This window comes from Paracoccus sp. J55 (genome assembly GCF_000513975.1).
Lineage (GTDB): Bacteria > Pseudomonadota > Alphaproteobacteria > Rhodobacterales > Rhodobacteraceae > Paracoccus.
Genome location: NZ_AZVA01000034.1, coordinates 1 through 45,663 on the forward strand (window position 1 = coordinate 1; position 45,663 = coordinate 45,663).

General features: G+C 68.0%; 48 protein-coding genes, 1 pseudogene and 1 riboswitch. Of the genes and pseudogenes, 22 read left to right on the forward strand and 27 right to left on the reverse strand.

Annotated features, from left to right (window positions below; genetic code table 11):
* Positions 1-140: 140 nt before the first annotated feature.
* From PARJ55_RS0117595 to PARJ55_RS0117615, 5 genes are read right to left on the reverse strand one after another with little or no spacing between them, the layout of a single operon-like run.
* Complete coding sequence (locus tag PARJ55_RS0117595; protein ID WP_028714220.1) at positions 141-917, reverse strand: ABC transporter ATP-binding protein; 777 nt, start codon at positions 915-917, stop codon at positions 141-143.
* A complete protein-coding gene (locus tag PARJ55_RS0117600) occupies positions 914-1,915 on the reverse strand; it encodes an iron ABC transporter permease (RefSeq protein WP_028717342.1) in 1,002 nt (333 codons plus the stop codon). Before PARJ55_RS0117600 ends, PARJ55_RS0117595 begins: the two co-directional genes overlap by 4 nt.
* Entirely contained in the window at positions 1,912-2,796 is an 885-nt protein-coding gene (locus PARJ55_RS0117605) for an ABC transporter substrate-binding protein (RefSeq protein ID WP_028717341.1), read from the reverse strand. The genes PARJ55_RS0117600 and PARJ55_RS0117605 overlap by 4 nt, the downstream gene beginning before the upstream one ends.
* The gene (locus PARJ55_RS0117610) at positions 2,793-3,365 is read right to left on the reverse strand and encodes a hypothetical protein (RefSeq protein ID WP_028714223.1); all 573 of its coding nucleotides are present in this window, start codon (positions 3,363-3,365) and stop codon (positions 2,793-2,795) included. Before PARJ55_RS0117610 ends, PARJ55_RS0117605 begins: the two co-directional genes overlap by 4 nt.
* Before the next feature lies 1 nt (position 3,366).
* A complete protein-coding gene (locus PARJ55_RS0117615) occupies positions 3,367-5,253 on the reverse strand; it encodes a TonB-dependent siderophore receptor (RefSeq protein ID WP_028714224.1) in 1,887 nt (628 codons plus the stop codon).
* A gap of 176 nt (positions 5,254-5,429) precedes the next feature.
* Positions 5,430-5,621, reverse strand: a riboswitch (cobalamin riboswitch).
* Positions 5,622-5,877: 256 nt separating this feature from the next.
* Between PARJ55_RS0117615 and PARJ55_RS23055 the strand changes: the two genes are divergently transcribed.
* Positions 5,878-6,456, forward strand: a complete 579-nt coding sequence (locus PARJ55_RS23055) for a DedA family protein (protein ID WP_028714225.1) — start codon at positions 5,878-5,880, stop codon at positions 6,454-6,456.
* Here PARJ55_RS23055 and PARJ55_RS23060 read toward each other — a convergent pair.
* Positions 6,411-7,379, reverse strand: a complete 969-nt coding sequence (locus PARJ55_RS23060; protein ID WP_051416333.1) for an alpha/beta fold hydrolase — start codon at positions 7,377-7,379, stop codon at positions 6,411-6,413. The genes PARJ55_RS23055 and PARJ55_RS23060 overlap by 46 nt on opposite strands.
* A gap of 86 nt (positions 7,380-7,465) precedes the next feature.
* Positions 7,466-8,569, reverse strand: a complete 1,104-nt coding sequence (locus PARJ55_RS22440) for a hypothetical protein (protein WP_051416334.1) — start codon at positions 8,567-8,569, stop codon at positions 7,466-7,468.
* A gap of 110 nt (positions 8,570-8,679) precedes the next feature.
* Here PARJ55_RS22440 and PARJ55_RS24100 point away from each other — a divergent pair, with 110 nt between their 5' ends.
* The 16 genes from PARJ55_RS24100 (at position 8,680) to PARJ55_RS22460 (ending at position 22,273) form a co-directional block, all read left to right on the forward strand.
* Positions 8,680-9,168, forward strand: coding sequence for a hypothetical protein (locus PARJ55_RS24100; RefSeq protein WP_156929525.1), 489 nt, complete (start codon positions 8,680-8,682; stop codon positions 9,166-9,168).
* 46 nt (positions 9,169-9,214) lie between these two features.
* Positions 9,215-9,628 (forward strand): universal stress protein, encoded by a 414-nt coding sequence (locus tag PARJ55_RS0117635; RefSeq protein ID WP_028714226.1) that lies wholly within the window; start codon positions 9,215-9,217, stop codon positions 9,626-9,628.
* A gap of 324 nt (positions 9,629-9,952) precedes the next feature.
* Positions 9,953-10,276, forward strand: coding sequence for a hypothetical protein (locus tag PARJ55_RS22445; RefSeq protein WP_232215737.1), 324 nt, complete (start codon positions 9,953-9,955; stop codon positions 10,274-10,276).
* The gene (locus PARJ55_RS0117645; RefSeq protein WP_036698865.1) at positions 10,269-10,646 is read left to right on the forward strand and encodes a hypothetical protein; all 378 of its coding nucleotides are present in this window, start codon (positions 10,269-10,271) and stop codon (positions 10,644-10,646) included. Before PARJ55_RS22445 ends, PARJ55_RS0117645 begins: the two co-directional genes overlap by 8 nt.
* A gap of 7 nt (positions 10,647-10,653) precedes the next feature.
* Positions 10,654-10,824 (forward strand): hypothetical protein, encoded by a 171-nt coding sequence (locus PARJ55_RS24360; protein WP_028714228.1) that lies wholly within the window; start codon positions 10,654-10,656, stop codon positions 10,822-10,824.
* Position 10,825: 1 nt separating this feature from the next.
* Entirely contained in the window at positions 10,826-12,220 is a 1,395-nt protein-coding gene (locus PARJ55_RS0117655) for an APC family permease (RefSeq protein ID WP_028714229.1), read from the forward strand.
* 2 nt (positions 12,221-12,222) lie between these two features.
* Positions 12,223-12,906: a hypothetical protein gene (locus tag PARJ55_RS22450; RefSeq protein ID WP_051416335.1), complete on the forward strand. Its 684-nt coding sequence runs from the start codon at positions 12,223-12,225 to the stop codon at positions 12,904-12,906.
* The gene (locus tag PARJ55_RS22455; RefSeq protein ID WP_051416336.1) at positions 12,903-13,214 is read left to right on the forward strand and encodes a hypothetical protein; all 312 of its coding nucleotides are present in this window, start codon (positions 12,903-12,905) and stop codon (positions 13,212-13,214) included. Before PARJ55_RS22450 ends, PARJ55_RS22455 begins: the two co-directional genes overlap by 4 nt.
* Before the next feature lie 535 nt (positions 13,215-13,749).
* Positions 13,750-14,400, forward strand: a complete 651-nt coding sequence (locus tag PARJ55_RS0117670; RefSeq protein WP_028714230.1) for an ABC transporter permease — start codon at positions 13,750-13,752, stop codon at positions 14,398-14,400.
* Positions 14,401-14,425: 25 nt separating this feature from the next.
* On the forward strand, positions 14,426-15,574 hold the full coding sequence (locus PARJ55_RS0117675) for a betaine/proline/choline family ABC transporter ATP-binding protein (protein ID WP_028714231.1): 1,149 nt from the start codon (positions 14,426-14,428) through the stop codon (positions 15,572-15,574).
* Positions 15,571-16,293 (forward strand): ABC transporter permease, encoded by a 723-nt coding sequence (locus PARJ55_RS0117680; RefSeq protein WP_036698864.1) that lies wholly within the window; start codon positions 15,571-15,573, stop codon positions 16,291-16,293. Before PARJ55_RS0117675 ends, PARJ55_RS0117680 begins: the two co-directional genes overlap by 4 nt.
* Before the next feature lie 37 nt (positions 16,294-16,330).
* Positions 16,331-17,215, forward strand: coding sequence for a glycine betaine ABC transporter substrate-binding protein (locus PARJ55_RS0117685; RefSeq protein ID WP_028714233.1), 885 nt, complete (start codon positions 16,331-16,333; stop codon positions 17,213-17,215).
* A gap of 65 nt (positions 17,216-17,280) precedes the next feature.
* Positions 17,281-18,156: a nitrilase-related carbon-nitrogen hydrolase gene (locus PARJ55_RS0117690; RefSeq protein WP_036698867.1), complete on the forward strand. Its 876-nt coding sequence runs from the start codon at positions 17,281-17,283 to the stop codon at positions 18,154-18,156.
* 12 nt (positions 18,157-18,168) lie between these two features.
* Positions 18,169-19,359, forward strand: a complete 1,191-nt coding sequence (locus tag PARJ55_RS0117695; protein WP_028714235.1) for an acyl-CoA dehydrogenase family protein — start codon at positions 18,169-18,171, stop codon at positions 19,357-19,359.
* A gap of 15 nt (positions 19,360-19,374) precedes the next feature.
* Positions 19,375-20,937, forward strand: coding sequence for a class I adenylate-forming enzyme family protein (locus PARJ55_RS0117700; RefSeq protein ID WP_028714236.1), 1,563 nt, complete (start codon positions 19,375-19,377; stop codon positions 20,935-20,937).
* A gap of 10 nt (positions 20,938-20,947) precedes the next feature.
* Complete coding sequence (locus tag PARJ55_RS22460) at positions 20,948-22,273, forward strand: MmgE/PrpD family protein (RefSeq protein WP_036714433.1); 1,326 nt, start codon at positions 20,948-20,950, stop codon at positions 22,271-22,273.
* A gap of 13 nt (positions 22,274-22,286) precedes the next feature.
* On the opposite strand, the gene PARJ55_RS0117710 is transcribed toward PARJ55_RS22460, so the two are convergent.
* The 5 genes from PARJ55_RS0117710 to PARJ55_RS22465 all read right to left on the reverse strand — a co-directional run bounded on the left by PARJ55_RS0117710 (position 22,287) and on the right by PARJ55_RS22465 (position 28,503).
* Positions 22,287-23,282: a GlxA family transcriptional regulator gene (locus PARJ55_RS0117710; RefSeq protein ID WP_051416339.1), complete on the reverse strand. Its 996-nt coding sequence runs from the start codon at positions 23,280-23,282 to the stop codon at positions 22,287-22,289.
* Positions 23,283-23,361: 79 nt separating this feature from the next.
* The gene (locus tag PARJ55_RS0117715) at positions 23,362-24,555 is read right to left on the reverse strand and encodes an FAD-binding oxidoreductase (RefSeq protein WP_036698863.1); all 1,194 of its coding nucleotides are present in this window, start codon (positions 24,553-24,555) and stop codon (positions 23,362-23,364) included.
* Positions 24,542-26,125 carry an NAD(P)/FAD-dependent oxidoreductase gene (locus tag PARJ55_RS0117720; protein WP_028714239.1) on the reverse strand — a complete coding sequence of 528 codons (1,584 nt, stop codon included), beginning with the start codon at positions 26,123-26,125 and terminating at the stop codon, positions 24,542-24,544. The genes PARJ55_RS0117715 and PARJ55_RS0117720 overlap by 14 nt, the downstream gene beginning before the upstream one ends.
* A 111-nt stretch (positions 26,126-26,236) precedes the next feature.
* Positions 26,237-27,259 (reverse strand): hybrid-cluster NAD(P)-dependent oxidoreductase, encoded by a 1,023-nt coding sequence (locus tag PARJ55_RS0117725; RefSeq protein WP_232215738.1) that lies wholly within the window; start codon positions 27,257-27,259, stop codon positions 26,237-26,239.
* 11 nt (positions 27,260-27,270) lie between these two features.
* Positions 27,271-28,503: an SRPBCC family protein gene (locus PARJ55_RS22465; RefSeq protein WP_051416337.1), complete on the reverse strand. Its 1,233-nt coding sequence runs from the start codon at positions 28,501-28,503 to the stop codon at positions 27,271-27,273.
* Between the two features lie 137 nt (positions 28,504-28,640).
* Here PARJ55_RS22465 and PARJ55_RS23475 point away from each other — a divergent pair, with 137 nt between their 5' ends.
* Positions 28,641-28,952 (forward strand): transcriptional repressor, encoded by a 312-nt coding sequence (locus PARJ55_RS23475; RefSeq protein WP_232215739.1) that lies wholly within the window; start codon positions 28,641-28,643, stop codon positions 28,950-28,952.
* A gap of 66 nt (positions 28,953-29,018) precedes the next feature.
* Here PARJ55_RS23475 and PARJ55_RS0117735 read toward each other — a convergent pair whose 3' ends face one another.
* The 7 genes from PARJ55_RS0117735 to PARJ55_RS0117765 all read right to left on the reverse strand — a co-directional run bounded on the left by PARJ55_RS0117735 (position 29,019) and on the right by PARJ55_RS0117765 (position 34,099).
* Positions 29,019-29,492: an aminoacyl-tRNA deacylase gene (locus tag PARJ55_RS0117735; protein WP_028714241.1), complete on the reverse strand. Its 474-nt coding sequence runs from the start codon at positions 29,490-29,492 to the stop codon at positions 29,019-29,021.
* A complete protein-coding gene (locus PARJ55_RS0117740) occupies positions 29,489-29,872 on the reverse strand; it encodes a DUF4186 domain-containing protein (RefSeq protein WP_028714242.1) in 384 nt (127 codons plus the stop codon). The genes PARJ55_RS0117735 and PARJ55_RS0117740 overlap by 4 nt, the downstream gene beginning before the upstream one ends.
* A 39-nt stretch (positions 29,873-29,911) precedes the next feature.
* Positions 29,912-30,532, reverse strand: coding sequence for a class I SAM-dependent methyltransferase (locus PARJ55_RS0117745; RefSeq protein ID WP_028714243.1), 621 nt, complete (start codon positions 30,530-30,532; stop codon positions 29,912-29,914).
* Positions 30,533-30,541: 9 nt separating this feature from the next.
* Positions 30,542-31,285 carry a CDP-diacylglycerol--serine O-phosphatidyltransferase gene (pssA, locus tag PARJ55_RS0117750; RefSeq protein WP_028714244.1) on the reverse strand — a complete coding sequence of 248 codons (744 nt, stop codon included), beginning with the start codon at positions 31,283-31,285 and terminating at the stop codon, positions 30,542-30,544.
* Complete coding sequence (locus PARJ55_RS0117755; protein ID WP_028714245.1) at positions 31,285-31,965, reverse strand: phosphatidylserine decarboxylase; 681 nt, start codon at positions 31,963-31,965, stop codon at positions 31,285-31,287. Before PARJ55_RS0117755 ends, pssA begins: the two co-directional genes overlap by 1 nt.
* Positions 31,966-32,226: 261 nt before the next feature.
* Positions 32,227-32,751 carry an Hsp20 family protein gene (locus PARJ55_RS0117760; RefSeq protein WP_028714246.1) on the reverse strand — a complete coding sequence of 175 codons (525 nt, stop codon included), beginning with the start codon at positions 32,749-32,751 and terminating at the stop codon, positions 32,227-32,229.
* Between the two features lie 262 nt (positions 32,752-33,013).
* The gene (locus PARJ55_RS0117765) at positions 33,014-34,099 is read right to left on the reverse strand and encodes a sensor histidine kinase (protein WP_028714247.1); all 1,086 of its coding nucleotides are present in this window, start codon (positions 34,097-34,099) and stop codon (positions 33,014-33,016) included.
* Positions 34,100-34,433: 334 nt separating this feature from the next.
* Between PARJ55_RS0117765 and PARJ55_RS22470 the strand changes: the two genes are divergently transcribed.
* Positions 34,434-34,691, forward strand: coding sequence for a hypothetical protein (locus tag PARJ55_RS22470; protein WP_036698908.1), 258 nt, complete (start codon positions 34,434-34,436; stop codon positions 34,689-34,691).
* 632 nt (positions 34,692-35,323) lie between these two features.
* Here PARJ55_RS22470 and PARJ55_RS0117775 read toward each other — a convergent pair.
* Genes PARJ55_RS0117775 through PARJ55_RS0117790 form a run of 4 tightly spaced genes read right to left on the reverse strand, consistent with a single transcriptional unit; the run spans position 35,324 to position 39,289 of the window.
* Positions 35,324-36,604, reverse strand: a complete 1,281-nt coding sequence (locus PARJ55_RS0117775; protein ID WP_028714248.1) for a F390 synthetase-related protein — start codon at positions 36,602-36,604, stop codon at positions 35,324-35,326.
* Positions 36,601-37,383, reverse strand: a complete 783-nt coding sequence (locus PARJ55_RS0117780; protein ID WP_028714249.1) for an MBL fold metallo-hydrolase — start codon at positions 37,381-37,383, stop codon at positions 36,601-36,603. The genes PARJ55_RS0117775 and PARJ55_RS0117780 overlap by 4 nt, the downstream gene beginning before the upstream one ends.
* A complete protein-coding gene (locus PARJ55_RS0117785; protein WP_028714250.1) occupies positions 37,371-38,303 on the reverse strand; it encodes an NAD(P)-dependent oxidoreductase in 933 nt (310 codons plus the stop codon). The genes PARJ55_RS0117780 and PARJ55_RS0117785 overlap by 13 nt, the downstream gene beginning before the upstream one ends.
* Positions 38,303-39,289: a 3-oxoacyl-[acyl-carrier-protein] synthase III C-terminal domain-containing protein gene (locus PARJ55_RS0117790; RefSeq protein ID WP_028714251.1), complete on the reverse strand. Its 987-nt coding sequence runs from the start codon at positions 39,287-39,289 to the stop codon at positions 38,303-38,305. Before PARJ55_RS0117790 ends, PARJ55_RS0117785 begins: the two co-directional genes overlap by 1 nt.
* A gap of 91 nt (positions 39,290-39,380) precedes the next feature.
* Between PARJ55_RS0117790 and PARJ55_RS0117795 the strand changes: the two genes are divergently transcribed.
* The 3 genes from PARJ55_RS0117795 (at position 39,381) to PARJ55_RS0117805 (ending at position 42,982) form a co-directional block, all read left to right on the forward strand.
* On the forward strand, positions 39,381-39,971 hold the full coding sequence (locus PARJ55_RS0117795) for a TetR/AcrR family transcriptional regulator (protein WP_028714252.1): 591 nt from the start codon (positions 39,381-39,383) through the stop codon (positions 39,969-39,971).
* Positions 39,972-39,993: 22 nt separating this feature from the next.
* Positions 39,994-41,040 (forward strand): sulfotransferase, encoded by a 1,047-nt coding sequence (locus PARJ55_RS0117800; protein ID WP_028714253.1) that lies wholly within the window; start codon positions 39,994-39,996, stop codon positions 41,038-41,040.
* Between the two features lie 208 nt (positions 41,041-41,248).
* Positions 41,249-42,982: a BCCT family transporter gene (locus PARJ55_RS0117805; protein ID WP_084637903.1), complete on the forward strand. Its 1,734-nt coding sequence runs from the start codon at positions 41,249-41,251 to the stop codon at positions 42,980-42,982.
* A gap of 119 nt (positions 42,983-43,101) precedes the next feature.
* Here PARJ55_RS0117805 and PARJ55_RS24365 read toward each other — a convergent pair whose 3' ends face one another.
* The 4 genes and pseudogenes from PARJ55_RS24365 to PARJ55_RS0117820 form a co-directional block, all read right to left on the reverse strand.
* Positions 43,102-43,518, reverse strand: coding sequence for a hypothetical protein (locus PARJ55_RS24365; RefSeq protein ID WP_198019379.1), 417 nt, complete (start codon positions 43,516-43,518; stop codon positions 43,102-43,104).
* Positions 43,519-43,659: 141 nt separating this feature from the next.
* Positions 43,660-43,836: pseudogene (locus tag PARJ55_RS24885) on the reverse strand (LysR family transcriptional regulator); the annotation flags it as partial.
* A complete protein-coding gene (locus PARJ55_RS24835) occupies positions 43,755-44,015 on the reverse strand; it encodes a hypothetical protein (protein ID WP_198019380.1) in 261 nt (86 codons plus the stop codon). The gene PARJ55_RS24835 and the pseudogene PARJ55_RS24885, both read right to left, overlap by 82 nt.
* A gap of 9 nt (positions 44,016-44,024) precedes the next feature.
* Positions 44,025-45,071, reverse strand: coding sequence for an ornithine cyclodeaminase (locus tag PARJ55_RS0117820; protein ID WP_198019381.1), 1,047 nt, complete (start codon positions 45,069-45,071; stop codon positions 44,025-44,027).
* Between the last annotated feature and the right edge of the window lie 592 nt (positions 45,072-45,663).

Genomic DNA, 45,663 nt, shown 5'->3' on the forward strand with positions numbered 1-45,663 from the left:
CGCCGCAGAAAGGGAATAGGTGGACGACTTTTACGCCGCCCGCAGCAGCACCAAGCCACCGCTACCGTGGACGAATTTCTCACCGCCGTTCTCAGCCGCGTTGCCCCTGGACCTTCGCGGGCGGTGGTTTTCCGTGCCGCCTAGTCGGTCACCTCCCATGCGACCGGAAGCTGCTGGCCGCGGATCTGGATCTTCACCGTTTCGATCCCGTAGGTCGGGCGCAACACATCGGGGGAAAGCGCGGTTTCAGGCGGGCCGGCGACCACGATCCTGCCCTGCGCGAGGACCGCGACCCGGTCGCAGAACCTTGCCGCCATTTGCAGGTCGTGCAGCACGCAGACCACCGCGGTTCCGCCCCGTGCGATCATGCGAAGCTGGGCCATGACCTCAAGCTGGTGGCGGGGGTCCAGCGCGGCGATGGGTTCGTCCACCAGCAGCACCTCGGCACCGACGGCAAGGGCGCGGGCCAGCATGACCCGCGCCTTTTCGCCGCCCGAGAGGGTGTCGACGGTCCGGTCTGCAAGACCCATCACGCCGCATCGGGCCATGGCGGCCTCGACAAGCGCATCCTCCATGGCCGCCGCCCGTCTGGACCAGCCTCGATAGGGCAGACGGCCAAGCCCGACCAGCCGGCGGACGCGGATCGGCCAGATCGCGTGGTGGCCCTGCGCCAGATAGGCCAGCAGCCGCGCCCTTTCCCGCAGCGGCACGGCGGTCAGGTTGCGGCCCTGAAGCAGGATCTCGCCCGAACTCAGGGGAACAAGTCCAAGGCTCGCCCGCAGAAGCGTCGATTTTCCGGCACCGTTCGGCCCGACCAGCGCCGTCATGCCGCCCGGCTGAACGGCAAGGGTGATGTCGCGCAGGATTTCCCGCCCCCGCAGCGAAACGCCCACCCCTTTCAGGTGCAGCGGGATCATGCCTGCTCTCCTTGCAAACGAAAGATCAGCGCAAAGAAGAAGGGGGCACCGATCAGCGAGGTGACGACGCCAAGCTGCAATTCCGGCCCGACGGCGATCAGCCGGATCGCGATATCGGCCGTCAGCAGCAGCGCCGCCCCACCCAGCGCCGAGGGCAGCAGCAGCCTTGCCGGGGCGTGATCCGTGAAAGCGCGCAGCAGATGCGGCACGATCAGCCCGACGAAGCCCACCGCCCCCGCGACCGACACCCCGGCGCCGACGCACAGGCTGGTGCCCAGCACCACCTGCATCCTGACCCGGTTTACCGGCGTTCCCAGCGAGCGGGCGGTATCCTCGCCCAGGGTCAGCGCCTCGAGTCCCCCGCCCGAGGCAATCAGCATCGCGCAGCCGATCAGGATGAAGGGCGCGGCCAGCCCCAGGTCGGAAAGCGTCCTGTCCTTCAGCGATCCCATCAGCCAGAAGGCGATCTCGCTGATGGCCCAGGGGTTGCTGGACAGGTTCATCACCAGCGAGATCAGCGCGATCGACAGCCCGCCTATCGCCACCCCGGTCAGCAGCAAGGTCAGCTTGGCAGCGCCACGCACGGCCAGAGCCCACAGGATCGTCGTCGCCGCCAGTGCCCCGGCCATCCCGGACAGCGGCAGGGTCCATGAACTGGTCGCGGCCAGCCCGAAATAGATGACCAGAACCGCGCCGAAGGCCGCAGCCGAGCTGACGCCCACCACCCCCGGCTCGGCCAGGGGGTTTTGCAGCAACCCCTGCAACGCGGCGCCCGACAGTCCCAAGGATCCGCCGATCAGCAGCGCCAGCGCGGTGCGGGGCAGGCGCAGATCCTGCACGATGGTCACGGTCTTGGGGTCTGCAAGACCGGCAAGGCCCCGCAGCACCTCGCCCACCGGGATGGGCGTATAGCCAAGGACAAGCGAGATGACGACCAGCACGCAGCAGGTCAGAAGCAGCGCCATATTCAGCGCCAGCTGCGGAACCGGGCGGATCATCGGAACGCGTCCTCCAGCCGGACCCGCTCGCCGGCGAGAAGCGTGACGGCTTGCGAGATCACCGGATGGTCGCAGGGCCAGAGCTTGCCCGGGACCGGCAGGACCACGCCCTGTTCGGCAGCCCGCCGCAGGACGGGATTGCGCCCCAGCCCGGCGTTTCGCGCCGGCGGTTGCGTGTCGAAATAGGAAACCACGAAAGCCCCGGGCGGGGTCATCACGATCTGCTCAAGCGGGATGCCGCCCCAGCCTGCGGGACCGGTCCTGCGCTGCATGTTCCGGTATCCGGCAGCGGAAAGCGCCGCATCCACGATGGTGCCGGCACCCGCGCCGCCGCCGTCGGGGCGATAATAGGCCACCACTGGCCCGTCCCTGCCGGGGTCGGCGGCGGCCGCGAGGTCGTGCAGGAACGCCGCGCGCAGCGCCTTGCCGCGCTCGGGCTGACCCAGCCGCTTTCCGACCTGCGGGATCTTGTCCGCCAGTTCCTGCAGGTCCGAAGTCGCCCCGAGATCGAGTTCGGCGATCCCGAAGCGCCCCAGAACCCTGCGCATCTGGGTCGAGCTGCCCTGGCCCGTCACCACCAGGCCGGCATCGCCCGCGATCAGCTCCTCCAGGCTGCCGCGGTTCCGGGGCAGACCGGCCGCCTCTCCGGCATAGGGGGAGGACGGGCCCGCCGCATCCCGCGACAGGCTGAGGATCTGGTCGCGATCGGCCAGCGCCAGCACCCACATATCCCCGCATAGCGCCGTCGAGGCGACGCGCGGTTTCGCGGCAGGTGTCGCAGGGGGCAGGGATTGCCCGCCCCCCGCCCCCACATGTGCCGCGGCGATCCCGAGCGACAGCAGGGCCGCAAGGCCCGCTGCCAGGGCGGCGATGGGTTTCATCCCCTGTAGCCCTTGCTCATCCGGTCCGCTGCGCCGTCCTCGATGCCGATATAGGTGCGGCGAACGTGGTCCCATGTCGCCAGCCGCTCCCAGTCCGGCTGGTCGGCCAGCTGGTCGTCGGCGGTGATGAAAGGGTTGGGAAAGAAGAGGCTCAGCATCTGCTCGCCCTTGCCGTTATCCATGCGGAATCCCCACGAGCGGGGATGCCCGTCGGGATCGAGGCTGCGGAAGAACTCGGCCTTGCCCGGACGACGATGGGCGACCAGCGCCTCGCCGCCCTGCTTCACGGCGCCTTCGTTGCGGCCGATGCACAGATGAAAATGCCCCTGAAGCCCGTAGAACACCGTCAGATAGCCGTCATGCAGCGAAATGCGCTGCGGCTTGGACGGTGGCCGCAATTCATAGGCGGCCCCCTCGACGATGGGACCGAAAGAGAGCCCCTGCCAATGATTGTCGAAGATGTCGGTCAGGAAGTCTTGCAGCCAGTCCTGATCCAGCGGTGCGGGCCAGCGATGTTCCGTCGCGCGCCCTTCGGCATTCACGGTCGTTTCCATGGTCAGCTTCGTCATGTCAGTTCCCCTGCAGGCTCAGGCGGATGCCGGCGAACAAGCTGCGGTCGTTGGTGTTGTAACCCCAGCTGGTCTGGTATTGCTTGTCCAAGACGTTCTCGATCCGGCCATAGAGTTCGGCCCGCTCATCCAGACGATAGCTGGCCAGCAGGTCGGTCACGCCATAGCCGCCAATCTCCTGCCCATAGCCGCTGACCGCGCCCAGGCCGTTGCGGCTGGCATAGCGCAGGCGCGCGCCCACCGACCAGTCGCCGGGGCGATAGCTGACGGTCAGCGCACCGGAGTTCTTGGGCTGGCCGCGCCACTGGCCGGTTTCGTCATTATGGGACAGAACCCAGGTGTGGTTGTGCTGGATCAGCAGGTCTTGCAGGATTTCGGCCTGCCAGGACAGCTCGATGCCTTTCTCGCGCGTGCGGCCGGCCATGTAATAGCCATAGCTGCCGTCCTCGCGCAGGCCCCAGGCGATCTTGTCCTCGACCCGGTTCTGGAAATAGGTCGCGCCCAGTTCCAGCCCGGCATCCGGCCAATAGACATCCGCGCCGATGTCCCAGCCGCGGCTGCGCTGTGCCGTAAGGTCGGGATTGCCATAGGTCGGATCGTAAAGCTGATAAAGCCCCGGCGCCTTTGCACCGGTGCCATAGCTGGCCCGCAGCTTCACATCCGCCGCGCCGCTGGCGGAAAGCAGATAGGCCCCGGTCAGCCGCCATGTGTTGAAGGTGCCGAACTGATCATTGTCGTCGCGGCGCAGCGCGGCGGTCAGGGTCAGATGGTCGTCGGGACGCCAGGCCGCCTCGGTAAAGAGCGCGGTGGTGGCGTTGCTGGCGATGAAGCTGCCGGTATAATTGGTGATCTGGAGGGTTTCTTCCTTCTCGCGCGTGACGCCGCCCACAAGCGACCATGGCTCGGCCGGCTTCCAGGTCACGTCGTAGCCATAGCGGGTCAGCATGCCGTCGTAGACATCGCCCTCGGGCCGCGAAAAGCCGGTATGATAGGTTCGCCGGGCATTGTAGCGGCCCCAGCTGAGCGTCTGCCGCAGGGTCCGGTCGGCGCTTTCATGGAGGATGCGCGCGCCCAGGTTCCATTCGTCCTTTTCGACCGTATCGCTGCCGTCACTGGGCGGCGAATCGTATTCGTGCCACGTATCGCTGCGCAGGCCCGTGAGTTCGGCCCGCAACTGCGGCGCGATCTGCCAGCCCAGTGCCGTGCCGATCCCGTTGCCGCGATGGGCGTCGTCGTCCATGGGGCCGGGAACCGGGCTGGTGCGCGGATCGGCCTGCGACGGGCCGTCGTAATGCGTGGAAAAGCCGCTGACCCGGGCGTCGAGATCGCCCCTTTTCCACAGCAGGGTCGCGGTGGCCCGGCGCCAGCCGTCCGGACCAAGCTCCAATCCGCTGGACAGCCGCCAGCCGTCCTGGACCGGGCGCCTGGTGATGATGTTGACAACGCCGCCGATCGCGTCCGATCCGTAAAGCGAGGACTGGTTGCCGCGCAGCACCTCGATCCGGTCGATGCCCTCGACATCCAGATGGTCGAACTGGAACGCCGTCTCGGTCGAGGACGGATCGCCAAGCCGGACCCCGTCCATCAGGACAAGCACCTGGCCGTTATCCGATCCCCGGATGCTGATGCTGGTCCAGGCACCGGGACGGTCCTGCGAGACCTGAACCCCCGGCACGTCCCGCAGCAGGTCGGTGATGCGCTTCGCCTGTTCGCGGCGGGCGCGCTCCTCGGTCACGACGGTGACGGCGCTGCCGATGGCGCGTTCAGGCAGGTCGGCGCGCGAGGCGGTGACGACGATGGTATCCAGCGTCACCGCGTCCTCGGCGGTGGCAGGCGGGACGGCAAGGGTTGTGCCCAACAGCACGGGAATGATATGGCGGACCTTCATTTCGGCACTTATCCTCGTTCAACGGGAAGGGAAGCCGGATACGAAGGCATCGCCGCGACGGTTCTTCCGCCGCGCGCGCGAGTTCAGATTCTATCGGTCGCATCGCACATACCGCTGCCTTCGATCCACATGGGTCACCGCAGCGGAAATCCGCACCCTCGGCTTGTCCCGGCCGCGGGATGGGCGACAGCGACGGCAGGTCTCCTGGCTTCCGGTTCCTTGCGAGTTCCGCGCCTTCCCCCGCCCTGGGGCAGAGTGGCATATGCGGGTCGCTCCCGGTTACAGTTGCGGGCACAGCTGCGGCATCGGTTTCCCTCACCGCATTCCCTTTTCACCCCTTGCGGGGCACCGTCGGCGACCGGATAGCACAAGGGAGTTGTCAAATAAACAGATTAGATGGGCAGTATCTGCTTTTTCCCGCCTGATGGCAGTGCGCTTGATATCGCGGCAAGATCGATGAGGAGATCGACGTCACCCCGGGGGGCCGAGTGCCTCTGGGCATCGCGCGATCTGGATGCGTTCGGCGCCATGCGTGTCGCCGGCGCAAGCCTTGCGGCTTGCGTTTGCGGGTGGGTGTCCTTAGCTTGATCTGTCCCGCCCCTCGCCCCAAGGAGACTCCGCGCGGTGGAAGCCCTTATCGAACAATATCTGGGCAATCCGCTGATATTGGCCTTGCTGCTGTTTCTTGCGAATTTTGTCATGGAAGAAGGGGCGATCATCGCCGGCGCGGCACTGGCCGCCGCAGGAGAGATCGGCACCGGACTGGCCCTGGTGGCGCTGGTAACCGGGAATATCATCAGCGACTGGGCCCTTTACGGGATCGGCGCACTGGCCGGAAGCAACCGTCTCGTCCGGCGCTGGGTGGACGGCAAGATGCTGGAGCGGGGACGGCGGCTGCTGGATCGCGGCGTCCTGCCGGCGGCGCTGCTGGCACGGCTGTTGCCTCCGGTCTTCATGGCCAGCGGTTTCCTGCGCGTCGATTTTCGCCGTTTCGCAATCGTGAACGGCGTGGTCGCGGCAGTATATACGGCGGCGCTGTTCTTCGGGGCGTTCGGCCTCAACCTGGTCCTGTTCGATCTGCTGGGCAACTGGGCCTGGCCGGTCATGGTTGGGCTGGTGATCGGCGCGGTCTGGCTGAGCCACCGCTTCACGGTCTATTATTTCGCCTCGGACAAGGACGAGGGGGGGCGCTCGGGCGACTGAGACGACGACTTTCCGTCCCCGATGACGCAAGCCAGAGCTGCGCGCAGCAAGTCGGCATGCGTCCAGGGCAGGAAATGGTCGGCCTCTTCGATCAGGATCAGCCGCGGGCCGGGACTGCCGGGCAAATGCACCTGCAGGAAGGCCACGTTTTCAGGCGGCACTAACGTATCGGCCAGCCCCTGGACGATGGTGACGGGGGCAGTGACACGCGCCAGGTCGGGGGTCAGCTCCTCAAGCCCGGGCCGAAGATTCATCAACTCGGCATTGGCGTTGGCCAGTTCCGTGGGCAGAAGTCCGGCAAAGAAATCAAGCGCCGCCAGTTGCTGCAGGGGATGGGTTTCCTCCAGCTCCGGATCGGCGGCGCCGCCGATCAGCAAAACCCCCGCAACCCGGTCGGGATAGTCGGCGGCAAGCCGCAACGCAACCGGGCCGCCATAGGAATAGCCGACCAATACCGCGGCTCCGGTCCCGCCCGCCGTCAGGAGCGGGGCGACGGCGGCGGCCTGACCGGCCAGATCGGGCTCGGGCTTTTCCCCGCTGGCGCCGAAGCCGGGACGGTCCACGGCCATGTGATATTGCCCGACCGGAACGTCCAGCAGGAAGCGGTCCCATTCCTCGGCGGTGCCGGGGCTGCCATGCAGGAAAATCACCCGCCGCCCGCCGGGTTGGCCCGCCGCCAGATAGCCCAGTTGGGCCTGCCCGTCCCCGCGCGCCAGCCGCATTTGCCGGACCGTGCGGCCCTGTTCCCCGGGCCAGGCGTCGTCGGGTTCCAGCCCGATGCCGGTGATCGCCGAGAACTGTTCGCGCAACGGCTGGAACGGCTCAAGCACGAAACCCAGCGCCCCTTCGGCCAGCGTCTGTTCCGGCGCGGGGATCACGATGGTTTGGCCGGGGGGCGGACAGATGGGCAGATCGGGAATCATGCAAGGCTCCTTTGCGGAGGACTGAAGCCGCCGCACCGCTCGACGGCGGGATTGTCTCGCCCGGCGCGCAGCTGCGCAAGGGATGTTCACGAGCTTTGGGGATAGACGCGCCGCAGCGCCTCCTGTTGTCGCTGCAACCGGATCATGGCGCGCAGGCCGACGGGCCGCGCCCCGCGCCTTCGCATGGCATCGCCGATGGCGAAAAGCCAGCGATACTGTTTCCACAACGCACCGTATGCCTGCCGCAGCGTGCTGCCGCCGGCCCAGAAATGCAGCATCTCGGCACCGGCGCCGTTCAGCTCCAATATCCTGAAATCGCGGGCCGCACCCAGGTCCTCGACGCTGCGGAAGCGGATGTCGAAGCGCCCGAAATGAAAATCCGGTATCTCGCGCGAGATCTCGTCGATCAGCGATTCCAGCTGCGGCGTCACCAGCGATTGCGCGTCGCGATAGACCGCGCCGAGCCTTGCGCTGCGGGCATTGGTCAGGACGTGGAAGGCGCCGGGGCCGGGCACCGTCTCCCAGCTTTCGGGATGGCGGTCGCGATAGATGGCGCTGTTCGGACGCAGGACCTTGTCGGCCCGGACCAGCTGGGCCACGCTGCGGCAACCGTCACCGATCACATGGGGCGGATAGACGAAGGCCATCGAGACGATGCGTCCCCGCACCTGGTCGGGATGGCGCAGATAGAAGATCCCCGCCTCGCCGGGCAAGTCGACCAGTTCCTGCAACAGGATGACGGTGCCCGGAGGCTGCACCGACAGATAATCCGCCAGATCCCCGGCCCGCTGGATCAGCCTGACTCCCCAGCCCTGATAGCCGCGGTCGGGTTTGGCGACGACCGGGAAATCCAGCCCGGCCTCGGCCATCGCGGCCAGGGCGCAATCCACGGGGGCCTCGGTTCCGGGATCGCAACGAAGGCGGGCAAAACGGGCCAGCCGCGCCCTGCCCTGCGACCCGAACAGGTCCAGCCCCTGCGATTTGCTTTCGCCCCACAGGCCCCCCGCCTCCATCGCGGGATTGGCGGCGCTGGGAAGCGTCAGGCTGCGGTAACGGATCGCCAGCGCCAGCCACATCAGCGCGGGAACCACATAGAACAGCCGTTCGGGGATGTGGCGCTTGAAGGCGGGATAACGCTCTCCCTCCGGCGGACGGAACTGGAGAGAGGCGGCTTGAGGCGTGCAGGTCAATGGTTCGGGTCGTCCTTTTCCGGGGTCGCGGATGGTGCTCCGGGCAGGGCCGAGCCATCTTTGCCGGCGATGCGGCCCGGCTTCCGACGCGCCATCCGGAAGAAGCGACCATGGCGCAATATAGCCCGAAGGTCCAGATTTCGATGATCAGCGATCAAGCGCTACGCCGGTTGCGGGGCTTTGCGCGCTGCGGCGAAACCGGCCAGCGCGAACCGCATTTCGAGGTGCTGTCGGCCAATGCGCTGGCCTCTGGTCACAGCGGCGATGTGCCGCCGATCTTTGCCCATCTGGATATCCGGGACAGCATGCGGTTTGGAGTTCGTCCCGCCCTGCGCTCACCCGATCCGTCGTCCTCGATTCCCCTGTTTTACCCGCAGCCTGGGCGCATCCATCCTGATCGTCTTCTGCATATAACCGCAAGATCAACGGACCCTAACCCCAGGACGACCGTTCCGTTTTTGCTTGCCGTTTCGCGGGTTGGCCGATCCGGACGTGGGCCCGCGGGGCGGCGGCAATCGCCCGGCCGCTGCAAATCGACGGAACCGGCTTGCAGGAATTATGGCCCTTCCTTCAAAAACTCCTTGGCAAGTCACAGGTAAAAATGGGAGCCTCCCGCCTTGTGGATTTAAGAAGGGAGGAAATCCGATGATCCAGAAGATCCTTTGTCCAACCGACGGGACCGATCATTCCGATATTGCCGTCGCTTACGCTGCACAGCTGGCTGCGAAATGCGGCGCGTCGCTGACCATATGCGTGGTGAATATCGCCCATGGCGGTGCGCGTGGCCCGGTCATCCATCATTGGACCAATCAGGAAATGACCGACAAGCTCGAGCGCGCCCGCACCCTCGCGCTCGAGAACGGCGTCGCCGAGGTGAAGCAGGTCGACATCGTCAACCGCGAAGCCGCCGCGGGAATCGTGACCTATGCCGAGCACAACGCCTATGACCAGATCGTTGTCGGAACCGGTGACAAGCGTGGATTGTCGCGACTGATGCTGGGCTCTGTCGCGGCCGATGTCATGGCACGCGCGCATTGCACCGTCACCGTCGCCCGGTGATTCGCCGCGACTGACGATCGCCCGCATGGGAAAATCCTGTCGCGCGGACCGGGCGCCGGTTTGCGCGACCGTGAAACCAATTGCTTGATATATCAATGTAATTCATGGATCCCAAGGCGACGACCAAGCGCGCTTTGCGCTTGGCACGCACGGCCTTGACCGGCGTTCCCTCGGCCAAAAATCTCTCTCCGCTGAAGAAGAAACTTGACAGAATGTCGCAGGATGCCTTTCCTGTAGAGAAAAAAGCTTTCGAGCGCAGAAAGAATCGCGCTACGGCCCACGCGGACGACTTATCAAAAATCGGGCCTCAGGGAGGAATGCAACGTGTCGAATCTGACGAAACGGATCGAAACCATGCATCGGCGCGACATCGCCGTGGCATTGGCCTTTGTGCTGGGACTTTGGTTTGCGATCATCTTCGTGGCGATCGGGACCTGGTCGCTGGCGCCGTCGGCGGCAGCGCGGACGGTGCTGCTGATCGGCGGGGCGGTGGTGCTGCTGTTCAATTCGGCAGCCATCATGGCGATGCTGCGCCACTATCGCGAGGACCGGGACTTCATGTACGGGCTGGATATCCAGTTCCTCGACGAAGCCCGAGAGGCCAGGGAAGCCAGGCGCTATGAGGAAAGGGTCCTGCGTCATGGCTAAATACAATGCCCCCGTCCAAGGCAAGATCGGCCAGATCATCGACGTGATCGTCCTGCTGATCATGGCCATTGGCGCGTTGTATATTCCCTTGTGGCTTGGTCTCGCGGGGTCCGCGAAAAACCCGCAGACCCTCGAAAATCCGACATGGGAGGCGCTGGCCCAAAACCCGGCCATGGTTGAGCAATGGCATAAACTCGGCTATTCCGACCCGAGCCTTGCCGCCGAAATGATCACCGCGCGTTTCGACTACAGTTTCTCGATCGGCGCATTGCTGGCGATGATCGTTGTCGTCGTGGGTTATTACGCAATCCTGCTGCGGTTTTCGGAAAACGAATATCGCGACGTGATCGCCGAAAAATTCGGAGAATGAGGGCATCATGGATCTTTGGGATTATCTGGAATATGCGGCCTGGGGCGCCTCGGCGGTGTTCGGCCTGGTCATCGTCCTGGACTGGATCCGCACCGACAGCACCTATAGCGAGGAGTTCCTGACCTCCTCCCGCGAGGGGGAGCTGGAAGCCCTGACCGAAGAACAGCATCGGGGGTGACATGGAACAGGTGCATAAAACCGAACATGTCGGCCTGGCCCGCGTGCTTGGCCCCGCCCATGTCTGGGCGCTTGGCGTGGGGATCGTTCTGGTCGGCGAGTACATGGGCTGGAACTTCGCGGTCGGCAAGGGCGGCGCCTATGCCGCGCTGATGGCCTGCTGGTTCGCCGGCATCCTCTATACCTGCGTGGCGATGATCGATTCAGAAGTGACCTCGACCGTCGCCGCCGCCGGCGGGCAATATACCCAGGCCAAGCATATCGTCGGGCCGCTCATGGCCTTCAACGTCGGGCTCTATCTCGTCTTCGCCTATACCATGCTGGAGGCGGCGAACGCGATCACGGTCGGCTTCCTCGTCGATACCGTCGCCACGATGAGCGGCCATCACGGCGGGATCGACCAGCGGCCCTTCATCATCCTGGCCATCATGTTCCTGGCCTGGCTGAACTATCGCGGCGTGCTGGCGACGCTGACCTTCAACCTGGTCATCACCGCCATCGCCTTTTCGGCGATCATCGTGCTGTTCCTGTCGACCTCGGGCGCCCTGGGGACCAGCCCGCTGCGCCATGCCGACCTGATGGAGGGCGCCGCATCACTGCCCTACGGCTGGCTCGGTATCCTCGCGGCGATGCATTTCGGCCTGTGGTTCTATCTGGGGATCGAAGGCACCACCCAGGCCGCAGAAGAGGTGCGCAGCCCGGCGCGCTCGCTGCCCTTCGGCACGCTGGCCGGGGTGATGACGCTGGCCATCGCGGCAACCCTGACCTGGTATGTCTGCACGGGGCTGATGCCCTGGGAATATCTGGGTCAGGCCGGCGTGCCGCTGTTCGACGCGGCCCGGCTTAGCGGATCAAGCTTCCTGATGGTGTTTCTGGGCATCGGCACGCTGTTTGCGACGCTGGCCTCGGCCAATGGCTGCATCAACGACGCCAGCCGCGCCTGGTTCGCCATGGCGCGCGACCGCTACCTGCCGGGCTGGTTCGGCGCGGTGCATCCCAAGCACCGCACGCCCTATCGCTCGATCATCTTCCTGGTGCCGATCGCGCTGATCTTCGCGCTTGGCGCGCCGATCGACCAGGTGATCACCTTCTCGATCCTGTCGGGTCTGCTGGAATACACCTTCATGCCGCTGAACATCATCCTGTTCCGGCGCAAATGGCCGCTCGACACCATCAAGCGCGGCTACGAACATCCGTTCCACCCGCTGCCGGCCTTCGCGCTGCTGGCGCTGTGCGGGACGGCCTTCTTCGCGGTGTTCCTCGGCTACGGCACGCAACTGGTGGCGATGATCGCCTTCTACATCGTGGTCTCGCTGTGGTTCCACTTCTGGCGCTACCGCTTCGTGGACCGCGGCGCGCAGTTCACCATGCCTTGGCCGAAGCCGAGGGGCTACTGAACATGCAGGCGGGGCTTCTCGTCCTGATCCTTGGCGGGGGGCTGGTGATCCTAGCCCTCCGCCTCAGATCCGAGGCGGCGCGGCGCAGTTCTGCCCGCGCCGGCTATTTCGACCGCATCGCGCCAATGATGCGCGATCTGCGCCGCGCGGTGTCGCCGACCGGCTTTGCCCGCGTCTCGGGCCGCATCGAAGGGGTCGAGACCGATCTCCAGGCGGTGCCCGACACGCTGACCTATCGCAAGCTGCCGGCGCTGTGGCTTCTGGTGACCCAGCCCGCCGCCCTGCCGGTCTCGCAACGCGTCCACCTGATGGCGCGTCCGCGCGGGATCGAGCCTTTCTCGGCCTTCGACACCCTGCCGCACCAAACCCTGCTGCCCGAGGGATTTCCCCATGATGCCACCTTGCGCAGCGAAAGGCCGCTCTCGCCCGGCGACGCCGCCTTGCTGGCCCGCCACCGTGCGGTCTTTGCCGATGCGAGGGTGAAAGAGCTGGTGATCTCGCCCAAGGGCCTGCGGATCACCTGGCTTGCCGACGAGGCCGAGCGCGGCCGCTACCTGCTGTTCCGCGAGGCCGAGATGGGACGGACCCCGCTTGCCCCGCAGACGCTTGCACCGCTTCTTGCGGCGCTGGCGGGGTTGCGCGCGGATATCCTGGACGAGGCCGCCGCCGAAAGGAAATGCGCATGAGGCCGCCGCCCAATCCCTATCTGGTGCTGGCCTCGGCCGTCCTGCTGCCGGGTTCCGGCCAGGTCTGGAACGGAGAGCCGCAGCGCGGGCTGATCTTCCTGTTCTTCCTGCTGCTGCTGGGTGGCTTCACCCTGATGACCACCGGACCCGAGATATCCTTTGTGGGCCGTTTCGCAGGGGCCTTCTTCGTGCACGCCATGGCGATCTTCGACGCCTACAAGCGCGCGCGCATCCGGCAGGCGGTTTGGACGCATGACGCGCGTTCAAGCGCAAGGCCGAGGCATAGCGGTGGCCAGAACGCCTCTTAAAACCGATGTGCAATCAGGCGGGGTTCAGGGGCATCCTTCCATGGCGATAGCAGAGGACCGGGGTTCGGCGCGATGGTCGAACCGGCGGCACCTCCGCCCCTCACCTGCCCACCGGCACCTGCGCGACCGTCGCTTCGGTCAGCATCCCGCCGGGGATCGGCCGCGGCGTTGATCCGCCCGAACGGCGACGGCTTCCTGGTCCACGGGTTTGCGGCTCATCATCGCTGCCTGACAGGCCCGACGAACCGCAAGCCCTTCCGCCTTCAATCAAGAATTCCGTCCCATAGGCCCTGACGCCGGACAGGCGGGGTGGTCCTGCGGCCGGGATTGTTGCAAGATGGGATCATGCGACAGCTTTGCGATATGCGATCCGGTGGAGCGATGATCTCCGCCCCGGTTCACTGGCGCCTGAACCGTCCTCGCGACGGATTCGTGCAAGCTGGTGACGAATTGGCGCAACATGATGCCGTTTCAACCGGGCTATTCCGGGATATCGCTGGTCGGCCCCCCATCTCTGCCCGAGGGAAAGAGGGATATGGAAATATTTGGTTTCATTGCGAATAACTGGCCGGTCATCCTGCGGCTGGCCGGCGAGCACATCTCGATCGTCGCGGTGGCCGTGGGGCTGGCGATCCTGACCGGCGTGCCCATCGGCATCGCCATCACCCAGAACCGGCGGATCGCGGACGCGGTGCTCTATGTGGCCTCGATCATCGTCACGATCCCCTCGATCGCGCTGTTCGGGCTGATGATCCCGATCCTGTCCAAGATCGGCCAGGGGATCGGCTGGCTGCCGGCGGTGATCGCGATCCTGCTCTATTCGCAGCTGCCCATCGTGCGCAACACCTATACCGCCATCACCAATGTCGATCCGGCGCTGCGCGAGGCGGCCATCGGCATGGGCATGACGCCCTTCCAGCGGCTGACCCGGCTGGAGATCCCCATCGCGATCCCGGTCATCATGGCCGGCGTGCGGACCGCGGTGGTGATGAATATCGGCGTCGCGGCCATCGCCGCCTATATCGGCGCCGGCGGCCTGGGCGTGCTGATCGCGCGCGGCATCTCTCAGACCGATCCGCGCCAGCTTGTCACCGGCGCACTCGCCGTCTCTCTTCTCGCCATCGTGGCCGACTGGGCGCTTTTGCAATTGCAGAAGCGGCTGACCCCGGCCGGGCTGAAACGCTGACATTTCCGGGCAAGGACCTTTGCGGATGATCCGACTCGAAGACCTGACCAAGAGATTCAAGACCCCCGGCGCCGATATCGTGGCCGCCGACCGGGTGAACATGGAAGTGCCCACCGGCGAGATCTGCATCCTGCTGGGGCCCTCGGGCTGCGGCAAGACCACGGCGCTGAAGATGATCAACCGGCTGATCCCGCCCACCAGCGGCAAGATCTACATCAATGGCGAAGACACCGCGCAGCTGGACGATATCCAGCTGCGGCGCAATATCGGCTATGTGATCCAGCAGATCGGCCTGTTCCCGAACATGACGATCGAGGAAAACATCTGCGTCGTCCCCCGGCTGCTGAACTGGGACATCCGCAAGGCCCGGCAGCGTGCCGCCGACCTGCTGGACCTGGTGGGTCTCGACCCGCGCCAGTTCCTGCGGCGCTATCCCAAGGAGCTGTCGGGCGGCCAGCAGCAGCGCGTCGGCGTGATCCGGGCGCTGGCCGCCGATCCGCCGGTCATGCTGATGGACGAGCCCTTCGGCGCCATCGACCCGATCAACCGCGAGATCATCCAGGACGAGTTCCTGAAGATGCAGGCCGAGCTGAAGAAGACCATCATGTTCGTCAGCCACGACATCGACGAGGCGGTGAAGATGGGCGACAAGATCGCCATCTTCCGCGCCGGCCGGATCGAGCAATACGACACGCCCGACATGATCCTGGCCCATCCCGCCAATGCCTTCGTCGCCGATTTCGTGGGCGCGGACCGCACGCTCAAACGGCTGCGGCTGGTCACGGCCGAAGAGGTGGCCTCCACCGAGGTGCCGGTGACCGCGCGGTCGACCAAGGTGTCCGACGCGCTGCACCAGCTGACCGTCGCGAAGGCCCGCCGCGCGGTGGTCATCGACAGCGACCGCCGCCCGGTGGGCTTCGTGACCGCCGAAGAGATGGCCGGCGCCTCGGGCGCGGTCCGGGACTTCGCCCATCCGCTGCCCGCCACCGTGCCGATCCGGGCGGACCTGCGCGCCGTGGTTTCGGAAATGTTCGCGCATGACACGATGTGGCTGGCCTGCACCGACGATCACGGCCGTTTCGCGGGCGTCATCACCCAGCCGGACGTGACCGCGGCGCTGCGCGCGACCTATGGTCCCGACAAGGGCGCGGGACTGGAACAGGGGGCGTCATGACACGCTGGCTGGGTCTCGGGCGCGGGGCGACGATGCTGCTGGTCTTCCTGCTGGGCATCTGGGTAGCGACCTCGGGGTTGCTGGACCAGATGGCGATATACTGGGACGACATCACCTATCTGACGCGCCAGCACGTGTTTCTGGTCGCCAGTTCCGGCGGAGCGGCGATCCTCGTGGGCGTGCCGGTGGGCATCTGGCTGTCGCGCCCCTCGATGGAGCGTTATGCCGAAACGGTGATGCAGGTCTTCAACATCGGCACCACCATCCCGACGCTTGCGGTCATCGCGCTGTCGATGACGCTTCTGGGCATCGGCTTTCCGCCGGCCTTCTTCGGGCTGTTCGTCGCCTCGCTGCTGCCCATCGTGCGCAATACCTATGCCGGGCTGCTGGCCGTGCCTTCGCATCTGAAGGAGGCCGCGACCGGCATGGGCATGACGCAGCGGCAGATCCTGTTGCGGGTCGAGATCCCGAACGCGCTCTACGTCATCTTCTCGGGCATCCGCACGGCGCTGGCGATCAATGTGGGCACGACGCCGCTGGCCTTCCTGATCGGCGGCGGCGGACTGGGCGAGCTGATCTTTACCGGCATCGACCTGATGGACACGGGCATGTTGCTGGCGGGCGCGGTCCCCACGGCGGCGCTGGCCGTGGCCGTCGATTTCCTGATGGGACAGGCGCAGCTGCGGCTGATCCCGAAAGGCGTGAATCCGCTTCGATAAGGCGGAACCAGAACCAGCAACCAAGGGAGCCAACAGCATGAACATCACCGTCAAATCCGGCCTTGCGGCACTGGCCTTCGCGGCATTCGCGACCGGCGCGCAGGCGGCCGACATCGTGGTCGGCGGCAAGAACTTCACCGAACAGCAGATCCTGTCGGCCATCACCCAGCAGGTGCTGGAGGCCAACGGCCACCGGGTCGACAACCGCGCCGGCATGGGCTCGGCCGCGGTGCGCCAGGCGATGGAGAACGGCCAGATCCACGTCTATTGGGAATATACCGGCACCTCGCTCATCACCTACAACAATATCGAGGAAAAGCTGGACCCGCAGCAGACCTATGACACGGTCAAGGAGCTGGACGCCCAGAAGGGCATCGTCTGGCTGAACCCGTCCGAGGCCAACAACACCTATGCCCTGGCGATGCGCGCGGCGGATGCCAGCGAAAAGGGCATCGCGTCCATTTCCGACCTGGCCGGGGCGATCAATGGCGGCCAGAGCCTGACCTTCGGCTCGAACGCCGAATTCTATGCCCGCCCGGACGGGCTGAAGCCGCTGGAGGCGGCTTACGGCTTCGAGTTCGGCCGCGCCAATGTCAAGCGCATGGATACCGGGCTGGTCTATCAGGCGCTGCGGGACCGGCAGGTCGATGTCGGGCTGGTCTTTGCCACCGATGGCCGCATTCCCGCCTTCGACTTCACCGTGCTGGAGGACGACCGGGGCTATTTCCCCAGCTACGCGCTGGCGCCCGTGATCCGCGCCGAGGTGCTGGAGGCCAATCCCGATATCGGCGACCTGCTGAACGAGGTCTCGGCCAAGCTGGACGATCAGGTCATGGCCGCGCTGAATGCCAGCGTCGACGTCGACAAGGTCTCGGTCGAGAACGCGGCGGCGAAGTTCCTGCAGGACAACGGCCTCATCTGAGGCGGGACGGGCGGGGGCGGATGCGCCCCTGTCCTCGGGATGGCGATGCGGAGGGGCCGAAGGCGATGACCACCAGCAAGACGATCACCATCGGCGCCGCGCAATTCTCCAGCGAGATCGGCGATGTCGACGCCAATCTGGACCGCCACCTGCACTGGATCGCACGGGGACGCGAGGCGGGCCTGGACATGCTGGTCATGCCGGAACTGTCGCTGACCGGCCATTACGGGTCCGAGCGCCTGCTCGATGCGGCCATGTCGCGCAAGGACCCGCGGCTGAAGCGGCTGGCCGAGGCGGCGGGCCCGATGGCCGTGACGCTGGGCTTCATCGAGGAAGGGCCGGCCGCGCAATTCTACAACGCGGCGGCGATCCTGTGCGACGGGCGGATGATCCACCTGCACCGCAAGGTGAACCTGCCCACCTATGGCAAGTTGGAAGAGGGCAAGCATTACGCCCCCGGCCGCTTCGTCGAGACCTGCGAGCTGGACGGGCACTGGCGCGCGGGCCTGCTGATCTGCGCCGATGTCTGGAACCCGGCGCTGACCCATCTGGCCTTCCTGCATGGCGCCACCCTGCTGATCTGCCCGGTCAGTTCCGGCGAGGAGGCGGTGGGCGCCGATTTCGACAATCCCGGCGGCTGGGCGCTGACCTGCCGCTTCTATGCGATGATCTACGGCGCCCCGGTCGTCATGGTGAACCGCACCGGGACCGAGCGCGACCTGACCTTCTGGGGCGGTTCGCGCATCATCGATCCCTTCGGGCGCGCGCTGGCCGTGGCCGGTTCCGGCGAGGAGATGATCACCGCGGTGCTGGATTACGACGTGCTGCGCCGCGCGCGCCACCTGCTGCCCACGGTGCGCGACAGCAATCTGGCGCTGGTCCAGCGCGAGACGGCGCGGCTGATCGACACGCTGGGCGTCCCGGATTTCGTCCGCGAATGAGGCAAGGCGACGATGCGCGATTTCTTCCTGAACGACGAGGACCGGGCCTTCCGCGCCGAGATCCGCGATTTTCTGGCCCGCGAACTGGCCCCGCGCGTCGACCGGATCGAGCGCGACCAGGATTTCGCGGCCCAGCTGGAGGTCGCGCAGGCCCTGGGCGAGGCCGGCTATCTGAAGCTGATGCTCCCCGACCTTTACACGGGCAGCCTGTCGCGGCCCGGCCTGACCCATGCGGTGATCGTCTCGGAAGAGGCCGCCTATCTGAATTATGCCTTCGAGACGACCATCGCCACGGCCCTGTCCTGCGCCTATCCGATCCACCGTCATGCTCGCCCGGCGCTGCGCGAACGCTACCTGACGCCGATCCTGGAGGGCCGCGCCGTCGGCTCGATCTGCATGACCGAGCCGAATGTCGGCTCGGACAGCGCCGGCATGGAAACCGCGATCCGCTTTGACGAGGCCAGCCGCGAATGGGTGATCGACGGGTTCAAACGCTATATCTCGAACGCGTCCAAGGCCGATGTCTATATCGTCTGGGGCATCACCGATCCCGATGCCCCTCCGCAAAGGGGCATGAGCGCGGTTCTGGTGCCCGCCGATACCCCCGGACTGTCCTTTCCGCGGCTTTACGACTTCATGGGCCGGCGCGGCTCGGTCGTGGGCGAGGTCGCGCTGGACGGGGTGCGGGTGCCGGAGGAGAACCTGCTGGGAGAGGCGAATGCCGGTTTCCGCATCATGCTGGGCGCCTTCAACTTCGAGCGGGTGATCCTGGGCGGTTCGGGCCTGGGCGTGGCGCGGGCGGCCTTCGACCTGGCGCGCGACCATGCGCAAAGCCGCGTCAGCTTCGGCGAGAAGCTGGGCCAGAAACAGCTGATCTGGGACATGATCGCGCAGATGAGCTGGCGGATCGACGCGGCCGAGCTGCTGACCCAGCGGGCGGCCAGGATGTATGACGGCGGCATCGGCGGCAAGGATCTGATGCGCGAGGCCAGCCAGGCCAAGCTGGTCGCGACCGAGACCGCCGTCTTCTGCTCGGACCGCGCGGTGCAGGTCCTCGGCGGCGACGGCGTCACCCGCCAATACGGCCGGGCCGAGCAGCTTTACCGCGATGCCCGCGCGCTACCCATCGTCGGCGGCAGCTCCGAGATGTGCAAATACCTGATCGCGGCGCGCGAGATGCCGGCGATCCGTCCCAATCTGTGACAGCAAGAGAGACCGATGCATATCGCCCGCATTCTGGAGGCTTCCGCCGACCGCTACCCGGATCACCTGGCGCTGGTCTTCGAGGACCGGCGCTGGACCTATGCCGAATGGCTGGCCCGCGTGCGCCGCTTTGCGCAGGCGCTGTCGGATCTGGGGGTGCGGCCCGGGGACCGCGTGGCCTTCTATGTCTCGACCTCGGAAAACTCGGTGACGACCTATTTCGCCTGCCAGATGCTGGGCGCGGTGGCGGTGCCGATGAACTTCCGCCTTTCGGCGGGCGAGGCCGCCTATATCCTGCAGGATTCCGGCGCCCGCGTGCTGATCTATGGCCGCAGCCTGACCGAAAACGTCGAACGGATCGCGGCGCAGATGCATTCGGTCCACGATTTCATCGGCTGCGCCTATGACCGGGCGCATATCCCCGCCGGCCATCTGCATTTCGATACCCTGGCCGAACAGACCGCGGACCGGGACGAGCCGCGCATCATTCCCCCGGGGGATGCGATTTCCTCGCTGGTCTATACCTCGGGGACGACCGGGCGGCCCAAGGGGGTGATCCACACCCATGCCAACGACATCGCCATCGCGATGAACTGCGTCATGGAATATTCGCTGAACCACACCGACAAGGCGCTGCATATCGCGCCGCTCTACCATGTGGGCGGCATGCAGGCCTATTTCATTCCGCATCTGCTGGTCGGCGGCACCAATGTCGTGATCGGCCGCTACGAGGCGGAAAAGACGCTGGACACCATCGCGGCCGAGCGCATCACCACGCTGTTCGCCGTGCCCACCCAGATCCAGGAGATGCTGTTTCACCCGCGCTTCCGCGATCAGGACCTCTCCTCGCTGCGGCTGATCACCACCGGCGGCGCGGCCATTTCCGCCGCCACGATGGAGCGGGTGATGGCCGAGTTCTGCCCGGCGATCTTCAACGGCTACGGCATGACCGAGGCGTCGCTGACGCTGGTGCTGCATCCGCAGGACGCGCTGCGCAAGCTGGGGTCCTGCGGCAAGCCGACGCTGATTTCGGAATGCCGGATCGTGACCGACGACCCCGGGCGCGAGGTGCCGCCCTCGGAAACCGTGCCGCGCGGACAGGTGGGCCAGCTGATCGTGCGCGGCCCGCAGGCGATGCAGGGCTATTGGAACAACCCGTTCGAAACGCAGAAGAAGCTGAAGGCGGGCTGGATCTATACCGGCGACCTGTTCAGCCAGGACCGGGACGGGTTCTATTACTTCCACGGCCGGGCCGACGACATGATCGTCTCGGGCGGCGAGAACATCCATCCGCGCGAGGTCGAGGAGATCCTCTATCGCTGCCCCGGCGTGCAGGAGGTGGCGGTCGTCGGGCTGGCGGACGAGAAATGGGGCCAGGCGGTGACGGCCTTCGTCGTCCGCTCGGACCCGGCGCTGAGCGCGCAGGATCTGGATGCGTTCTGCAAGGCCAGCGACGATCTGGCGCCCTACAAGCGGCCCCGCCGCTACGAGTTTCTGGAAAGCCTGCCGCTGAACCCCAGCGGCAAGGTGCTGCGGCGCGAGCTGGTCGCGCGCCATGCCCCGCAGCCGGCCTGTTGAGGACAGCATCATGCCATCGAACTTTCACGATTTCCTGCACGACATGCGCGCGGAGGACATGCCGGATGCGGTGCTGGACCTTGGCCGCCGCTGGCTTCTGGACCTGCTGGGGGTCGCGGCGGGCGGCAGCCGGACGCGGCTGTCGCGCATCATCCGCGACCATGCGGCGGCGCATTTCGGCGCGGGGGGCCGCGCGGCTCCGATGCTGATGGACGGCCGCGGAGTCAGCCCCGCGGGCGCGGCGCTGGCGGGCGGCATGACCATCGACGCGCTGGACGGCCATGACGGGCACAAGCTGACCAAGGGCCATGTCGGTTGCGGCAGCCTGCCCGCGCTGCTGGCGCTGATGCAGGCCGAGGGGCGGACGGACGACCGCGCGCTTCTGGCCGGGCTGGTCGTCGGGTATGAGATCGGGACGCGCGCGGGCATCGCGCTGCACCGCACCGCCTGCGACTACCACACCTCGGGCGCCTGGGTCGCGGTGGCGGCGGCGTCGCTGGGCGCGCGGGTGCTGGGGCTGGATGCGGCGCGGACCCGCGAGGCCGTGGGCATCGCCGAATATCACGGCCCGCGCAGCCAGATGATGCGCTGCATCGACCATCCGACCATGGTCAAGGACGGCTCGGGCTGGGGCGCGATGGCCGGCGTCTCGGCCGCCTATCTGGCGGCGGCGGGCTTTACCGGCGCCCCGGCGATCACCGTCGAGGGCGCGGATGTCGCCGACCTCTGGGCCGATCTGGGCACGAACTGGCGCATCGCCGAGCAGTATTTCAAGCCCTGGCCGGTCTGCCGCTGGGCGCAGCCCTCCGTGCAGGCGGTGCTGGACCTGCGCGCGCGGCATGGGGTGACCGCCGATCAGGTCGAGCGGATCGAGATCGCCACCTTCCACCAGTCCCGCCGCCTGGCCGCCCGCGATCCGGCCAGCACCGAAGAGGCGCAGTATTCCACCGCCTACCCCGCCGCCGTGGCGCTGGTGCGGGGCCGCGTCGATCCCGCGGACGTGGCCGAGGACGGCTTGGCCGACCCGCTGATCCGCAGCCTTGCCGCCGGCATGACCGTCACCGAGCGCGAGGATTTCAATGCCGCCTTCCCGGCCCGCCGCTTTGCCGATGTGCGGCTGGTGATGAAGGACGGCCGGGTGCTGGAATCCGGCCCGACCGAGGCGGCGGGCGATCCCGAGGCCCCGGCACCGATGGATGCGGTGCGCGCCAAGTTCCGCGCCTATGCCGCGCCGGTTCTGGGCGAGGTTCGAACGACCGCTCTGGAACGCGCGGTGGACCGGCTGGGCGACGGCGGCGGCACGGCGGCGCTGTTCGGACTGCTGGGCGCTGCCTGAGCGGCGGTCGGGTTCAGGCGATGCGGCGCGACCGGGCGCGGGCGGCCCGCGCCTGTTCGCGCATCTCGCTTGGGCGTATCCCGTAGAATTCCTTGACCCATTTCGAGAAATGCGAGGTCGAGGCGAAGCCCGTGGCGACGGCGATGTCGATGATCGGCTGCTCGGTGTAAAGCAGCATCTCGCGCGCGCGCTCGACCCGCAGGGACAGGTAGCAGCGCGCCGGCGTCATGCCCAGGAAGCTGCGGAAATTGCGCTCCATCTGGCGTTCGCTGACGCCCGTCAACGCGGCCAGCCTTTCGATCTGCAACGGCGTCTCGATATTGGCCTGCATCAGGCGAATGGCCATCTGCATCGTCCCGGGCAGGGTGCCGATCTGCTCGGCCCGGCCGCCCTGCTGGTTCTCGCCCGCATCGCGCATGCGGGCGTGATGGAACTGGTTGGCGACCCCGTTGGCCAGGTCGCGCCCGTGCAGGTCGGCGATGATATGCAGCATCAGGTCCATGGATGCCGTCCCGCCCGAACAGGTCAGCCGGTTGCGGTCGATCTCGTAAAGCGTGCCGGTAATCGGCAGATGCGGGAAATCCTCTTCGAAGGCGGCGCGGTTTTCCCAGTGGATCGTGCAGCGATAGCCGTCCAGCAGCCCGGCCCTGGCCAAGAGATAGCTGGCCGTGGACAGGGCGCCGATGGCCCGGCCGCGATGCGCCGCCCGCCGCAGGGCGGCAAGATAGGGGCGTTCGTCCTGCGGATCGACCCGCGCGCCGCCGCAGATGAACAGGGCGTGGTTGCGCTCGATCGCCTGATCGACGGGGATGGCCGGAAAGGGAATGCCCGAGGACGGCATGACCGGCTGGCCGTCGATGCTGCACAGGTCCCAGCGGAAAGCCTCGCGCCCCAAGAGGCGGTTGGCGGCGCGCAGGGGCTCGGTCGCCGAAGCGAGGCTCAGCATCGAGAGCCCTTCCAGCATCAGGAAGGCGAAGCACAAAGGCTCGCCCGTGTCGTGGTAGAACATCGGCGGGTCCGGGTTGCGATGCGCCATGTTCGGCCAAGCTGCCCCGTTCTTCAAGCCGCCCCGCTTCAAGCCGGTCCCATCAGGCCGAGGCCACCGCGGCGGGCAGCCAGCCCTGAAGCGCGTCCCAATCCGGCTCCAGCCGGTCGAAGCGGGCCAGCCGCAGGCTGGAGAGATCGGCGAAATCGCAGTGCCCCTGCGTCACCAGCTGCATCAGCGCCCGGCCCGAGGCGGGCGACAGGCCGAAGCCCACGCCGGACAGGGTGGCGACGGTCAGGTTCTGCCAAGGCGCCGGGCGGTCGAGGACGGGGCGGCCGTCGGGGGTGTTCTCGATGATGCCCGACCAGCTGCGGATGACACGGGCATGGGCGGCCTTGGGCAGAAGCTGGGCCACACGCCGGGCGATGCTGCCCGCCAGCGGGGTCGAGGGGCGCGGGCCGCCCGGCTGTTCCTCGGTCTCGACCCATTCATGCGGGCCGCCGCCATAGGCCAGATTGCCGCGCAGGGTCTGGCGGCCATAAAGCCCGTTGCCGTCGATCCCCCCCAGCGGCATCAGCGGCAGGGGCTCGGTCACGATCATCTCGGCGCGGGCGGCGCGCATGGGGATGGCGACCTCCAGCATCGCGGCCAGCCGGCCGGTCTGCGGCCCCGCCGCGATGACCAGATGGTCGCAGCCAAAGACACCCCTGTCGGTCTCGACCGCCCTCACCCGGCCGCCCTGCCGGCAGAAGCCGGTGACGGTGACATGCTGGCGCACCCGCCCGCCCCGGTCGCACAGCGCCCAGGCATAGGCCTGCACGGTGCGGTGCGGGTTCGCATGGCCGCCGAAATGATAGTAATGCCCGGCATGGACATTGTCCCCGGCCAGCGGCACCAGATCGCGCACCGTCTGCGCGTCCAGGTCGTCGGCGCGGAAGCCCTGCTTGCGGGCATTGGCCGCGGCGCGGCCGTAAAGCGTGAACTGCTCGGGCGAAAGCGCGATACGGATGCGGTTCGGCCGGAACTCGGTCGGGTAACCCAGCAATTCGTCCATCATCGGCCAGAGCCGCTGTTCCTCGGCAAAAAGCGGGCTGTGGTGATGCGAGCAACCGCCGCCATTGCGCCCCGAGGCCTCCCAGCCGACGATGCCGCGTTCCAGCACCAGCACGTCCACGCCCGCCTCGGCCAGCCAGAAGGCGGTGGAGAGGCCGGTGACGCCGCCGCCGATCACGATGACCGAGGCGCCGCGATTGTCGTCGCCGGCGTCGATGCCGGGAATGGGGTTATTCGCTGACATGTTCCTTCTCCGTCGCAAGCGCGGCGACCGTGTAATGGTCCTCGACATCCCAGAAAGGGACCCATTGGCGCGGCATTCCGAACCAGGAATCCCAGGCGGCGGCGATGGCGGGATCCTCGGGCAGGGCGGCGGCGGCCAGGCTGAGCGGGCGGACCGGGCTGCGATAGCCGGCCAGCGGCACTACCCCCAGCGACAGGTCCTCCTGCAAGGCCAGCAGCGCCTGAATCTGCTCGCGGCAGCGGCGGCCCTGACAGGGGCCCATGCCGGCGCGGGTCAGCCGCTTGATCTGGTCGGGATCGGGCGGACCCTCGCCCAGGATCTCGGTCAGGCTGCGCGTCAGGTTCGGCAGATGCGGCGCGTTCAGATAGCGCGGCGGGCTGACATCCAGGATCTCGCGCGCCGTGACCTCCTCGCATTGGCAGACCGGCATGTCGGCCACGGCCTCCACCACCGAGGAGCGGACCCAGGCCTTGCGGTATGCGCCCAGATCGGCGGCGGGTGCGGGCTGCGGGGCGGCATCGACCGGAGCCTCTGCCAGCCCCAGCGCCGCCAGCGCGGCCCCGGCGGCCAGCCGCCCCTCGGCCTCGGCCAGCGCGGGATCGGCGGATTTCGCGGGCCAGATCCCCACGCAGTCGCCCGCGGCGCGGATGCCGGGCAGGCTGGTTTCGCCCCCCGCGCCCAGCAGCGGCACGAAGCCGCCGCGATCGTTGTCGAAGGCGCAGCGCGCCCCGGCTGCGTGGAGCAGGTCGATCATCGGCACCGCGCCCACGCCCAGCAGCACGGAATCGCAGGCGATGGTGCGGTTGCGCAGCACCAGCCCGGTGACGCCATCCGCGTCCGAGGTGACGCCGCGCGGCGCCTCGCCGGTGACGATCTCGACCCCGGCGGCGCGGATGCGCGCGACCAGATCCTCGGGCGCGGCGGCGGCCTCGGCCTGCTCGACCACGGCGGCGATGGTCACGCCCGCGTCGATCAGGTCCAGCGCCGCCAGCAGCGCCTCTGGGGTTGAGCCCAGCATGACCGCGCGGCGGCTGTCCAGCGCATCATAGAGCCGCGCCAGCATCAGCGCGGCGCCGGCGCCCAGCACGCCGGGCAGGTCCCAGCCGGGAAAGGCCAGCCCCATGTCGCGCCGCCCGGTGGCCACGATGGCCTGATCGAAGCCGATCAGATGGCTGCCCTGTTCCTCATCCACCAGCCCGGCGACCAGACCGGGCATCCAGCCCAGATTGGGCTGATTGGCGAACAGCCCCCAGCAGGCGGTGCCAAGGCGGATGTCGATGCCCAGATCGAACAGTTCGACCAGATCGGGGCGAGCTTCCAGCATCCGCTCGGTCATGGCGTTGCGGTTGCGGATGGTGCCGCCCATCCGGCCGCCCCAGATCTGCGGGACGCTTTCGCCCATGGTCTCGAAGGGCACGGGATGTTCGTCCACCAGCATCACCTGCGCGCCGCCCTGATGGGCGTGGCGGGCGGCGGCGATTCCGGCGGGACCGGCGCCCACGACCAGGATCTGGGTCCGTTCCGCGATCTCAAGGCGCTTGCCGGCGACGGATCGGGGGTCTGTGGTCATCTTGCGTCCTCTGGTGACTGCATCGCGGCAGGGCCATCCTTGGTGTAAAGCCCGCCGGGCCGGCAGCAGGTTTTCGACCCGAAGGGAAAGAAATCCGACCGTGATCCGGGGTCAGGCCAGCCTGATCTCGACATCCGACGCCGCGCGGGTCGAGCAGGCCAGCACATAGCCCTTGGCCGCCTCTTCCGGCGTCAGCCCGCCATTCGGCCGGCTGTCCACTTGGCCCGAGACCAGCTGCACCATGCAGGTGCCGCACATGCCCTCGCCGCAGCCGCAGGGGATGATGACGCCCTGCCGCAGGCTGGCCTGTAGCAGCGTCTCGTCGGCGCGGATGCCGATGGCGCGGCCGTTCACGGTCAGGCCGAAGCCGGGGCCTTCGGGGGCGGCTTCGGCGATGGGCGCAGCGGCGGGGGCCACGCCGCCGAAGCTTTCGGTGTGGAACTGCGCCCGCGCGCCGCCCTCGGCGGCATGGATCAGCCGGACCTCCTGCATGAAGCCCTGCGGCCCGCAACAGAAGACCTGTCGCCGGCCCAGATCCGGGATGGCACTCGCCAGCCGCCCCCGGCTGACGCGGCCGCGATAGCCGAACCAGCCCGGTGCGGCGCGGCTGACGCTGATCGCCACCGTCAGCTTGGGCATCCGGCCCTGCAATTCGGCCAGTTCGCGGGCAAAGAGCACCTCGGCCGGATCGCGGGCGGCGTGGAACCAGGCCAGATCGGCCTCGGGATCGGTCTCCGCCAGATGCCGCAGCATGGCCATCATCGGCGTGGCGCCCGAGCCGCCCGAGACGAAGGCCAGCCGGTCGTTGTCGCGCAGCCCCAGCGTGAAGGCGCCGCGCGGTGGGCGGGCCTCGATGCCGCGGCCTTCGCGCAGATTGTCATGCAGCCAGCGGGTCGCGCCGCCCGGCGCCTGCGCCTTGATGGTCAGCTCCAGATCGCCCCCGGTCCCGCCCGAGATGGTGAAGCTGCGCCAGACCGGGCCGCCCGGCAGGGGCACCTTCAGCACCAGTGCCTGACCGGGGATGAAGCCCACCGGGCCACCATCTGCCCGCAGGCGGAAGGTCTTGACGGTGGGCGTTTCGTCGCGAACGGCGATGCAGGACAGCGACAGCAGGGCCGCCGAAGGGGCTTGCATGTCCATGCGCCTTACTCCGCCGCGATCCGCGCCTGCGGGCCGCCGGTGAAATCCGCCATCTTGCCCGCATACCAGTCCGAGAAATTGCTCAGCATGAATTCCGAGGGCGCATAGGGGCCGGGCCGGTAGGCGCGCGACAGGATACCGCGATGGTTGTTCTCGGCCAGCACGCGATCCTCGTCATTGGTGGCCAGCCAGACCTCGGTCAGGCGTTGCAGGTCGTAATCCACGCCCTCGACCGCATCCTCGTGGACCAGCCATGTCGTGCGCACCTCGGTCCGGTTCGCCGACAGCGGCAGGACCCGGAAATGCAGGATGTGGTCGGAGAGGAAATGGTTCCAGTTGTTCGGCACCCGGAACATGCGGACCGAGCCCAGGTCGGGCTCGGTGAAATCGGCCAGCAGCTTGTTGCAGGCGGGCTTGCCGTCCATGGTGAAGGACAGGCAGTCCTCGTTGAAGGGCAGGCGGATGCAGCGGAACTCGTTGCCGCCCTCGGCGGGCTTGTGGGGCAGCCCCAGCGCGTCCCAGCGCGCGGTGGAACGCTCCATCAGCCCCTGGAACTGCGCCTTGACCAGCGGATCGTCGGGCAGGGCGAATTCGACCAGCGTCACCAGCAGCTCGGGATGGTTGCCCGCGCAGTGATAGCATTCGCGGTTGTTCTCGATCACCAGCTTCCAGTTCGCCTCCTCGACGATGGTCGAGGTGAAGGCAACCTTGGTGCGGTCGGGCATGTGCGGGACGATATAGGGCGTGACCCCGGCGCGGAAGCGTGCCAGCGAGGGCGGTTCGTCGGCAAGGCAGATATAGACCATGCCGCAGATCACCTCGACATGGACCGGGGCGAGGCCGTGCGCCGCCTTGTCAAAACCGTCAGGCATCTGCCGGGCATTGATCAGGCTGCCGTCCAACTCGTAGACCCATTGGTGATAGGGACAGACCAGACGGTTCGCGCGCCCCCTCTCCTTCTGGCAGATCAGCGAGCCGCGATGCCGGCAGCTGTTGTGAAAGGCGGCGATCTCTCCATCCCGGTTGCGCAGCACGACGACGGGATTGTCGCCGACCTTCAGCGTCAGGTAGTCGCCGGGGCGCGGAATCTCGACCACGTTGCAGGCGAAGATCCAGTCGGTTTCGAACACCGCCTGCATGTCGGCGCGAAAGATCTCGTCATCGACATAGAAGTCGCGGGGCAGGGAATGGCCGGGCCGGCGCTGCGCGAGCAAACCCGCTATCCGTTCTTTCAGCATTCTCGCTAACCTCTTGATAACCCTTCCCATGGGGGCGCATTTCGGCATTCTCGGGCATCCTGTCCTGCGCCCTGGTTCCGGCGCAGCAGCAATGCGACATCGGCCGTCAGCTTTCCGACGGGCCGCGAAAAGGTCTGGTGCCGTCGCCCGAAGGGAAGGGGTGGACAGCCGTCAGCGGGGGGCATCCGGCGACAGGTCGCGCCTTGCATGAACGATCCGCATGGGCCACCGGGATCTCCATCGCTACGGTCTATCGATCGGTCAGCACACTGGAAAGCTGTGGCCTGATCGAGCGCCACAGCTTCCCCGACGGACGCGCGCGCTTCGAAACCAGCGGTTCCGGACATCACGACCATTTCATCAATATCGAGTTTTTGTTGCCTGATGAAACTTCGATGGCTGCCAATTGCCCTGACAAATGGGCGAACTTGCCGTCCCTTCGCGGCTAAAGTCACGAAAACATGGATATATCCGAGACCGGACAGGCCTTGATCGCCCGTCGCTTCAACGGTTTCTCAGGCCGAAAGCGGCTCGGCCCGGGCGCCAAGCGCGGTCAGCGCCGCGCGCGGCGACAGCAGCAAGAGCAGCCCGCGCTTGCCGCCGTTCACCGCCACCTCGTCGAAGCCCATGGCCTCGGCCTCGAAGATCACCGGCACCGGGCGGCGCTGGCCGAAGGGGCTGATGCCGCCGGTGCGATAGCCGGTCAGCCGCTCGGCCTTGTCCGGCGGCATCATCGTCGCCGTCTTGCCGCCAAAGGCCGCGGCCACGCGCTTCATCGACAGGCTGCGGTCGCCGGGAATGACGGCGCAGGCGGGCCGCCCGTCCACCTCGACCATCAGCGTCTTGAGCAAGCGCCCGGCGGGCAGGCCGATGGCTTCGGCCGCCTGCAGCGCCACCCGCTCGGAACCCGGGTCGTAGCGGTATTCGACCGCGCGGAAGCCCAGCTTCGCCCGGCGCAGGAATTGCGTGGCCGGGGTGCCGGTGCTCATCCGGCGGTCCCGTCCCGCGGCGGCGCAAAGCCCATCTCGCGGTCGATCCAGCCCATCAGCAGCGCCACGATCCGCGCCTGCTCGGCATCGCCAAGCGCCCGGCCCGGCGGGATGGCGTGCCATTTCCCCAGGCAGGACCGGCAGCAGCAGGCGGTGGCGTGCTGGGCGATAAAGACCGGATGGCCGCGCATCGGCGTCTGCCGGCCGTCGTTCGCCGGCTGGGCGGGCGCCAGCCGGGCGGCGACGAAATCGCGGGCATGGGCGGCGATGGTCTCGCGCCCCTTGGCATCGGCATAGGCGCGCTCTTTCGGGCCAAGGCGAAAGCGGCGGCGAAAGGCCGAGCGGGCCAGCCGGTCGAGGATCTGGTTCTGCGCCGTCATGCCCCGGACATAGCCGCCCCGGCGCGCGGCGGAAAGCCCCTAGCCCGCGACCTTGCCCAGCACCAGGAAGGTCATCATGCCCAGCGGCGGCAGGCTCCGGCGTTCTTCCAGGACCAGCGACCGCTCTTGCAGCACCCTGTCGATGGGGAAATCGGAATGCCAGCCGATGGTGTTGGCCAGCGGCGCGAACACCCGCTCCAGCGCGGCAAGGGCACCGCGTTCGCGGGCGAAATGGTTGGTGATCACCACCTTGCCGCCCGGCCGGCAGACGCGCGCGATCTCGGCCATCACCTTTTCCGGCTCGGGCACCACCGACAGCACATGCATCGCGGTCACGGTGTCGAAACTCCCGTCCGGGAAATCCAGCTTGCGCGCATCCATCTGCCGCAGCGCGCGCACCTGCTTCAGGCCCAGCCGCTGCACCTTGGCGATGGCCTTGTCCAGCATGTCCTGGCTGAAGTCGATGCCGGTGACCTGCATCTGCGGGCCGTAATGTTCCAGCGACAGCCCGGTGCCCACCCCGACCTCGAGCACGCTGCCGCCGCGGCGGTTGATGTAGTCCACCGCCCGGCGCCGGCCCATATGGGTCACCGCCCCGAAGGTCCGGTCATAGATCGGCGCCCAGCGGGAATAGGAGGATTGGATGGCTTCGATATCCATGGCCGTTCCTTATCGGCTTGAGGGGCGGTCCCGGTCGATCCAGGCCCAGATCACCATGACGGCATAGCCCAGGCAAAGCGCGATCAGCGTGATCCAGGCAAAGCTGAGCAGCGCGGCGCCGATGAAGGCCACGCCGACAAGGAAGAACTTGACGTTCTCGCGCGAGATCTTCGTGGTCTTGAAGGACCAGGTGGGGATCCGGCTGATCAGCAGCAGGCCGACCAAGATCATGTGCAGGCAGATGACGATCTGCGGCAGCACCGGCCGGTCGGCGAAGGCGAAGGACAGATACATCGGCAGCATCACCAGAAGCGCCCCGGCGGGCGAAGGGATGCCCTCGAAATAGGCGCTGTCGCGATGCGCCTCCTCGGACTTGCTCGAAACGTTGAACCGCGCCAGCCGGATCACGCAGCAGACGGCAAAGACCAGAACGCAGATCCAGCCCAGGCTGCGGATGTCCTTCAGCGCCCAGAAATACAGGATCAGCGGCGGTGCGACGCCGAAATTCAGGAAATCCGCCAGCGAATCCAGCTCGGCCCCCATCTTGCTGGACGATCCCAGCAGCCGCGCGATGCGTCCGTCGATGCCGTCCAGGATGCCCGCGCCGATGATCAGCAGCACCGCCGGCATGTAGTCGCCCTGCACCCCGAAACGGATGGCGGTCAGCCCGGCGCAGACCGCGATGATGGTCAGCATGTTCGGAAGCAGCTGCACCAGCGAGAATTCGGTCTGCGGGCCGGTGGGCTGTTCCATCACGCCTCCGCCCGCTCGGCCGGCGGCAGTTCGGCGATGACGGTCTCGCCGGCGACCATGGTCTGGCCGATCTCGACCAGCGGCGCCACGCCCGGCGGCAGGTAGACGTCCAGCCGCGAGCCGAAGCGGATCAGGCCGAAGCGTTCGCCCGTGCGCAGCCGGTCGCCGGGCTTGACGAAGCAGACGATGCGCCGCGCGACCAGGCCGGCGATCTGCACCACGGCCAGTTCCCGGCCGTCCTGCATGCGGATGCGCAGGCCGTTGCGTTCATTGTCGACGCTGGCCTTGTCCAGCGAGGCGTTGAAGAACTTGCCGGGCCGATAGGCGACCGAGACCACCTCGCCCGCCACCGGGCTGCGGTTCACATGGCAGTTGAACACGCTCATGAACACGCTGACGCGGGTCAGGGGCGCGTCGGCCATGCCCAGCTCGGCCGGCGGCACCGCGGGCTCGATCAGCGAGACCACGCCGTCCGCCGGGCTGACCACCAGGCCGGGACGGGCGGGCGTCACCCGCTCGGGGTCGCGGAAGAAGTAATAGCACCAGATGGTCAGGCCGACGCCGATCCAGCCCAGCGGCTCCCACAGCAGGAACAGCACCAGCGTCACGGCGGCAAAGATCGCCACGAAACGGACGCCCTCGCGGTGCATCGGCTTGATGAAGGTGTCGCGCATGCGCATCTGGCTTCTCCCCGGGGCTGAGCTGCCGCGCCAGTCATAATGGGATTGGCCCGGCGCGCAATAGCGCAGCCTGCCATACATGTGGCCCTTGCGGATGCGCGATCAACCCCTGGCGAGGGCCGGCATGAAGCCGCCGGCTCTGCGGGCGCCGACCGGCGGGATCACGGTTCAACGCCCCGGACGCGCGCAGCGCCGCGCAGGCGCTGCGGGGGCACCGGCGGCCCGATCACGCGAAACCGCGATGGCCGAGCGGCGCAGGAATCAGGCCGCAGCCGTCTCCGCCGCCTTCCCGGAGGGCGTGACCGACGCCTTCTCCGCGGGCTTGTCCGAGGCGATGCGCTTCTGCTCGGCCGCCTGCACCGTCCTGGTCGAGGCGATCTCGATCCGCCGCGGTTTCATCTCCTCGGGGATTTCGCGCCGCAGGGTGATGGTCAGCAGCCCGTCATGCAGTTCCGCCGCCTCGACCCTGACGTGATCGGCCAGTTCGAAGCGCCGCTCGAAGCCGCGGACGGGAATGCCGCGATGCAGGTATTCGGCCTTGTCGTCGCCTTCCTTGCGGCCGGTGACGATCAGCATGTTGCGCTCTTGCGTCAGCGAAAGGTCGTCCTGCCGGAAACCGGCCACGGCCATGCTGATACGATAGCTGTCCTCGCCTTCCCGGGCGATGTCATAGGGCGGCCAGCTTTCCGCCGCATTGGCGCGCGAGGCGGTTTCGAGGGCGTTCAGGAGCCGGTCGAATCCGACGCTCGACCGGAAGAGCGGGGTGAAGTCAAACGTGGTTCTCATAGCCACATCCTCCTTGAGCAACATGGGTACAAGCATTTGATCTTGCCGGAAGACGCCCGGCAGGCAGGCCCCGGACCCGGCGGCCCGCAACAGGCGATTTAGGACCGGATCGGCCGGATTCAAGTCCCCTGGCCGCGCCGGCACCGGCGGCGAGGCCGCGGGCGGATGCCGGGCGCCGCTTCGGGCATCGCGACCGGCCCGCCGGGGCGCTTCGGCGCGTCTGGCCGGGCTGCCGCGGCGCCCCGCTCTCGCCGCGATCCGGTCATTCCGCGACCGGGTCCATGCCCATATGGCACATCCGCGTCCGCAATTCGTGGCGCAGCCCGCCAGGTTCCAGCCGGATCACGCTTTCCCCCATGAAATCCTGCGCCAGCGCCTGCTCGATGATCATCGAGCCGAAGCCCCGCGCCGGGCTGGGGGCGACCGGGGGGCCGCCCGTTTCCGCCCAGACCAGCCGGAACGGCTCGGCGCTGCCCGGCCGCCCGCCGCTCCAATGCAGGTCGACCATGCCGCCCGGCACCGACAGCGCACCGTATTTCAGCGCATTGGTGGCCAGCTCGTTCAGCGCCAGCGCCAGCGTCAGCGCCTGCTTCGCCGACAACCGCACCGGAGGGCCCGCGATGCGGAAACGCCGCTGTCCGCTGCGGAACGGCAGCAGCGCCTGTTCCACCACGGCGCCGATCTCGGCATCCAGCGCATGGGACTGGGTCAGCAGCGATTGCGCCTGCGCCAGCGCGCCGATGCGCTGGCGCAGCACCGCGCGCGCCTCCTGCCCCGAATGGGTCTGCAGCGTCTGGTTGACGATGGCCGACACCACCGTCAGCGTGTTCTTCATCCGGTGGCCCAGCTCGCCGTTCAGCAGCCGCATCTGGCGGCTGGCCTCGACCTTGCCGGTGGTCTCGATCACCGTGTCGATCATGCCGCGCACCACGCCGGTCTCGTCGCGGATCGGGCTGTAGCAGAAGGTGAAATGGCATTGCTCGGGATAGCCGTAGCGGTCGATGACCAGCGAGAAATCCTCGATGAAGGTGGCCTCGCCGGCATAGGCGCGCTCGGCGATGGGGCCGATCTCGGGCCAGGCCTCGCGCCAGATATCGGCGAAGGAGCGGGCGAGCACATGCCCCTTGTCGCCCAGGATCGGCCGGAAGGCGTCATTATACAACGAGACCAGCCCGGGCCCCCAGACGATGCATTTGGGGAATTTCGAGTTCAGCGCCATGCCGACCGCGATCTTCAGCGCCGAGGGCCAGCCGTCGGGCGGGCCAAGCTCGTTTCTGCTCCAGTCATGGGCGCGAATCGCCCGGGCCATCTCTCCGCCACCGTCCAGAAAATGCACCGAACCGCCCATTCCCCCACCTTTCCGTGCCACCCGCACCCGTCCCGCCGCCGGGTTCGTCCCGGCGCAACGCAACAACCCCCGCCCGGGTTGCGCAGGCAGGGGCCGGACCGCCTCCGGAGGGCGGGTGACAGGAATGTCGGACGCGGCCGGTGCGGACGTGGGGACGGTTCCGTCCGGCGGCAAAGCCTCTGGCGAACCCGGCACAACATGCGCCCTGCCGCCGCTTGGCCGGATCGGGCCGCGCCCTCCGCGCCAATCCGCAGAGGGAACAACCTGGCCCTCCGGCAGGTTCCTTTCCCGATGCAAGCCGAGGGACGTCCGATACATCACGAGGAGACCCGCAATGTCCGCACCACGCACGAATCTGGAAAAGCAGAAACGCCGCCACCTTGTCCCGATCATCGGGATCATCGCCGTCGTGCTGGTGGTGATCGCCGCCTTCCTGTGGTGGTTCGACGACGAGACCAGCAATCCCGAGATTCCCGGCCAGGTGCCGGGCCCCGTGGACGAGATCACCGAGCCCGCCCCCGCCGGAACCGGCACCGAAACCGGAACCGCGCCGCCCGAAACCGCGCCGCCGCCTGCAGAGCCGGCGGAATGAACCACCGGCGCGGCCGCCACCTGTCCTGAGGGCCGGGCGACCGGAACCATGCCCGGCGGGGAGAGCGTCGCAGGCGCCTTTCAGGCCCAACCCCGCGGCTGGCCAAGGGAGAACCGGCAGCCGGAGGGGGCGCGGGCGCCGGTCATTGGCGCCTTGCGATGCCGGTCCGGGCGGTATGCGCGGGCGGCTGGCAAGGTCCTGCGGCCAGCAACGCCACCTAGGCGGTCACGCGCAGGATCGCCGCCCCAGCGCGCCAGCAGCAGGAAATGCATGAAGCTCAAAGCACACCCCAGACCAGCCGGCTGCTTGCAAGCCGAAGCCCGGCCGGCGAGCCGGCAGTTCCGACCGCGCGCAGAAAGGAACGGTGGTGATCGCCGCGAACAGGCTGAACCAGCCCGGGCCCCCGCCGTCCACCGCAACGACGCGGTTACGGGCCGCGAGAAATAGATGCTGAACATCGGCGTAGCGCCGCCGCCCGGATCCTCTGCAGGTCCGCGCGGCGGTCCAAGGCGCCCTGCAACACCCTGCCCGCCATGACCGGACCCGAAACCAGGTTGATCTCGCGATTCTCGATCCCCGGGGCCGCATCTGCGCGCAAAGCCGGAGGCAGGGCACCGGCCAGTCCGATCCCGTCACCGGGAGACCGGCGTCTCCGGCTCGACCCTGATCCGGCGGCGCTTGGCGCCGGTTTCGGGCGGCAGGCCGTGGTGAAAGGCCAGCTCGGGCAACGCACAGCCCAGGCGCCGCGCCATGGCGGCAAGGCCGGTGCGCAGCGCCGCCTCGGTTCCCCAAGCCGCGCCGTCCAGCCAGAGATGCAGCACCGCGCCGCGCTGGATGACCCGATAGTCCCGCAGCGCCTGCGGCAGGCAGGCGATGGCGGTGCGGATCGCCTCGGAAGTGACCAGACGCGGACCCGTGGCCGAGGTCCACCACAGCATGTCGTCCTCGCGGCCCTCGATCCGGGCGATGCGCTGGCTGGCGCAGCCGCAGGGGCAAGGCTCGGGATCGGGGATCAGCACGTCGTCCAGCCGATAGTTCAGGATCGGCAGGCTTTCGCGGGTGAAATCGTGGACGATCGGACAGAACGCGCCCGTGGCCCTGTCGATCACGTCGCGGTCGATGCGCAGCCAGCGTTCATTCAGGTGCAGGTGGCCCAGCCGGCAGGTCATCGCCAGAACGCCCTCGGTCGCCTGATAGACCTGATCGACGCGAATGCCGAAGGCGCGTTCGATCAGCGCCGCATCCTCGGGCGACAGCGTCTCGGCGACCGAGATCACCCGGCGCGGCGCCAGGGCCAGCCCGCCCGCCGCCTGCCGTTCGGCCAGCAATGCCAGGATGCGCGCGGGCGCGATCAGCACGCTGGGGTTCAGTTCGGCCAGCCGGGGCAGATGCGCCTCGAAAGGCGACAGCAGGTCGAAGAAGGCAAAGCGGACCAGCGCATTCGACAGGCTGCGATACAGCGCATTGTCGGCGCGCATGAAAAAGGCCACGCGCTGGCGCCGCCACAGTTCCGGCCAGTAGCGCCCCAGCATGATCGCGGCCCAGAGCCGCCTTTCCCGCGGCGTCGCCAGAAACAGCCCGCGCTGGCCCGAGGTGCCGGTGGACAGCCCGACCGAGACATCGCCGATCAGCGGACGGAAATCGCGGCTGGCCTCGGCGCGGATGGCGATCTGCATCGCCCTGTCGCGGTCGATGCCGCAGGTGTTGATGGCCGAGAAATGCGCCATCAGCCGCGCCTTGTCCATGCGCGGCAGCGCCTCCAGCGGCCGGTCGGCCATGCCGCGATAGAAGGGCGAGCGCGGCATGACCTGCGCGCTGAACCGGCGGAAGGCGGCAGCGTGATGCGCCTCGATCCGGGCGCGAGACGCGAAGCCGCGGCCATGGCGGCTGTGCAGGAAGGCGGTCAGGCTCATGGTGCGGTCTCGGGGCAATGCGACGGGTCGATGGCGATGTCGGGACGGCGCTGCATCAGGGCGCGCAGCCGCGCGAAGGTCCGGCGATAGGCGGCGGCATCGCCCAGGCGCGCCAGCACCGGGCCGGGCGGCGGCCGGTTTCGGCGCAACGGCGCCCGGCCATAGGCGGCATCGGCGACCAGGAAGCGCGCGGCCCCGGGCAGCCACAGCCCCGTCTGGCCGGCGCCGTGGCCGGGCAGCGGCACGGCGATCAGCCGACCGTCGCCCAGCAGGTCGTGGCCTTGCGGGAATTCGGGCAGGCCGGTGGGGACCGCCGGCCGCGCCTCGACCCTCTGCGGATCGCGCGCCAGGATCGCGTCGCGCAGAAGCGGCGGACAGGCAGCGCGCAGGCTGGCCAGATCGCCGAGCGTCCGCAGCTCGGCAATCGCCGCGGCCGAAGCCATGACCGGAATGCCGGCCGGCAGGTCGATCAGCCCGGCGCTGTGGTCGGCATGCATATGGGTCAGGAACACCAGATCCGGCAGGCGCGGCAATTGGCGCAGCAACTGCTCCTGCCCCGGCAGCCGGACAGGGGTCAGCCAGCGATAGAACCGCGCCGGAAAGCCGCGCGTCGCGGCGAAAAAGGCGGGGCCGTAGCCGGTATCGACCAGCACGCAGGCGCTTTCGGTCTGGATCAGCGTCGCCAGCGCCGGAAACCGCGCAAAGCCTGGGCCGGGCAGCCCGGCAGCCCAGGCCGGGGCGCGGCATTCGCCGATCTTCAGCGTGGTCAGGCGAAGCATTCCGCCACCCCTTCCTCGAACCCCACCCGCGGCCGATAGCCCAGATCCCGGCGCGCGGCCGAGATGTCCAGCGTCAGGCTGCTGCCCAGCGAGGCCACGGCCTGCAGGGTCAGCCGGGGCTCGGCCCCGCCGCGCATCCGCGCCAGCCGCTCGGAGGCCCCGGCCAGCCAGCGCGCCAGCCCGTGCGGCAACGGCATGCCGCGCAGGCGCAGCCCGCCGCGATGCGCGATGATCTCGGCCAGGTCGCGGAACCGGAAAGCCTCGCCCGAGGTGATGTTCCACACCCCGCCGCGCGGGCCCGAGGCGGCCAGGATCATCCCCCGCGCCGCATCGTGGCGATGCGTCAGGTCGATCAGCGCCCGGCCGCCGCGGATCATCGGCACCCGGCCGCGGCGCATGGCCTCGATCAGGCGCGGCAGCAGCGCCCGGTCGTGGCGGCCGTAGATGGCGCGCGGACGGATCGCCGTGCAGGCCATGGCACCGGCATGGGCCAGCACCATCCGCTCGGCCTCGCGCTTGCTTTCGGCGTAAAGCGACAACGGCCGGGCCGGCAGCGGCGCATCCTCGGCCAGGTCCAGCCTGTCGGTGCCGTCGGCATAGATGCTGGGCGAGGAAGCAAGGACGAAGCGCATGACCCCTGCCCTTTCGGCGGCCTCCAGCAGCCGCCGGGTCGCCAGCACGTTCGCGGCATGGAACTCCTCCCGCGTGCCCCAGGCGGAGCTCAGCGCGGCGCAGTGGAATACCACATCGATGCCGTCCAGCAGCGGGCCCAGATCGGCGCGGACCAGATCGGCGGCGCGAAAGCCGGGCAGCGCCACGGGCTGGCGCGCGGTGGTGCCGACATCCCAGCCATGGAGCGACAATTGCTCGACCAGCGCGCGGCCCAGGCAGCCGCTGGCCCCTGTCACCAGCGCGCGCATCAGAACCGCACCAGCGTACCGCCGAGCGAAATCCCGGCCGAGGTCCCCATCAGCAGCGCGGTATCCCCACGCACCAGCCGCCCCGAGCGCACCGCATGATCCAGCGCCGTCGGGATCGAGGCGGCGATCTGGTTGCCGGCGCGGGAAAAGATGTCGATCACCCGCTCGGGCGGCAGCCACAGGTTGCGGGTCGCGTGCTGCAGCGCCTGGGCGCTGGCCTGATGCGGGATGACGCAGCCGATGCCGTTCAGCCCGACATCGGCCTTTTTCAGCAGCCTTTGCAGAAAGCGCGGCAGATAGCGCAAGGCAAGCTTGAAGGCCTTGCCCCCGTCCATGTGAAAGCGGTCCTCGCCCGGCGCGATGCCGCGGGCCGGATTGACCCGCGTGCCGCCGGCCGCCAGCACGCAGGCGTCGTGGCCATGGGCATAGGTCTGGAAATCATGCGCCAGAACCGCGCCCTTGCCGCCCGCCTCGACCACCACGGCCGCGGCGCCGTCGCCGAAGATCGCCGCGGCCTCGGGCCGCTTCCAGTCCAGCCCGACCGAGGCGATGTCCGAGGAAAACACCAGCACCCGCCGCGCCCGGCCGCATTGGACATGCATCGCCGCAAGGTCCAGCGCCTGCAGGAAGCTGAGGCAGGTGGCATTCACGTCGAAGGCCGGAATGCCGGACCGGCCCAGCCCCAGGCGATCCTGCACCAGCGTCGCGGTCGAGGGGATCGGCTGCTCCATCACCCCGCAGGCGCCCAGGATCATGTCCAGGTCCCGCGGCGCGCAGCCGGCCATCTCCATCGCCCGGCGCGCCGCCTCGGCGCCCATGAACGAGGTCGTCTCGTCCGGCATGGCGACATGGCGCGAGGCGATGCCGAAGCGCGCTTCGCATTCGCCCGGCGCCCAGCCCATGCGGTCGTCGATATCGGTCGAAAGCAGGACCGTGCGGGGCAGGTAGCTGCCGGTCCCGATGATCGTGAGGTTGATCGGAGGCATCTTGAGGCACCATTACTGAACAATGTTCATTAACGTTGACAAGCGCGGCGATTCCTGTCAAGCATATTTTTGAACACAGTTCAGGAACGCCATGGCCAGACCCAGACAATACGATCACGACGCCCTGCGGACCCGCACGATCGAGGCGGCCAAGCTGCTTCTGGAAGAGGGCGGACCGGCGGCGCTGACCGCCCGCGCCCTGGCGAGTGCGGTCAAGACCACGCCCGGCACCATCTACAACCTCTTCGACAGCATGAGCGCGGTGCTGCAGGAGGTGAACCGGCAGGCGCTGGTCGATCTGGCCATCGCCGTGGATGCGGTGCGCGAGACCGATCCGCGCGCGCGGCTGCTGGCGCTGGCCGAGGTCTATGTGACCTTCATGCTGGATCGCCGCGCGGTCTGGCGCGCGCTGTTCGAGGGACCGCGCATCTCGAACAATTTTCCCGACTGGTATCTGGCGCAGATCGACGGGCTGATCGGCCGCATCACCCAGCCGGTCGCGGCCTTGCAGCCCAAGGGCGACCCGCGCCTGCTGGCCGAGCAGCTGCTGCTTTCGGTGCATGGCATCGTGGCGCTGGCGGCCATCGACCGGCTGGACCTCATCACCAAGCAAAAGCCCATGGACCTGGCGCATGCGGCGGTCGAGCGCATGATCGCCGCTATCCGCGCCGGGGCCGAGTGATGCCTGCGCTGCGGCACCGGCCATGCGCGGCGCGCTGATCCTGGGCTCGGCCCGCTGCGGCTCGACCCTGGTGTCGCAGATCCTGAACGCGCATCCGGCCGTCCTGTCGGTCTCGGAGCTTTTCGCCGCCGCGGGGCATAACGCCTTTCGCCCGGCGCATCTGGATGGGGCACGGTTCTGGGCGCAGATGGCCACGCCGTCGCGCGCCATGTCGCAGGTGGCCAATCCGGATGCCGCGCCGTCGGAATTCCTTTACGGCCGGGTTCCGCAGCCCGCGCATGACCCCTGGCATTGCCCGCCGATCCTTGCCGTCGCGCTGCCGCATCTGAGCCGCGACCCCGACGCCCTGTTCGCCGCGCTGGCCGCGCAGATGCGCCGGCGGCCCCAGGCCCCGCTGGCCGCGCATTATCGGGCGCTCTTCCAGGCGATGGCGCAGCAGATCGGCGGCCGCAGGATCTGGGCCGAGCGGTCGGGCGGCTCTCTCGTCGCCGCGGCGACGCTGCGCGGCATGTTTCCCGATGCGGCGCTGGTGCTGCTGACCCGCAGCGGGCCCGAGACGGCGCTGTCGATGCGCGACTATCCGGCGGCGCGGCTGGCGATCTGGTGCTGGCGGCGGCTCGGGCCCCTGGGCCTCGACCTGCTGCACCCGCGCCGGCATTTCGGGCGCGGCGCGCTATGGCCGCTGGTCGCCGCGGTCGGCGGGCGTTCCGGCGTCCGCCGCATCGTCTCGCAGCGGCCCGGCCTTGCCGAGACCGGGGCCTTCTGGTCGGCGGTGATGGTCCGCGGCCTGCGGGGCCTGCAGGGCGCCCGCCCGCTGATCCTGCGCTACGAGGATCTGTGCCGGGAACCGGGCATCTGGATCGAAAGGCTGGGGCTGCATCTGGACGCCGGCGCGCCCGCCGCATGGCTGGACCGGACGGCAGGCATGCCGCAGCAGCGCCCGTCGCGCCTTGCCGCCCTGTCCGCCGACGAGCGCCATGAGCTGGAGCGCGCCTGCGCCCCCGGCGAAGCGGCGCTGGCCGCCTATGCCTCGGGCTTGTCCGCCGGGGCCGCCCGCCTGCAAGGGTGATCCGCCACGGCCGGCGGGCGGCCTTGGCGCGCCACCCGCCGCGACGCGATGGCGCCGGGGCATCCCGGGGCCGCGCAATCGCCAGCGCGGATCACGGCAGCGGGATGGCATTCGCGGGAAAATTGTGGAAACTTCGGCCCTTCAGGCGCTTTTCGCGCCGAGTCGAAGTCTTCGGCGCCCGATCGATCCGCAAAAGAGAAAGGGACGCATGTCACAGACACCCGCACAGGACAAACCCATCGGCCAAGGCCACGAGGACGATCCCGGCGACCTCCTGCGAGAACAGGAGGCATTGGCCGGCCATCACGACCCCGATACCAGCATCGAGGCCCTGCCGCAGCCCGAAGGACCGACCGAGATCATCACCACCGATTACGAGATCGGCCAGGACAATATCGAGGGCGTCAAGCTGGTCGCCTTCGACATCCACAACCCGGTCTTCGTGATCTCGGCCGCGACGGTGGTGGTGTTCACCGCCGTCACGCTGATGTTTCCCGCCGTGCTCGGGCCGTTCTTCGGCGGCTTGCGGGACATGGTGACCGGCCGGTTCGACTGGTTCTTCCTGATCGCCGGCAATGTCTTCGTGCTGCTCAGCCTGGGGCTGATCCTGTCGCCTCTGGGCTCGGTCCGGCTGGGCGGGCCCGAAGCCAGGCCCGATTTCAGCCTGACCGGCTGGTTCTCGATGCTGTTCGCCGCGGGAATGGGGATCGGGCTGATGTTCTACGGCGTCAGCGAGCCGCTGGGTCATTTCACCGCCGCCCTGGGCGGACCGGTGGTCGAGGGCGGGCTGCGCACCGACTGGGCGCCGCTGGACGGCGCGGCGGGGGATGAGCTTGCCGCCCGCCGGCTGGCGATGGCCGCGACGATCTTCCACTGGGGCCTGCACCCCTGGGCGATCTATGCCGTGGTCGCGCTGGCTCTGGCGCTGTTTGCCTATAACAAGGGGCTGCCGCTCACGCTGCGCTCGGTCTTTCATCCGATCTTCGGCGACAGGATCTGGGGCTGGCCGGGCCATGTCATCGACGTGATGGCGGTGATGGCGACGCTGTTCGGGCTGGCCACATCGCTGGGAATCGGGGCCGAGCAGGCTTCGGCCGGCTTCGGCTTCCTGTTCGGTTGGAGCGCCACCGACACCTCAAAGATCGTGCTGATCATCGCGATCACCGCCGTGGCGACGACCTCGGTGGTGCTGGGCGTGGAAAAGGGCGTCAAGCGCCTGTCCGAGATCAACATGGTGCTGGCCCTTATCCTGCTGTGCTTCGTGATCTTCGCCGGGCCGACGGCCCAGATCGTCAGCGGCTTCTTCGGCAACCTGGGCGCCTATGCCGCGAACATCCTGCCGCTGTCGAACCCGTTCGGGCGCGACGACGACAATTTCCGGCAGGGCTGGACGGCCTTTTACTGGGCCTGGTGGATCAGCTGGTCGCCCTTTGTCGGCATGTTCATCGCCCGCGTCAGCCGCGGCCGCACCGTGCGGCAGTTCCTGGTCGCGGTGCTGATCGTGCCCTCGATCATCTCGGTGCTGTGGATGACCGCATTCGGCGGCACGGCGATCTCGGTCACGCTGGCGGGCTTTTCCGGCGTGACCGAGGCGGCGCTGGAATTGCAGCTGTTCCAGATGCTGTCGCAGCTGCCGCTGACCGCGATCACCAGCTTCGTGGGCATCATCCTGGTCATCGTCTTCTTCGTGACCTCTTCGGACTCGGGGTCGCTGGTGATCGACACCATCGCGGCGGGCGGCAAGATCCACGCGCCGATGCCGCAGCGCATCTTCTGGTGCAGCTTCGAGGGGCTGGTCGCCATCGCGCTTCTGCTGGGCGGCGGGCTGACGGCCCTGCAGGCGATGGCGGTCTCGACCGGGCTGCCTTTCACGCTGGTGCTGCTGGGCGCCTGCTGGGCCATCGTCAAGGGCCTGATCGGGGAACGGCGAGAGCTTGCCTGACCCGGCCGCGCCGTAGCGGAGCGGGCGGGCCCTGGCCTGTCCGTTCCGACGGCACCGACCGGTGGGATGCCGGCTGGCGGATACCCGGTTCACCCGTGGCCGCGCAGGAGGCCGCGCGGTCAGCCTGCTGACGGGTGGGAGCCGGCAGCCGTCGCCGGTGAAGTAATAGCCCGGATATTGCTGGAAACAGGTCTCCATGAAACGCTGGTGGTCGGCCCAGACCGTACGCATCTGACCCGGCCAGCTGTCGGCGATGCACAGCCGATCGGCCGCGGCGTCCAGCGCGCCGGCATATCAAGGCGCCGGATCAGCCCGTGCCGGATTTCCGCCGCCGCCTGCAACGCCGAAATGCAGCCGAGGAAATCGCCCTTGGTCAGCATCTCGCGCATCAGCAGGATCGAGCCTGCCTCGATGATGCTGTTGGCCGGCGCCACCCCGGCATCCATGAAAAAGGCATCGACCACATGCACGGGCTGGATCGCGCGCCGTCGCCGAAAGGCGGCCAGCGCACCGGGCAGCAGGACCGAACGCGACATCGGCAGCGCGCCGATGACGATCTTGCCGACCGCCTGCTCCAGCTCGTGAAAGGCCAGCCTTGCGGCCTGCGGCAGGTCGCGCGCGGCCCGGCTGGCGACGAGGCCGAAGGGGGTGCGCTGGAACAGGGGCCGCCCTGCCTCTTGCTCAAGCTGCGAGATGGCGCGGTGAACCGTCGGCTGCGACAGCTCCAGCGACCGTGCAGCGAGGGTGAAGTTCTCGAACTCGCAGACGCGGATCAGGGCGATGAGCTGCGCGTGACTGGCGTCAGCCGCAACCGGGGCGACAGCTCGACCAGCGGCGGGTCCAGCGCGCGGCAGGGCTTCTTTCCGACCCGGCGGGGCGAAATCCTGGCCAGGCGGAGCCGGCGGGCCTTTGCCCGGGCGAAAAAGGGCTGGGCGCGCCGCAGCTCCACCTGTTCGAGCCGCACCAGACCGAGCAGATGGGCTGGAAGCCCGAAACCTTCCTGGACATCACGCCGGTCTGGGACATCCGCCACCGCCCGATTTCATCCGGGGCGGAGCCGTCGCCACATGCCATAGAGATCGCGGGGATCGTCGGGATCGGCCAGCAGATCGAGCCGGTCGAAGAAATCGGTGCCCTGCACGCGAGCATGGACATAGCGCAAGGCGCTGAAATCCTCGATGGCAAAACCGACGCCATCGAACAGCGTGATCTGCTGATCGGACAGGCGACCGGGACACCGGCCGGACAGGACCTGCCATAGCTCGGTCACCGGGAAATCCTCCGGCATCTGCTGGATTTCGCCCTCGATCCGGGTCTGTTCGGAAAATTCCACGAAGACGTCCGAGCGCAGCAGGATGTCGCGGTGCAGCTCGGTCTTGCCGGGGCAATCGCCGCCGATGGCGTTCACATGCATCCCCGCGCCGACCATGTTGTCCGTCAGGATCGTCGCGCATTTCTTGTCCGCGGTGCAGGTGGTGACGATGTCGGCACCCTCGACGGCGTCATGGGCGGTGCGGCATTCGGTCACCGAAAGCCCCGCGGCCCGCAGGTTCGCCGCCGCCTTGCGGGTTGCCGCCGGGTCGATGTCGTAGAGCCGGACCCGGTCGATGCCGCAGATCGTCTGCAGGGCGATGGCCTGGAATTCGGCCTGGGCGCCGTTGCCGATCAGCGCCAGAACCCGCGCGTCCTTGCACGCCAGCGCGCGCGTGGCGACCGCGGACATCGCCGCCGTCCGAAGCGCGGTCAGCAGCGTCATCTCGGCCATCAGCAACGGATAGCCGGATGCCACCTCGGACAGGGCGCCGAAGGCCACCACCGTCTGCAGTCCCCGCCGCTGGTTGACGGGATGTCCGTTCACATATTTGAACGCATAGTGCCGCCGTTCCGAGATCGGCATCAGCTCAATCACCCCCTCCGCGGAATGGGAGGCAAGGCGCGGCGTCTTGTCGAACTCGTCCCAGCGCAGGAAGTCGGCCTCGATGCAGGCCGCCAGTTCCTCGAGTGCCAGCGGCAGTCCGATGGAATGCACCAGCCTCGCCATGTTTTCGACGCTGACGAAGGGGACACGGGCACGATCCGGCAAGAGCATGGCGAACATCATCCTGGGTGGGTTTCGGATCTGATCGATGACGAGCGATCTTCAAACCTGTCCCGATGGCCCGTCGCAAGGTCATCGGGAGGTTTCATTCTAGGGCATCGGGCGGCGGAACGGGACGAAGATGCCGCGTTCCCTAGAACACCAGCGTCAGGTTGACGCTTGCGTTGAGCGCCGAAGGCCGGACCGGGGCCAGCGTCGGGTTGTCGATATAGGTGATCGCCGATTGCAGATAGGCGCCCTGTTGCAGCCGGTAGGTATAGGAGGCGAGGAAGCTGGTCGAGCTGGAAGCCGCCTCCAGCCCCTGAGAACGGCGGTGAGAAATTCGTCCACGGTAGCGGTGGCTTGGTGCTGCTGCGGGCGGCGTAAAAGTCGTCCACCTATTCCCTTTCTGCGGCGGCAGGGAGGGCGTGAGGATTTACAGCGTGGACCTATATCTGAGAGTTCGCCAGGCTTGCGCGGAAGGCATGAGCCAGCGGGAAGCGGCGCGGGTGTTCAACATCTCGCGTGACACGGTTGCGAAGATGATGACCTTCTCGGTGCCACCGGGCTACCGACGGACGGCCGAGGTCAGGCGGCCAAAGCT

Excerpts from the sequence above, each read along its gene's own strand:
- PARJ55_RS0117595 (WP_028714220.1), bottom strand. The coding sequence starts at position 917 with ATGATCCCGCTGCACCTGAAAGGGGTGGGCGTTTCGCTGCGGGGGCGG.
- PARJ55_RS0117600 (WP_028717342.1), bottom strand. The coding sequence starts at position 1,915 with ATGATCCGCCCGGTTCCGCAGCTGGCGCTGAATATGGCGCTGCTTCTG.
- PARJ55_RS0117605 (WP_028717341.1), bottom strand. The coding sequence starts at position 2,796 with ATGAAACCCATCGCCGCCCTGGCAGCGGGCCTTGCGGCCCTGCTGTCG.
- PARJ55_RS0117610 (WP_028714223.1), bottom strand. The coding sequence starts at position 3,365 with ATGACGAAGCTGACCATGGAAACGACCGTGAATGCCGAAGGGCGCGCG.
- PARJ55_RS0117615 (WP_028714224.1), bottom strand. The coding sequence starts at position 5,253 with ATGAAGGTCCGCCATATCATTCCCGTGCTGTTGGGCACAACCCTTGCC.
- PARJ55_RS23060 (WP_051416333.1), bottom strand. The coding sequence starts at position 7,379 with ATGATTCCCGATCTGCCCATCTGTCCGCCCCCCGGCCAAACCATCGTG.
- PARJ55_RS24100 (WP_156929525.1), top strand. The coding sequence starts at position 8,680 with ATGGCGCAATATAGCCCGAAGGTCCAGATTTCGATGATCAGCGATCAA.
- PARJ55_RS0117635 (WP_028714226.1), top strand. The coding sequence starts at position 9,215 with ATGATCCAGAAGATCCTTTGTCCAACCGACGGGACCGATCATTCCGAT.
- PARJ55_RS0117645 (WP_036698865.1), top strand. The coding sequence starts at position 10,269 with ATGGCTAAATACAATGCCCCCGTCCAAGGCAAGATCGGCCAGATCATC.
- PARJ55_RS24360 (WP_028714228.1), top strand. The coding sequence starts at position 10,654 with ATGGATCTTTGGGATTATCTGGAATATGCGGCCTGGGGCGCCTCGGCG.
- PARJ55_RS0117655 (WP_028714229.1), top strand. The coding sequence starts at position 10,826 with ATGGAACAGGTGCATAAAACCGAACATGTCGGCCTGGCCCGCGTGCTT.
- PARJ55_RS22450 (WP_051416335.1), top strand. The coding sequence starts at position 12,223 with ATGCAGGCGGGGCTTCTCGTCCTGATCCTTGGCGGGGGGCTGGTGATC.
- PARJ55_RS22455 (WP_051416336.1), top strand. The coding sequence starts at position 12,903 with ATGAGGCCGCCGCCCAATCCCTATCTGGTGCTGGCCTCGGCCGTCCTG.
- PARJ55_RS0117670 (WP_028714230.1), top strand. The coding sequence starts at position 13,750 with ATGGAAATATTTGGTTTCATTGCGAATAACTGGCCGGTCATCCTGCGG.
- PARJ55_RS0117675 (WP_028714231.1), top strand. The coding sequence starts at position 14,426 with ATGATCCGACTCGAAGACCTGACCAAGAGATTCAAGACCCCCGGCGCC.
- PARJ55_RS0117680 (WP_036698864.1), top strand. The coding sequence starts at position 15,571 with ATGACACGCTGGCTGGGTCTCGGGCGCGGGGCGACGATGCTGCTGGTC.
- PARJ55_RS0117685 (WP_028714233.1), top strand. The coding sequence starts at position 16,331 with ATGAACATCACCGTCAAATCCGGCCTTGCGGCACTGGCCTTCGCGGCA.
- PARJ55_RS0117690 (WP_036698867.1), top strand. The coding sequence starts at position 17,281 with ATGACCACCAGCAAGACGATCACCATCGGCGCCGCGCAATTCTCCAGC.
- PARJ55_RS0117695 (WP_028714235.1), top strand. The coding sequence starts at position 18,169 with ATGCGCGATTTCTTCCTGAACGACGAGGACCGGGCCTTCCGCGCCGAG.
- PARJ55_RS0117700 (WP_028714236.1), top strand. The coding sequence starts at position 19,375 with ATGCATATCGCCCGCATTCTGGAGGCTTCCGCCGACCGCTACCCGGAT.
- PARJ55_RS22460 (WP_036714433.1), top strand. The coding sequence starts at position 20,948 with ATGCCATCGAACTTTCACGATTTCCTGCACGACATGCGCGCGGAGGAC.
- PARJ55_RS0117710 (WP_051416339.1), bottom strand. The coding sequence starts at position 23,282 with ATGTTCTACCACGACACGGGCGAGCCTTTGTGCTTCGCCTTCCTGATG.
- PARJ55_RS0117715 (WP_036698863.1), bottom strand. The coding sequence starts at position 24,555 with ATGTCAGCGAATAACCCCATTCCCGGCATCGACGCCGGCGACGACAAT.
- PARJ55_RS0117720 (WP_028714239.1), bottom strand. The coding sequence starts at position 26,125 with ATGACCACAGACCCCCGATCCGTCGCCGGCAAGCGCCTTGAGATCGCG.
- PARJ55_RS0117725 (WP_232215738.1), bottom strand. The coding sequence starts at position 27,259 with ATGCAAGCCCCTTCGGCGGCCCTGCTGTCGCTGTCCTGCATCGCCGTT.
- PARJ55_RS22465 (WP_051416337.1), bottom strand. The coding sequence starts at position 28,503 with ATGCTGAAAGAACGGATAGCGGGTTTGCTCGCGCAGCGCCGGCCCGGC.
- PARJ55_RS0117735 (WP_028714241.1), bottom strand. The coding sequence starts at position 29,492 with ATGAGCACCGGCACCCCGGCCACGCAATTCCTGCGCCGGGCGAAGCTG.
- PARJ55_RS0117740 (WP_028714242.1), bottom strand. The coding sequence starts at position 29,872 with ATGACGGCGCAGAACCAGATCCTCGACCGGCTGGCCCGCTCGGCCTTT.
- PARJ55_RS0117745 (WP_028714243.1), bottom strand. The coding sequence starts at position 30,532 with ATGGATATCGAAGCCATCCAATCCTCCTATTCCCGCTGGGCGCCGATC.
- pssA (WP_028714244.1), bottom strand. The coding sequence starts at position 31,285 with ATGGAACAGCCCACCGGCCCGCAGACCGAATTCTCGCTGGTGCAGCTG.
- PARJ55_RS0117755 (WP_028714245.1), bottom strand. The coding sequence starts at position 31,965 with ATGCGCATGCGCGACACCTTCATCAAGCCGATGCACCGCGAGGGCGTC.
- PARJ55_RS0117760 (WP_028714246.1), bottom strand. The coding sequence starts at position 32,751 with ATGAGAACCACGTTTGACTTCACCCCGCTCTTCCGGTCGAGCGTCGGA.
- PARJ55_RS0117765 (WP_028714247.1), bottom strand. The coding sequence starts at position 34,099 with ATGGGCGGTTCGGTGCATTTTCTGGACGGTGGCGGAGAGATGGCCCGG.
- PARJ55_RS22470 (WP_036698908.1), top strand. The coding sequence starts at position 34,434 with ATGTCCGCACCACGCACGAATCTGGAAAAGCAGAAACGCCGCCACCTT.
- PARJ55_RS0117775 (WP_028714248.1), bottom strand. The coding sequence starts at position 36,604 with ATGAGCCTGACCGCCTTCCTGCACAGCCGCCATGGCCGCGGCTTCGCG.
- PARJ55_RS0117780 (WP_028714249.1), bottom strand. The coding sequence starts at position 37,383 with ATGCTTCGCCTGACCACGCTGAAGATCGGCGAATGCCGCGCCCCGGCC.
- PARJ55_RS0117785 (WP_028714250.1), bottom strand. The coding sequence starts at position 38,303 with ATGCGCGCGCTGGTGACAGGGGCCAGCGGCTGCCTGGGCCGCGCGCTG.
- PARJ55_RS0117790 (WP_028714251.1), bottom strand. The coding sequence starts at position 39,289 with ATGCCTCCGATCAACCTCACGATCATCGGGACCGGCAGCTACCTGCCC.
- PARJ55_RS0117795 (WP_028714252.1), top strand. The coding sequence starts at position 39,381 with ATGGCCAGACCCAGACAATACGATCACGACGCCCTGCGGACCCGCACG.
- PARJ55_RS0117800 (WP_028714253.1), top strand. The coding sequence starts at position 39,994 with ATGCGCGGCGCGCTGATCCTGGGCTCGGCCCGCTGCGGCTCGACCCTG.
- PARJ55_RS0117805 (WP_084637903.1), top strand. The coding sequence starts at position 41,249 with ATGTCACAGACACCCGCACAGGACAAACCCATCGGCCAAGGCCACGAG.
- PARJ55_RS24365 (WP_198019379.1), bottom strand. The coding sequence starts at position 43,518 with ATGTCGCGTTCGGTCCTGCTGCCCGGTGCGCTGGCCGCCTTTCGGCGA.
- PARJ55_RS0117820 (WP_198019381.1), bottom strand. The coding sequence starts at position 45,071 with ATGCTCTTGCCGGATCGTGCCCGTGTCCCCTTCGTCAGCGTCGAAAAC.